Raw genomic sequence first — 56,218 nt, forward strand, 5'->3', positions numbered from 1 at the left:
GCCCGACCCGTTCAGGACCAGACCCCCTGGCTGGCACCGCGCTTTCGCCCGAGCCTGCCAGCGGCACGCCATGACCTGGCTTTCCGCCCGCCGCACTCCACATCTAACCTCTTGATCTACAAGAGCTTTTCACTGAAGACTGCGCCGGAAGTGGTGCGCATTATAGGGGCTCGGGAACAGCCGTCAACCTATTTCGACAACCTTTCGCGGATCCACCAGCTCGACAGACGAGCGCACCGCCCCTATCAGCCCCCGCGACTAACTCAGCGCAAACAAAAAGAGCGACCCTTTCGGATCGCCCTCTAAGCCCCACGTGACGCGGGTTCGAATTGGTAGGCACAATTGGATTCGAACCAACGACCCCCACCATGTCAAGGTGGTGCTCTAACCAACTGAGCTATGTGCCTTCGATGGGGGCGCATTTTATAGAGCCCAAGAAAGGAGTCAAGACTTTTTTTGCTAACTAACTGATATTCGTGCTTTTTAAACAAATCAGGGGTAAGGCCGGGCGCTGGTGATCCTCAGCGAGCGCGAGTAGCATGAGCCCCGTCAAATATTCACAACAGGTATTGCAGAATGGTGCACACCGCCTACCCTTCGTCCTATTACGCCGCCTCTGCGAACTGCACGTCCGAGCGACCTTCACTCAGGGAAGCGTTAGAAACAGACATATGCGTGATCGGCGCCGGTTACACAGGACTGTCAGCCGCCTTGTCCCTGCTTGAAGCGGGGTTCAGGGTCGTTGTGCTGGAGGCGGCGCGTGTTGGTTTCGGCGCGTCGGGGCGCAATGGAGGGCAAATCGTCAACAGCTACAGCCGCGACATTGATGTCATCGAGCGCAGCGTCGGTTCGGCCGAGGCGAGCATGATAGGCGCGATGGCCTTCGAGGGTGCACGCATCATTCGTGAACGTGTCGCCCGCTACCACATTGATTGTGATCTTAAAAATGGCGGCGTGTTTGCCGCATTCAATGCCAGGCAGATGCGCCACCTCGAATCCCAGAAAGCCTTATGGCAACGCCATGGATACGAGGAACTGCAGATGCTGGATCAAGCTCAGATTCAGCAGGTAGTCGCAACCAACCGCTATGTGGGCGGCGTCCTGGATCGGATGGGTGGCCATATACATCCACTCAATCTTGCCTTGGGAGAAGCCGCTGGCGTCGAATCCCTTGGCGGCACAATTTTCGAGCAAAGCCCCGTCGTCAACATCGAGCGGACAAGTTCGCCTGTTGTCCGCACCCCCGAAGGCAGCGTTCGAGCAAAATTCCTCGTTGTAGCGGGCAATGCCTACCTGGGTGACCTCCTGCCGGAACTGGCGGCCAAGTCGATGCCCTGTGGCAGCCAAGTGATCGCTACCGAGCCGCTCGATGGCGATTTGGCCGCAAGCTTGCTTCCTCAGGACTATTGCGTGGAAGACTGCAACTACCTGCTGGATTACTACAGACTTTCAGCGGACAAGCGACTGATCTACGGCGGCGGGGTTGTCTACGGTGCGCGCGATCCGGATGACATTGAAGCGATCATCCGGCCGAAGATGCTCAAGACCTTTCCTCAACTGGCCAAGGCCAGGATTGACTATGCCTGGAGCGGCAACTTCCTTCTGACGTTGTCCCGGTTGCCGCAGATGGGCAGGCTAGACGACAACATCTACTATTCGCAGGGATGCAGCGGACATGGTGTGACCTACACGCATCTGGCCGGAAAGCTCCTCGCCGAGGCATTGCGCGGGCAAGCCGAGCGCTTCGACGCTTTCGCCAGCCTGCCACATTATCCATTCCCTGGGGGCCGCGCTTTCCGAGTTCCCCTGACAGCCATCGGTGCTGCCTATTACAACCTTCGGGACAGGCTGGGATTCTAGGCTCTGTACGAAAAGTGCCTGCGCTCGGTCATGTTGCGTTGAAAAGCGGCTCGGAATGCTCATTTACGACTAGTAAACTCCGCTTCCTCGCCGCTTTTCGCCTTGCCTGTCCTTCGCTCGGCTGACTTTTCGCACAGGCCCTAGTCGACAGGACACGCAGGCAGAGGCCGACAAGCAGCACCTTCGTCAGTCAAAGGTAAAGCAAGCTCAGTACGGAACCGGGAATCCTGCGGACTCAGCCGGGCAGCACATGCCCTGGCCGAAGCTGCCTCGTCCAAGCAATTGCCTTCAGCCAGCAAATGCGAAAGATTGAACCATCCGGGTGCAAAATCAGGTGTCACGCGCAGGCTGTCACGCAGCGATTGCTCGGCGGATGACCCATCTCCTCGCTGATACTGGCTGTTGGCCAGAGCAAACAAGGCTAGCCCACTGTCCCAATGCTCAACTGCGGCAGCATAGGCTTGCTCCGCAGCCATTTGCTGCCCGGTTTCCTCAAGGTCGCTAGCAGCCTCCAACCATGGTGCCAACTCGGCAGAATGCGGAATCTGCCCAGGCTGCACGGTCAGTACGGCCCATCGTTGTCCCTTGAACCAGGCTCGTTGGAATTCACGAAAACCTTCCTTGCGACGAGCCTCGGTTCCCGAACGAAGGATGACGATCTGCTCATCCAGGTCATAGCCCACAACAACCGCGAAGTGCCATTGCGGCCAGCGGTTGAACGCCAGATTCTGCAGGACGAGCACTGGATTACCAGCAGCCACCTCGGCCAACAACGTCTCCATGCGGGGCGCCAGCGAATAGACCAGCAGCCCATGCGCGCGTGCTGCCGCGACCATTTCCACCTGCAGACTGCCCTGACGCTCAGGGAGATAGACCCGATCGACGAGGCCTTCGGGGGTACTGGCCAACCCGCGGTGGTTGAGCATGGTAGCCAGTGCAGCCGGGCCGCACTGGTATTCTTCCTGAGGGAAGAAAGGTACTTCGCTGAGCTCTGCCTGGCGCGGGAGGTGCCCCTCGTCCACCGCTACAAAGGGCGTACGTGCACAACCGGCCAGCCAGATGACCGCCAGAAGCGCCAGGCAGATCCGTCGTATCAACGGTTGATGCAGTTGACGAAGTTGAAGATGTTGGTTGCGCACAGCATGTCGGTCACGATGAAAATCACCAGGAAAAGGATGATGACACCAACAACGTTGCCGCCGGCAGGAGCCTGATCGAGTTGCTGATTGAACTGCGCCAGTTCAGCTGCGGTAAGGCTATTGATGCGATCCTGCACCTGTGCCCGGTCTACACCCATGGCTTCGAGTTTGTGCTTGACCTCTTCGTCATCCAGCATCGCCATCAACTGCTGCCTGTCGACATCCTGGCGGTGCTCGGAAATCACCTCCGGTGTTCCGATCATTGCGGCCTGAGCCATCGGGATCTGAACGAACAGGCAGAGATGCAATACCGCCATTGCTGCCGCTACTCTGCGCATCCAATGAGAAATGAGCATGGTCGAACTCCTTAAGCGTTTTTGTGGGTGATCCTGCACTAGCCGAACGCAGTTAAGACGTCTTGCCGCTTTGCTTGTTCCGCGCGTGATGCGCTCGAACGAACAGCCAATGCCCACCTCGCGCCAATCGCATCATTTTGATATGTTATAACAGTCGATTGCCTGCACCCTTTCCCACTACCACCCTCCATGAGATCAAAAAGAATGTCTTCCAGATTGTCCCTCCCCGGCCTCCTTGCCAGCGGCACCTTGCTCGGTCTGGTCAGTGCAGGCGCTCAGGCTCAGGATACCGGCAGCGCGGTGCTGGAAACCATGACGATCACCACGGAACAAGAAACCGCCACCGGACCGGTAACAGGGTATCGCGCCCAGCGTTCAGCGAGCGCCACCGGAACCGACACGCCCATCAGCGAAACGCCTCAGTCATTGAGCGTGATCCCGGCTCAAGTACTGGAAGACCTCGATAGCCCACGTATCGAGCGCGCTCTTGATTTCGCAGGGGGCGTCGCCCGCCAGAACGACTTCGGCGGCCTGACACTGTACGGGTATAGCGTCCGCGGCCTGGCCACCTCGGAATTCTACAAGGATGGCTATAGCGTCAACCGCGGCTATATGAATTCCCCGGATGCCGCCAACATCGAACGGGTCGAGGTCTTGAAGGGCCCGGTCTCCAGCCTTTACGGCCGAGGCGACCCGGGCGGCACCATCAACATCGTCTCCAAGCGTCCTCAATCGCAACCCTTCACCCGTATTGACCTCAGCGCAGGGCGCTGGGACCGTTACCGCAGCACCCTCGACGTCAATACACCGCTGGATGATGAAGCGACCATGGCACTGCGACTGAATGCGGCCCTCGAAGACCATGACAGCTTCCGCGATCATCGCGCCGGTGAACGCCAACTCCTGGCTCCGTCATTCAGCTGGACGATGAGTCCCGACACCCGTCTGTTGATGCAGGCTGAAGTGGTGCGCAACCGCCAGGTATTCGACCGAGGGGTCCTCGCGCCGGGTAACAGGCTAGGTCTTGTGCAACGCTCTGCCTACTTCGGCGAACCGAGCGATGGATATGTCAGCAACAACAACGAAACCTTGCAGGCCGAACTCGAGCACGACCTGAATGACGGCTGGTCGCTGCGCCTGGCAAAGCATTACAAGCAAGGTCGTCTCAACGGCTATGCCACCGAAAGCGCAGTACTGCAGGCCGACCAGCGAACCTTGGCGCGCGACCTGCGCTACCGCGATTCCAAATGGCAGGATGCGATTACCCAGTTCGAGCTACGAGGGCAGATATACACGGGAGATATCGAGCACAACCTGCTGATCGGCGCTGAATACGAGCGTTACGCCCTGGACCAGCGTCTGTTGCGCTCAGCCGACACCCGCCTGATCGACATCTATATGCCGGTCTACGGGCGGCCCCGCCCTGCTTTTGTTACAGGCCCTGACGGCCGCAGCACCCACATCAACGAACTCGTCTATAACCGCGCCCTGAATCTGCAGAACCAGCTGCGGCTCAATGACAGACTGTCTGCCCTGATTGGCGCCCGATATGACCATTACGACCAGCGCCTGGACAACGAGGTCGCCGGCACGCGGGCCGAACAGACCCATGAAAAAATCACTCCGCGCGTTGGCGCCCTCTACCAGCTGACCCCCGAAGTGGGGCTGTTCGCCAATGCTTCGCGCTCTTTCAAGCCCAACGGCGGGGCGGGAGCCAATGGCAGTCCCTTCGATCCGGAAGAGGGCATCGGCTACGAAGCCGGGGTCAAGTTCGATCTGCTCGACAATCGCCTGGGCATTACCCTCGCCGCCTTTCACTTGAGCAAGAAAAATGTCCTCACGGCCGACCGGAACGAAACGGGATTCAGTATCGCTGCCGGCGAGGTACGCAGCCGGGGCTTCGATGCCCAGTTCAGCGGGCAGCTAACCGATGCGATCCGGGTCATCGGTGCCTATGCCTATGTCGATGCCGAAGTTCGCCGCGACAACACTCTGGAGGTGGGCGGCCGCCTGCTCAATGTTCCGCGCCATAGCGGAAGTCTGATGACCGTCTACGACTTTCAGGATGGCCATCTGCATGGGCTCGAAGTGGGCGGTGCGGTCAATTACGTGGGCAACCGCGCGGGCGAGACGGAAAACCCCGATTTCGAGCTGCCCTCCTACGCCACGGTCGATCTGCTCGCGCGCTACAAGGCAACGGACAACCTGACCCTCGGGCTCAACCTCAACAATGCGTTCGATCGAACCTATTATGAGCGCTCCTACAGCAACCTCTGGGTAATGCCTGGCGAACCCCGGAATCTGGCGTTCAGCCTGTCGCTGAACCTCTGATCCGACTTTTCCGGCGAGCTGGCATGGCAAGGATGCCGCCATATCCCACTATTGCAGTTCCAGATCAATACTCCCCCTCAATGATCCTTTACAAAGTAGATCTTATCCCAAGAGGACCTGCGTTAAACCAGCAAAATCATACCTCCATCTTATTCTTTTTTGAAAGAATGCAAAATTACGTCAGCTGCCATAGCAGCACATATCAACTCAGGCGCTGCCATGAAAGACAGGAGCCGCCTCCATCAGTCAACGCCGTCGTAGTAACCCCAAGACACATCCTCACGCTTTCCTCCAACGACTCTGGACATCAAAGAAATGACATCCAGAGTCAAGCCAGATTCAATTAAATACCATTCCACCATCGACAATCACAGCCTGGCCTGTCATGTAGTCAGAATCAGGGCCGGACAAGAATGAAACGCAGGCGGCAACATCCTCAGGCTGAGAAAGTCTCTTTAACGTAATGTTCTGGGCAAATTGCTCCATGCCCCACTCAAAGCTTTGATTAGCATTGTCCGCCACATCTTGGGCAACCTTGCGCATCATTGGCGTGTTGACAATGCCGGGGCAATAGGCATTTACGGTAACACCCAGGTGGGCCAACTCCCTGGCAGCTGTTTGCGTGATGCCTCGCACCGCAAATTTAGTCCCGCCATACACAGCCAAATCGGGATTCCCCACATGGCCTGCCTGCGAGGAGGCGCTGATAATTTTTCCGCCGTGCCCCAGCGCCTTGAACGCTTTTACCGCGGCTTGTATACCCCACAAAACACCACCGACATTGATATCAAAGGTCTTCTTGTAGATTTCCGGCGTGATAGTTTCGATTGGCGCTATAGGCGCAATACCCGCATTATTAATCACGACATGCAGATCGCCCAGAGCATCCACGGTTTCCTGCACAGCTCTGAACACATCTTCGCGATCGGCCACATCGACCTTGATCGCCAATGCCTTCCCACCATCCCTTTTGATTTTTTCAGCAACTTGACTCGCCGTGTCGATATTCATATCGGCACATGCCACCGCAAAACCATCTGAAGCCAATCGCAGCGCAATGGCTTCTCCAATCCCCTGGCCTGCTCCAGTCACAAAAGCAACCTTGCCCTGATTTTTACTCATTTCACTATCCTTTCCCAAATGGTGACGGTTGAGTCATACAGTCGAACCCACCGCTCCGACCTTGAAGCTCCAAAGTTACGCCACGCGTATCAAGGTCGACTGCGAGCAGACGAAGCACCGAGCGAGACTACATTCAGATTATGGAGTCAATTTTCAATGGCGCAACCAGCGCATCTTCGAAACGTTGTAACAACGTCTGAACTAATACGCAGGTGCCACCGCATCAGAATCTCGCCACTAATTTAAGACCTGCGACCAGCGCGCTGTCTACTTCACGGACCCCACCGGGGTTCCGCACATACTGCAGGTTCGGACGAACGGTCAACCAGTTTGTGACATGTACGCCGTAATTGATTTCGACGTTATACTCGCTGCGCTGCACAGGTACATAAAGCGGGTTGTCGTAATCGTCGATGCCATTAGTTGCGTTGATTTGACGCTGTCGCCTGGTCACGTCGTCATTGATATGAATGCGAGCAATCCCGAAGCCGATATCGTCCTTGGGTCTGCCGTCAAACAGGCCGTTATAGACCATGCCGACATTTTGAAAACTGTCGATAGTACTTGTCGCCTGGTCGTGAAAGGTAAAGTTCGCAAAAACGCTCAGGCCGCGGGAGGGGTCGCCATTGCGAGCCGTGATTTGTTGCCGAGCCATTACCCACCCACCGCTTTTACTGCTACGGGATCGGAAATCCAGGCCGGTCAGGCCTTGTGGGCGACCTTCGACGTCTCTGTAGACATCGTCGGCACTCGCCGTGCTGTGGTAATAGCCCAAGCGGTATTCGCCAGGTAATGCCTGGACACCTAGCGCCGGTCTCCAGATAAGCTCCACGGGAATCAGCGCGCCCCTGGCGCCACTGGTACTTAGCTTGAAGCCATTGCCGGTTTCCAGATTGGAAGGGTTCTGCTCGAATACCCCAATCTGTGCGGCCCATTGCTCGTCAATATTGTATTTGACGCGCAGGGCCCACTGGCTGACGGGGCCGCTGTACCAGACGTCTCCCGCCACGTTACCTATGGGTGCGGCGCAGAATGCCAGGCTCTGAAAGTCGCATGGAAAGCTGTTGAAATCTTCGTTGACGCCCATGCGCCCGACCTTCAGATCCAGCGATTGATCGAAGAACTGCTGGCGGTACCACAGTTGTGTCAAACGCCAGGTTTGCCCACGTCCCCAGACTTCCTGGACGGAGCTGAGGTGTCCTGTCCGTGGATCGGCGATACCGGCGTTTGACAGATTGTTACCGCTACGTTCGGTCACCAGGAGGCGAAACTCTGCGGCGTTCCAGCCCAGGATCTTCTGCAGATCCAGATGAGTGCCCAAGGCCCATTGCGAGGTGTATCGGGCCGTGCGGTTGTCATTGTAACCCCCATGCACGTTAGTAGCCCCTTCACCCACGTAGCCCAGGATGAAATCCACTCCTTTTTCCTGCAGTTCGCTACGCGCTCCCCCCCAATCGCCGAGGCCCCATTGAGACGAATCGGTTGTAGCAAAAACGGGCAGGTTGACGAACACAAAGATGCCTAGTCCGACGGGCAATCGCCAAAGGTTGGTCATGTCGATATTCCTTGTTGTTATGTTGTACGACACAGGGTCATGCAGACCACAAGGCGGTGCCTTGGCGGTGTTGGGTCAAGGGATAAGAAAAGATCAAGCGTGGCTTGACCTCGAACACGCAATCGAGCCGGCTAGATACTCCCCAAGCACATGTATTTGATCTCGAGATAATCCTCGATCCCGTACCTGGAGCCCTCCCGGCCAACGCCAGAAGCCTTGATACCGCCGAAAGGCGCAGCTTCAGAGCTGATGATGCCGGTATTGACGCCAACGATGCCGTATTCCAGCGCTTCGCCTACCCGGAACACCCGGCCCAGATCGGTCGCATAAAAATACGCAGCCAATCCGAACTCGGTATCGTTGGCCTTGCGGATGACTTCATCGTCGTCGTGGAAACGAAACACGGGCGCTAATGGGCCGAACGTCTCTTCTTTCGCAACACAAGCGGTGTCAGGCACATCGACCAGGATCGTGGGCTGAAAGAAGTTGCCTCCGAGCTGATGCGCTGCGCCACCCTTGAGTACCCTGGCGCCTTTTTCGACTGCGTCGTCGATATGGGCGCGGACCTTGGCTACCGCCTTTTCATCGATCAGCGGGCCGATGGTAGTGCCAGCCGTGAAACCATCGCCGGTTTTCAGCGCAGCGACGGCGACGGCGAGCTTGTCGATGAATGCGTCGTAGACCTTGTCGTGAACATATAGGCGGTTGGCACATACGCAGGTCTGCCCGGCGTTACGGAATTTCGAGGCAAGCGCGCCCTCGACGGCAGCGTCCAGGTCCGCATCCTCGAACACGATGAACGGGGCATTGCCGCCAAGTTCGAGGGAAATCTTTTTGATGTCGTGGGCGCACTTTTCCATGATCGTGCGGCCGATTTCCGTGGAGCCTGTGAACGAGATCTTTCGAACCACCGCGTTGCTGGTCAGCTCCTCGGCAATCTCCGCGGCCGAGCCTGTCACTACCGACAAGACACCTTTCGGGATGCCGGCTTGCTCGGCCAGAGCGGCCAAGGCCAACGCTGAAAACGGCGTTTGCGAAGCCGGTTTGATGACCATGGTGCAGCCCGCAGCCAATGCTGGGCCGGCCTTTCGGGTAATCATCGCGCTTGGGAAATTCCACGGCGTGATGGCGGCGCAAACGCCTACGGGTTGTTTGAGGACCAGCAAGCGTTTGTCTGCCGATCCGGGAATCACGTCCCCGTAGATGCGCTTGCCCTCCTCCGCATACCACTCGACATAGGATGCGGCAAACACGATTTCGCCACGAGCTTCGGCCAGGGGCTTTCCCTGTTCCAGGGTCATGATCCGGGCCAGGTCGTCCTGGTTTTCGATGATCAGCTCGTACCATCGGCGTAACTTGATGGCCCGATCCTTTGCCGAGAGCGCACGCCAGGCAGGCTGGGCACGGTCGGCGGCCTCAATGGCGCGGCGGGTTTCCGCTCTACCCATGCGCGGAACATGGCCAATCGCGGCATCGGTCGAAGGGTTGACGACAGTGATGGTTTCAGCACTGTCGGCATCGGTCCATTTACCGTCGATATAAGCATGTTGACGAAACAATTCAGGCTTATTCAGGTTCACTGCATATTCTCCATCGGATACGCGGCGCCTTATGGCTACCGTGCGAACACACCCGTCCTGGCTGGCGAGGACAAAGTGCGGCTTTCTTCGCGGTGATGTTCAGTTAATGCAGGGCTTTTTGTGCGTAATTACCGGACGGGCTCAGGCCCTTGAACTTGAAGCCTCGATAGTCTTCGTTCTGGACCGATGCAAGAATTTCTCTGAACGGACCCAAACCGCCCATGTAGAAGTAGACGGTGTTGGTCTTACCGGGAATGTTGGCGCCGAATATCCAGGATTCCGCTCTGGCAAACAGCGTCTGATCGGCGATCTCGCGGCAGGTCACGCCCCATTGGCGTTCGCATTCAGGATCGGGCTCCATGCAGGCCAGTTCGTTTTCTTCCATGAAACCGATCATGTCGGACACCCACTCCACCTCTGTTTCGATGGTCGGTGGCAGGTTGGTGAACGGACCGTTGGGTCCGAGGATCATGAACATGTTGGGGAAATTGGAAGTGCTCATCGAGAGATAGCTCGACGGGCCGTCACTCCAATGATCCTTGATGCTGAGGCCGTTTCGGCCGCGGATGTCGATACGCTTGTAGTTTCCGTCCACCGCGTCGAAGCCCGTTGCGAACACCAGGACATCCAGTTCGTGTTCTACACCGTCGGCAGTTCGAACCCCCGCCGCGGTTATTTCCTCGATCGGGTTTTCCTTCACGTCTACCAGGGACACATTCGGGCGGTTGAAGGTGGCGTAGTATCCGCTATCGCAGAGTGGACGCTTCGCGTAGAGATCGCGCGGCATCAGTTTGCGAGCGGTTTCGGGATCCTTGACGATTTCCTTGATCTTGTCGCGAATGAATTCCTGTGCGGCAAAGTTCGCTTGCTCGTCAACGGCGATGTCATTGAACGTTTCGAACATGAAGCGAAATCCACCGCCGCCTTCCCAGGCCCGCTGGAAGATCTCCTTGCGCTCTTCTGGCGACACGCTCATGGTCGGGATGTTGCTTTCCTTGAAGCCGAACGCCAGTCGAGACGAGCGTACCTCATTCCAGATCGCGTCATAGTTACGCTTGATCTCGTCAGCATATTCACGACTGACCGGCCCATTGCCCACCGGAACGGTGTACTGCGGGCTTCGCTGGAACACGGTGAGGTGGCCGACGATAGGCGCGATCGCGGTAATGACCTGGCAACCCGTCGAGCCCGTACCGATCACACCTACGCGCTTTCCGTCCAGTACAGCGTCGGCTGGCCAATGGGCCGTGTGGTACATCTTGCCCTTGAACTTTTCCTGGCCTTTGAACTTGGGCACATTGGTTGCCGAAAGCAGGCCAAGTGCCGTTACCAGATACTTGGCGCTGTACTGGTGGCCATCGTCTGTGGAGACGAACCAGCGGGTGATGCTTTCATCAAAGACTGCCGAAGTGATTGCCGTTTCAAGTTGGATATCCTTGCGTAGATCATGGCGATCCACGGCATGGTTCAGGTAGGAAAGGATTTGCGGTTGGTCTACATAGCGCGTGGTGATATCCCACTCCTGGCAGAGCTCACGATCCCATGAAAAGCAGTAAACGAAGGTTTCGCTATCGGACAAGGCACCTGGATAACGATTCCAGAACCAGGTGCCCCCAATGCCCGCGGCCTTGTCAAAGGCACGAACTTTCAATCCAAGTTCGTCACGCAGCTTTTTCAGCATGTAGATACCGCCGAAACCGGCACCGATGATAATCGCGTCGTAATTGATGATGTCGGTGCCAACGGAACGTTTGGCCAGAACTGTACTTGTCATTGTGTTCTCCTGATTGAGCGTTGTGCCTTGTGACCTTTCGGCAAGCGAAAGCCGGCCGGCAACTCCAGGCAAGCGGCTACCGCTTTCCCGAACTGCTTGTTCGGGAAAATTCAAACTTGATTAAGAGCATGGATCGGCGCCGATCCACTCGATCAGTTACAGTGAGAAACCACCATCTACTGCAATTGCTTGACCGGTTACATGCGGAGCACAGGCCAGGTAAACGGCCAGTTGCCCCATGTCTTCGACGGTTTGCGCCTCGCCTTGTGGCAACAGGGCCGCCTGATGCCGCGCCCAGGATTGCTCCTCGGTCTCTCCAGGCTCAGCCCAGCGAGCGGATAGCCCCTGTTCACCGCGCCACATGCCAGTACCCACCACACCTGGGCACAGGGCATTGACCGTGATGCCCTCACGGGCAACTTCCTTGGCGAAGGCGTTGGAAAAGCCGATGACTGCGAACTTCGAAGCGCTGTAATGAGAAAGGGCGGGAAAGCCGACCTTGCCGGCGATCGACGCGAGATTGATGATGCGGCCGAAGTTATGCTCGCGCATCAGCCGCAGCTCTGCCTGGCAGCAGAGAAACACGCCTCGAGCGTTGATGTTCATGATGCGGTCCCATTCGCTGACAGGCAGCTCGTCGACCTTACCCAAACTGACGACACCGGCATTGTTGACCGCCACATCCAGACGACCGAAGCGTTCGCGCACCTGCTCGATCATGGCCGAAACGCTGGCTGGCTCGCTCACATCCACTTGCAACGCCAGTGCGCGTCGACCAACTGCCCGCACGTTGGCGGCTGCTTCTTCAGCGATGCCAATATCGTAATCGGCGAGTACCAGATCCGCGCCGGCCTGGGCCAGGCTCAAGGCGATGCCTTGACCTATACCTCGGCCAGCACCTGTGACCAAGGCAACCTTGCCGACCAGGGAGAAATCGACTGCATCAGATTCGCTCATGAGATGCCTCTAATTATTGTTGTTGAGGTGCGACTGCCCGAATGTGCAGTTCACTGAGAGAGGGTTGAGCAAGCCATATGCCAACCTCTGGATATCGGTCTGAACGCATCGATCCAGAGCCGCTGCCGAGCATTGATTGGCGGGCCAGCGTCCAGCGCGTTAAGACGTTATGCGTCACGGCAAGCGAGACTCCGAGAGACGATTGAGACGTTATGTCTCACCCCCGGACACCGTCGGATTCAGCTTGTCGACGCAGGACAACGGGCATTAAATGTCCGCACAACAATCAGAACTGACCACACGGAGGTACCATGTCCTCTGGTTACTCGAAGGCTCATGTGGATCATGTGAGCCGTGTGCTGCGCACCGCTGAAAGCGCTCCTACCCTGCCGGTTCCGAGCATCATCCTCGACTCCTGGCGGCGTTCAGTGCAGCACCACCAACTTGATCCAGGCTCGTTGCAGGGCCCGAGAGTCCTCGAAGCTCATCAACTCAACGAGCACAGAGAACGTATCGACGAGTTCCTGAGGCTGGCAGGCGATGAGATTGGTCGGTTGCATCAAAGGGTGCGCGATGCGGATTATTGCGTGATGCTTACCGACACCTCTGGCTGCACCGTCGACTACTGCATCGACTCGACAATACGCGGTGAATACCGCCGCGCAGGCATCGACCTGGGCACTTGCTGGACCGAGAGCGAAGAAGGTACCAATGCGGTATGTGCGGTCCTGATCGACAAGCAGCCCGTCACGGTGCACAAGCACGATCACTTTCGGGCGGCGTTCATCGGCAACACCTGCTCTGCCGCTCCGGTATTTTCGCCGACCGGGGAAATCCTCGCGGTTCTCGACGTATCCGCCATTCGATCTCCTGACGACAGGCGCAGCCAGCATCTGGTCCGTCAGATGGTGATCCAAAGCGCGGCCGAAATCGAGAACGCCTACTTCATGTACACCGCCCAGAACCTCTCGGTGTTGCGCGCCCATGCCCTGCCCGGCTATGTCGATAGCCAGCCGCAGTATCTGTTTGCATGGGACGGCGATGGCGTTATCCAGGCACTCAACCCAGCCGCTCGCCGGTTACTATTGCAGCGTCACGGTCGTATCCCTTGCACCATCCATGACGCTTTCGCTTCGGAGCGACTTCCGACAACGGATGACACAGTCCATTACCTGCCCAGCCTGAATCTGCACGTACGCCTCAAAGTCCCGCAGCGCCCGATCCAGATAGCCATGGTCAACCAGGTGATCGAAGCGCTCGATCCTGCCGTTGCGCATGCGCTGGAGCGGGCCGTGCGCATCAAGGACCGTGGGCTTCCGGTGCTGATCCATGGCGAAACCGGAGCGGGCAAGGAGCACTTCGCCTTGCAACTGCATGCCGCCAGCAAGCGCAAGGACAAGCCCTTCGTGGCCGTAAATTGCGCGGCGATTCCCGAGTCGCTGATCGAGAGCGAACTGTTCGGCTATGCCGCCGGCGCGTTCACCGGCGCGTCCACCAAGGGCATGCGTGGGCTGTTGCAACAGGCAGATGGCGGCACACTCTTCCTTGACGAAATTGGCGACATGCCGCTGACGTTGCAGACCCGTTTGTTGCGGGCGCTGAGCGAAGGTGAGGTGTCGCCGTTAGGTGCGTCGCGCCCCCAAACGATAGACATCCAGGTAGTGTGTGCCAGCCACCGCGATCTCGCGACACTGGTCGAGCAAGGCACCTTCCGCGAAGACTTGTACTTCCGCTTGAGCGGAGCGCGCTTTGATATTCCGCCGCTGCGCGAGCGCAAAGATAAACTCGCTCTGATCAACAAGCTCCTCGACGAAGAATGCGAGCGCTCGGGCGAGCGTATCGGCTTGAGTGAAGCGGCTCTGGAAATGCTGTTGAACTACAACTGGCCAGGGAACATGCGGCAACTGCACCACGCCTTGCGGTATGCCTGTGCGGTCTGTACAGACCAGGTGATCGGAGTCGAGGATCTGCCTGCAGAGCTAAGCGCCAGTGCCCCGGCAGATCGCCAGCAAAGGGTATCGGGCAGCCTTGAGCGTCAGACGCTGATCGACAGCCTGGTACGCAATCGCTGGAAGCCGGTTCTCGCTGCCCGGGAGATGGGGATCTCACGTGCAACGCTGTATCGCCGGGTGAATCAGCACGGCATCAAGATGCCGGGCAAGGGTTCCAATCACTGAGGCTTCTACGACGGACAGCAGGCCCGGCGCAGTGATCTGCCGCCGGACCTCCAGCGCCGAGCTTGTCGGCGAGTGCGTACAGGTGTTTGAAGTTGTCGCCATTCTGCAGACCGCGACCTCCGGAGACGACGATCTTCGACCCAGTCAAGTCGGGGCGCTCGGACCTGGCCAGCTCTTCGCCCACGAAAACCGACTTTTCAGCGTCGCCCGGGCCGCTCGCAGCTTCAACGGCAGCGGAACCACCTTCGGCAGCAACCGGGTCGAAACCGGTGGACCGCACGGTGATCACCTTGACGACAGCCGAAGACTGCACCGTTGCGATGGCGTTGCCGGCATAGATCGGACGCTTGAAGGCGTCAGCGCTTTCTACGGAAACGATCTCCGAAATCTGATCGACATCCAGCGCAGCAGCCACGCGCGGCATGATGTTCTTGCCGTTCGAGGTAGCACTGGCCAGGATATGGCTGTAGCTCGTGCCCGGCTGTAGAACAAGGTGCACGATCAGCGGGGCGATATTTTCTGCCAGTTGATTGGTAAAAACTCCGTGGGGAAACTTGCCACGGCCAGTTGGCTGGCTGACCGGTGGCTGGGTTCAGCACTCGCGAAGCTGCTCGATGACACCTTGCGCCTTCAGTTGATCCAATCGCTCATCGTCGAGGCCCAACTGGCGCTTAAGTACCTCATCGGTATGCTCACCCAGCATTGGCGCAGGACGCAGATACACGACCGGGGTGCGGGACAGCTTGATCGGGCTGCCGACAGTGATGAAATCAGGTTGCAAAGGGTGGGGAATGTTGACCAGCATGTTGCGCGCCAGCACCTGCGGCTCGTCCAGGGCCTGAGCGATGTCGTTGATGGCTCCGACGGGAACGCCTTGAGCGTGAATACGCTCGACCCACTCGTCAGCCGCTCTATCGAGAAAGTGCCGCGACAGGATCGCGACGATCTCTTCACGATTGCGGACCCGATCGGCGTTGCGTGCAAAACGGGAATCCTTTGGCAGATCCGGCAGGCCGATGGCATCACAGAGCGCGACAAACTGTGAGTCGTTGCCGCAGGCAATGATGAAGTCCTGATCGCTGGCGCGAAAAACCTGGTACGGCACGATGTTGGCGTGGGCATTGCCATAACGCCCGGGCGGCTTGCCCGAGGCCAGGTAGTTCTGACTCTGGTTGCACAGCGTGGCGACCTGGACATCGAGCAGGGCCATGTCGATGTGCTGACCAAGACCGGTCTTCTCTCGGCTAAGCAGCGCGGCCTGGATAGCGACCGTGGCGTAGAGGCCGGTCGTCAGATCCGCGAACGCAACGCCGAGCTTCTGCGGGCCACCCCCAGGAAGGTCATCGCGCTCACCGGTGATACTCATCAGCCCACCCATACCCTGGATGATGAAGTCATACCCCGGCTCTGCGGCGCGTGGCCCGGTTTGACCGAAGCCGGTCACCGAGCAATACACCAGGCGTGGATTGAGAGCGGACAGACTTGCATAGTCCAACCCGTACTTGGCCAACGAACCGGTCTTGTAGTTCTCGATCAGAACATCGCAACTGGCAGCCAGCGCTCGCACCAGTTCCTGGCCTTCGGGGCTGGCAAGGTTCACCGCCACCGAAAGCTTGCCGCGATTGGTGGACTGATAATAGGAGGGCTCGCCGGTCACCTCACCGTTCTGGCCCTTCATCCAGGGCGGGCCCCAGCCACGGGTATCATCGCCTACCCCAGGCCGTTCGATCTTGATCACCTCAGCGCCCAGATCGGCCAGTGTCTGGCCGCACCAGGGGCCAGCCAGAACGCGGCTCAAGTCAAGCACGCGGTATCCGGTCAGTGCGCCCATTTCATTTCACCTTTGCTTGCATGCATCCAGACACCCTAGCGTTGGGGTTCGGTTACGAGTGGTTCGCTGTGGCGCAACGAGAGCCCCAGGGCCGCCCGACGACGCAACCAGGGACCCGGCCGGTAACGCGGGTCACCCGTCAGCTCGCTGATGCGTTCAAGAATGGTCAGCAAGCGTTTCGGGCCGACGCTGTCGCCCCAGGCCAAAGGGCCTTGCGGGTAACCAAGGCCCCGCCGAACCCCTTCATCCAGGTCGTCCACACTGGCGATACGCTGCTGGACGATGTCACCGGCGAGGTTGACGATCATGGCCAGTACGCGTTGGGCGACGAAGCCCACGCTGTCATTGATGACGCTGACGCCCACGCCATCACGGGCCAGCAGGGCATGGGCAGCATCGCGCATATCCGCCCGGGTGGCGGGGGTGAGCATCAGCGTGCGATACCGAGCGGTATCGAGCAGCGGATCGATGCAGACGGTGCGCGCCGGATCCGTGCCGAACAGACCGGCTGCGCTGGTGGCATCCAGGCCATAGGGTGCCAGCAGGCAGAGTGCGTCGCTGCTCGGCTCGGCGCCATTCTCGATCCGCCCGCCCACCTGCTGAAGGAGTTCGGTGAAGCGCTCACGGTCCTCCTGGCTTTCGGTGCCCAGCCAGACGGGCGGGAAGACTTCCATGGCAGGTACGGCTTGCGCAGCGGGCGGATCGATCATTCTGCCGTCGGCATAGCGGTAAAACCCACGGCCGACCTTGCGCCCGACATGGCCGGCGTCGAGCATCTGGCGGGTCAGTGCCGCAGGCCGGTAGCGGGGTTCATGGAAGAACTGGTTGTAGATCGACTCGATGACAGGATGGGAAACATCCAGCGCCGTCAGGTCGAACAGCTCCAGGGGGCCCATGCGAAAGCCCAGGCCTTCACGCAGGATGCGATCCACCTCGGCAGGTTCGGCCACACCTTCCTTGAGAATCTGCAGGGCCTCGGTGCCGTAGGCACGCCCGGCGTGATTGATGATGAACCCGGGGGTGTCCTTGGCGCGGATGCCCCGGTGGCCCATACGGGAAGCCAGGGCCTGGAGGCTGTCGCCTACCTGCGGATCAGTCGCCAGACCGTCGACGACCTCCACCACTTTCATCAGCGGTACGGGGTTGAAGAAATGAAAGCCGGCCACGCGCTCGGGCATCCGGCAACCGCGAGCGATGCTCGTTACCGAGAGCGAAGACGTATTGCTCGCCAGAATGCAGTCATCGGCAACCACGGCTTCCAGCTCAGCCAGCAGGGCCTGCTTGGCATCGAGCCGTTCGATGATGGCCTCTACCACCAGATCCGCATCCTTCAGCTCGCCAATGGAAGCTGCCACCTCCAGGCGGGACAGTGTGGCCAGGGCATCGCCAGAGGCGATCTTGCCCTTGTCGACCAGCTTGCCCAGGGTCCCCTCGAGGGTGTCGCGTGCGGCCTGGGCAGCGCCTTCACGGTTGTCGAAAAGCGTGACGCGAAGGCCCGCCTGAGCGGCGATCTGGGCAATGCCGGTGCCCATTATCCCGGCGCCGACGACCGCCATATGGTTGATGGTGCGTGTCATGGTTCACTCTCCCGAGAAGATCGCTTTTCGTTTTTCCAGAAAGGCGCGAGCGCCCTCTTTCTGGTCCCTGGAATCGAAAAGCAACTGGAACGCCTTGCGCTCGAGCACCAGGGCGCTTTCCAGCGGCAAATCAGCCCCCGCCAGCATCACTTCCTTGATCTGGGCAACGGCCAGGGGCGGAAGGGAAGCTATCTCGGAGGCGATCTCGAGGGCGCGCGCCAGGGTGACTTCGTCATCGACCACCTCGCTGACCATGCCCAATGCCAGCGCTTGCGGTGCCGGAACCAGGCATCCGGTCAAGGCAATACGCATTGCCTGAAACTTGCCGACCGCTCGGATCAGTCGCTGGGTACCGCCCGCCCCCGGCATCAGGCCGAGCTTGACCTCCGGCTGCCCGAAGCGGGCCGACTCCCCGGCAACGATGATGTCGCAGTGCATGGCGAGCTCGCAGCCGCCGCCCAGCGCAAAACCATTCACCGCCGCGATGACCGGCTTCGGGCAACGAGCAATGGCTTCCCATAGCAGCTCGGTATGGCGCAGGTACATCTCGATCGGCCGCGCCTCGGCGAACTCGCGGATGTCTGCCCCGGCGACGAAGCACTTGTCACCGCCGGTCAGCACGATGGCCCGCACCTGCTGGTCGCGGGCCAGTGCTCGAAAATGCTCGGCGAGCTGCTCGCGCACGGCACTGTTAAGGGCGTTCTTCGCTTCCGGCCGGTTGATGCGTACGACAGCGACCCCATCCTCGCGCACCTCCAGGCTCACTACAGACTCCGATTCGTGGTTCATGCCTACCCTCTTCTATGTTTCGCTATACGAAACTATGTTCCATATCTGCAGATCATCATAGGTAAGACTCCGAAACCATGTAAACGGGTAATCCGAAGTTTTTTGATAAATTTTGCTGAATCAAATAGTTATGTATCTGAATAAGCACTACTTCATTTTCAAAGGAAGCTCGAATATAATTTCACTATGCGAAACTGAATTTTGTTTTATTGCAATCAGCAAAAGCGAGGCTTTACCATGGCACGCAACAAAGCGGATCAGCCGATCCCTGGGAGCGACAACGGAGCGAATGAAATCGACCTACTGAAGATGGGCATGCTCGATCCAGCCAGCGCCTTGAGCCAGGACGAAAACAGCGGCCAGTTCGTGACTGCGCTGGCACGCGGACTGGAACTGATGAGGTGTTTCACACCGCGCGACAACGTGCTCGGCAACCAGGACCTGGCCAGGCTCACCGGCCTGCCCAAGCCGACGGTGACGCGGCTGACCAACACCCTGATGCGCCTTGGCTGCCTCAAGCGTGAAGTGCATTCGGGCAAGTATCAGCTGGACGTAGGTGTGCTGGGGTTCGGCTACGCAATGCTCACCAACCTGTCGATTCGCTCGGTAGCGCACCCTTTGATGGAAGAGCTGGCCAATCACGCTCAGGCCGCGGTAGCGATGGCGGCTCGGGATCGCTTGCAGATGGTTTACCTGGACGTCGTCCAGGGACAAGGCAATACGACAATGCGAAGGCAGATCGGCAGTTACCTGCCCTTGGCGCAAAGCTCGGCCGGCCGAGCCTGCCTGGCGGCGATGCCTGAGAGCGAGCGCGAGTTTCTGCTCGACCACATCCGCCAGCGGAAGGCAGACCAGTGGCCTGCCATCCGCAAAGGTCTCGATCGCGCCTTCCGGGATTTCACCGACTACGGCTTCTGCCTGTCGGTCGGGGAATGGCACCGGGACGTCAACTCCGTTGCCGTGCCGTTGTTACACCCGCAGTTCGGGCTGCTCACGTTCAATTGCGGTGGGCCGAGCTTCCAGCTGCCCAGGGACAAGCTCACTGAGGATATCGGGCCTCGCCTGATCAACATGGTTAACAACATCGGCACTGCCGCTCGGTAACCCTGAGGGTGGCGGTGCTCTACGACACAGGCTCACTGTCGAGCCCAGAGGAGCGCACATGATCCGAGACACCGAAACCCTGCAGATTTTGCTGGACTCCCTTCACCAGTTCGTCGACGAGGTACTGATACCTCGGGAAAACGAGGTGGCTGAAGCGGATGCGATCCCTCAGGACATCTTGGATCAGATGCGCGAAATGGGCCTGTTCGGGCTCACCATTCCCGAAGCCTACGGCGGCCTCGGCGTGACCATGGAGGAAGAGGTCAACATCGCCTTCGAACTGGGTCGCACCTCGCCGGCCTTCCGTTCCTACATTGGCACCAACAACGGTATCGGTTCCATCGGCATTCTGCTTGATGGCACTGAAGAACAGCGGCATCAGTACCTGCCGCAGTTGGCCAGCGGAGAGCTGCTCAGTTCGTTCTGCCTGACCGAGCCGGACGCCGGATCGGACGCCGGATCGTTGAAAACCACTGCCGTGCGCGATGGCGACAGCTACATACTCAACGGCACCAAACGCTTTATCACCAACGCCCCCCACGCGGGCATCTACACCGTGATGGCGCGCACCAATCCGCAGATCAAGGGCGCCTCCGGTATCAGCGCATTTATCGTCGAGCGCGGCACTCCTGGCGTAGTGCTGGGCAAGACCGACCACAAGATGGGCCACAAGGGTGCCCATACCTGCGATGTGATCTTCGACAATGCCCGTGTGCCGGCTAGCCAACTGTTAGGAGGCGTCGAAGGCGTCGGATTCAAGACCGCAATGAAGGTGCTGGATAAGGGCCGGCTGCACATTGCGGCATTGAGTGTCGGGGCAGCCGAACGCATGCTCGACGATGCCTTGCACTATGCGCTGGAACGCAAACAGTTCGGTCAACCCATTGCGGAATTCCAACTGATTCAAGCCATGCTGGCCGATAGCAAAGCCGAGATCTACGCCGCCCGCTGCATGGTGCTGGACGCTGCACGCAAGCGCGACGAAGGGAAGAATGTCAGCACCGAAGCTTCCTGCGCGAAAATGTTTTCCACCGAAATGTGCGGCCGTGTCGCTGACCGTTGCGTGCAGATCCACGGGGGCGCCGGCTACGTCAGCGAATACGCCATCGAGCGCTTCTACCGCGACGTGCGCCTGTTCCGCCTGTACGAGGGCACGACCCAGATCCAGCAGATAATCATCGCCCGCAACATGATCCGCGAAGCGCAGCGCTGATACACAGCGCAGTCGTCAGCCCTCCGGGAGGAGGTCAGCCGTGACGCTCGGCATCGCTGACGTCCCTGCGCAGGGCACGGCATGCAAAAGGGCGCCGCGGCATTGCCGGGGCGCCCCTGTCGCGACCAACGATCAGACCGAGAGATAACCCCAGATCCAGATGGTGCCGCCGAAGATGATCCCCAGGTAGCCCAGGATCAGGACCATGTAACCCATGACGTCGCGCAGCTTCAGCCTGGAGATGGCCAGCACCGGCAGGATCCAGAAAGGCTGAATCATGTTGGTCCATTGGTCGCCTACCTGCACGCCCAGCGCGGTCGCCGCGAAGGACGCGTTCAGCTCTCGGGCCGCTTCGATCACGACCGGCCCCTGCACGGCCCACTGGCCACCGCCCGAAGGTGCGAGAATGTTGATCAGCCCACCGCTGATGAACGACCAGATCGGCAACGTCTCGGCGGTGGAAATCCTCACGAACAGCTCGGCGAACGAGACCACCAGGCCCGAACCGACCAGAATGCCCATGATGCCAGCGTAGAACGGGTACTGGACGATGATCCCGGAGACGATCTTCACTCCCTCGCCCAGCGCCGCGAGGTAGCGGGCCGGTGAGGCGAAGAGCAGGATGCCAAGAAACACGAAGATGAAATTGACCGTGTTCAGGTCCAGCGAACCGCCGTCGGCGAAGTGCAGACCCACGTAGGCCATCCCCAGCAGGCCAATGGCAATGCCTACCACCTTGCTGTGGTTCATCCGGTCGGCCAGCGTCACGTCCCGCCTGCCATTCAGGCTCGGCTCGAACGGAACGGCAACGGTGGCCGGGTCGATCTCGACGATGCTCTTGGGGTCCTTCGGATGCAGCCAGGCGTTGAACAGCGGCAGGGTCGTCATCACCAAGGCCGTGGCGATCAGCAGCGGGCCACCGAAAATGGTTTCCGACAGCGGTACCAGTCCCATTCGGTCCTGCAGGAAGTGCCCTTCGGTAGCGATCAGCAAAGGCACACTTCCGGACAGGCCGATGCCGTATACCGAGAAGCCGGAAAACGCCGCCGCGATCACCAGCGGGTAATGCAGGCCGCGCACCTTGAGCGCCAGCTTCTGCGCGACGAGGCTACCGATCACCAGGCCGAACCCCCAGTTCAACCAACTGCCGATGGTGCCGACCAGCGTGGCGACGACGATGGCGGCGAACGGCGTCTGCACAGTGCCGGCAATGCGGTCGAGCAAACCATCGACCAAGGGCGTACGCGCCAGGATGTAGCCGGCCAGCAGGATCACGGTCATCTGCATGCTGAACGCCAACAGGTTCCAGAATCCGTCGCCCCAGTAGCGGGTCGCGTCGAGCGGGTTAGTGCCCTCTACCACTACCGCGAGGATCAGCGTGAGCACGGTGAGGCCAATGGCGATCACCAGCGGGTCGGGCATGTAACGATTGACGAGGCGTGTAAAGAAATCGGCCAGCGCGTTCATGGCGTCTCCTGATCATTGTTCTTGTTATCCGTCCGGACCGGTACGGTTTCTTCGTCGCCTGGCTTGCAGGCAGGGGACGCTCCACGGCTAGGCTTCGTGGCCCGCTCACTGCCTCGGCTGAAAGCAAACACGGGCGCAGAAGGCAAGGAACAGTAAGCGAGCCCGCAGGATTCGGACAATTCGTTAATCGATATACCGTTCGATTAACGAACATCTCTCCGACTACCGAATTGCTTCCGCCAACGACAGCGTATTTGATGTGTACGGCAACAACGAGCTACACGACTGCCGCTTTACCCGGCCCCGCGCCTGGAAGTCATTCCCCTGACCCAGCACCCTTCCGCTGGCACGAACCGAGGCCTGTCTGACATGCCCTACCTGATCGAAACCTTCGACAAGCCCGGCCACCAGCAACTGCGGCGCGATACGCGTGATGAACACCTGCGCTTTCTCGAGGCGAACAAGACGCTGCTGCTGGCCTGTGGCGCCAAGCTCGCCGACGACGGCGGCGACCTCGGCGGCGGCCTGTATGTGGTCGATCTCGAGACGCGCGCCGAAGCCGAACGCTTTATCGCCGAGGATCCATTCAGCCGTGTCGAACTGTTCGAACGTGTCACCATCACCCGTTGGCGCAAGGCCTACCTTGCCGGCGAGTGCTACCTATGACATTTCGCCCGCCACGGAGCGCAACATGACCAACCCTCGTTGGAAGCATCGCCCGCCGGGTTCGAACTGGGGCGATTTCGGTGTCGACGACCAGTTGGGCAGGCTGAACCTGATCACCGCCGAGAAGGTGCGCCAAGGGATCGCCGAGGTGCGTGATGGCAAGACGTTCTGTCTCAGCCTGCCGCTCGATTACCCCGGCGGCAGCCAGTTGAACGCCAATCGCCACCCACCCGTGTTGCGCCCGACACTGCGCCAGGGCAGCGTCAATTTCAATTTCCTCCTGGGCAACCTGCAGGCCGGACGGCCAGACGTCCTCAGCGACGACCTGGCAATTCTGCACCTGCAGTACTCGACCCAATGGGACAGCCTGGCCCACGTCGGCGCATTGTTCGATGTCAATGGCGACGGCGTTCCAGAACCGGTGTACTACAACGGCTTCGCCGCCGGCGAGCGGATCTGCGGCCCGCAACACCCGGACGATGCGGGCATGCAGGCGCACATGCGTCCTGAGAGTACGTCGCATGCGGGGGCGCTGGGCATCGAGCGCATGGCCGAAACCGGCGTGCAAGGCCGCGCCGCGCTGGTCGATCTGCACGCCCATCTGGGCGATACGCGGACGCTGGTCGGTTACGACACGCTGATGCGAGTACTCGAGGCCGACCGGGTCGAAATCGAGCGCGGCGACATTGTTTGCCTGCACACCGGGTTCGCCGACGCGGTCCTGGCCATGGGCAAACAGCCTGATCCGCAGACCCTGATGCAGAGCTGCGCGGTGCTTGACGGGCGCGATGAAAAGCTGCTGCAGTGGATCACCGACAGTGAACTGGCGGCCCTTGCCGCCGACAACTACGCCGTCGAGGCCTATCCGGCCGCAGGTGGTGACGCCTGTTGTGCAGCCTTGCCGCTGCACCAGCACTGTCTGTTCAAACTCGGCGTCCCTCTCGGCGAACTCTGGCACCTCGGCCCGCTGGCCTCATACCTGCGTCGCCAGGGCCGTTACCGTTTCTTCCTGACCGCCCCGCCGCTGCGGCTGCCGGGCGCCGTCGGTTCGCCGCTGACCCCGGTGGCTACCGTCTGACTTTCTGCCTGCGAGAACATTCATGAGCCTACCTAGAGTCCTGATCACCGGCGGTGCCGCCGGCATCGGCGCCGCGACTGCCGAGCGCTGCCGCCAAGACGGCTACGAGCCGATCGTCATCGACCGCGAGGGCGACGGCATTCGCGCCGACCTGTCCGACCCGGAGGCCACCGCCGAGGCGCTGCGCGAGGCCTTGTCCGGCGGCCCGATCACCCGCCTGGTCAACAATGTCGGCATGGTCTGCCCAGCGCCGGCCGACGAACAGACGCTCGCCGAGCTGGACCGGGTCATGGCGCTCAACCTGCGTTGCGCCATGCAGTGCATGCAGGCGCTGCTGCCGGGCATGAAGGAAGCCGGCTTCGGCCGCATCGTCAACATGGCCTCGCGAGCCGCGCTGGGCAAGGAACTGCGCACCGCCTATGCAGCGAGCAAGGCCGCGCTGATCGGCATGACCCGCGTATGGGCGTTGGAGCTGGGCGCACATGGCATCACCGCCAATGCGGTCGGCCCCGGCCCGATCCGTACTGAGCTATTCGATCGCGCCAACCCACCCGGCGCGGCGCGCACGCAGAAGATCATCGACTCGGTGCCGGTCAAGCGCGTCGGCACGGCCGACGATGTAGCCCACGCCGTGGCGTACCTGCTCGACGAGCGTAGCGGCTTCGTTACTGGCCAGACGCTCTATGTCTGCGGTGGAATGACGGTGGGCGTGGTCGATATATGAGCCGGAGCGCACCATCGCCAAGGTCGCGCGGCAGCATGGTTATCGCCCTCAGCTCCAAACCACAACCTCGATTACCGCACAAGTGTGCGGTAATCGAACAACATTAGCAGGCAGAGGGACCTAATCACCGTATCCATACTCTAGGATACTTAACTAACCGCTAGCAAATCATAGACCCGGTACGGGGGTTTCCCTGCTGGCGGGGCCTTCATCAGAAACACGTACGACAATAACTACAAAACGGGAATGCAATCGATGATCTCAACTTTCAAGCGCGCTCTGAGCCTGCTCGCCCTGAGTGCGACGCTACCGCTCGCGTCCGTCAGCCAGGCTGCGGATTGGCCCACCGACACCGTTCGCCTAGTGGTGCCCTACGCACCCGGCGGTACCACCGACATCCTTTCGCGCAAGGTCGCCGACCTGTTGCAGCAGCAGATCGGCAATGTGGTAGTCGAGAACCGCCCCGGCGCCGGCTCTACCATGGCCACCGGGCAGCTCGCACGTGGCGGACGCGGAGCCAACCACACGATACTGATGGCATCGCCCGGCCACACCATCGGCCCGGTGATCTACAAGAACCTGCCGTACGATCCGGTGAAGGATTTCAGATTCATCCGCAATGTCATTGATATTCCCAATGTGATGGTGGTGCCGGCCAACAGCCCCTACAACTCGGTGGAGGAATTCGTCGAAGCGGCTAAAAACCAGGAAATGACCTTCAGCTCCTCGGGCGTCGGCAGTTCGATCCATATGTCCGGCGAACTGTTCAAGACCATGACCGGCACCAAAATGACCCACGTGCCCTTCCGCGGAAGCGGCGAAGCGCTGCCGGCGCTGCTCAGCGGCGATGTCGACGTCTCGTTCGAGAACATGCCCACCGTGCTGTCCCATATCCAGTCCGGCAAACTCAAGGCCCTGGCGGTGACCTCGGCCGAGCCGTCGCCGTACCTGCCGGGCATCGAGCCGCTTTCGAAGATCGGCGCCAATTTCGGTCTTGGAGACTTCGTGACCACCGCCTGGTTTGGCCTGATCGCCGACGACCAGATGTCGGACCAGGCCATCGAGACACTGCAGACCGCGCTGGACAAGGCGATGGAAGACCAGAGCTTCAAGGACTTCGCCGCGCAGATCGGCGGTGAACCGGCCACCCAGGTAGGCGAGGCGTTCCGTGACTATGTCGAGCAGGACGTTCGGCGCTGGCAGCGTGTCGCTGGCCAGGCCGACCTGCAGTAAGCCGGAGAATAGTCCATGACCGCTGCCGCCACCGCCAGCCGCCCGCGCTGGACCAATCTCAACACCCTGCTCGGCGCGTTCTGGCTGATGGCAGCGTTGGTGTTTCTGTTCTACCTGGTGCCGAACCATATCGATGAGGCGCCCATGGTGCAGAACCCCATGCAGTCGCCGCGCTGGCTACCCAGCGTGGCTGGCTGGCTGGTTGCAGTGCTTTCGTTGGCGTTGATTCTCGAAGGTTGCCTGCGCCCACCACCGCCGTCCTCCGCGGACGACGACAGCCAATCGGCCCCGCCCTTGCGCTGGATGATGATGCTCGCTGGGCTGGGAGCCTACTGGCTGCTGTTCGAGCCACTTGGCGCCATCGCGGCCGGCATTCTCGGCACCCTGCTACTGTTTGCCGCCCACCCGGTACGCAAACCCTGGCTCTACCTGCTGGCGATCGCGCTTCCGTGGCTGGTGAGCCTGCTGTTTATTTACGTGCTGAACGTCCCGTTGCCGTCCGGCACGCTGTGGGATTGACCCACCTCCCCCTTTCGCGAGTGACCGAATGGAACACCTTTCCGAAGTCCTGAGCCTGTTCCTCAGCGTCGACAACTTCATTGCGATCGGCATCGGCGTGCTGATCGGCGTAGTGGTCGGCGCGATTCCGGGGCTGACCGCCACCATGGCCGTCGCCCTGGCGCTGCCCTTCACCTTTAGCCTTGAGCCGGTGACCGCCATCCTGCTGCTCGTAGGCATCTACAAGGGGGGCATGTACGGCGGCTCTGTCACAGCCATCCTGATCCATACCCCCGGCTCGCCTGCGGCAGCCTGTACGTTGCTCGACGGCTATCCCCTGGCACAGCAGGGCAAGGCGAAGAAGGCGCTGCAGATGGCGCTCTACTCGTCGTGCATCGCCGATGTACTGTCGAACCTGGCACTGATTCTGTTCGCCTCGTATCTTGCAAAGATCGCTCTGAACTTCGGCCCACCGGAGTTCTTCTGGCTGATCTGCTTCTCGCTGACCATCATCATTTCGATTGCCGGTGAGTCGGCAATCAAGGGCCTCATCGCTGCGGCGCTCGGGGTGATCGTCGCCTCGATCGGTATGGATGTGGTCTACGGTAGCCAGCGGCTGACCTTCGACAGCTACAACCTGATGGACCGCGTTTCCTTCGTGCCGCTGCTGATCGGCCTGTTCGCCGTGCCGGAAGTCATCGACTTCTACCTGAAGAAGGCTGCGCCGCACGTGCGCGCCGCCTCCAGTGGAGTCGGGCTGACCCTCAAGGAGCTCAAGGCGAGCTTGAAGACCATCGTTCGTGGCTCGCTCATCGGCGTGATCATCGGTGCCGTACCTGGCACCGGCGCCACTGCCGCCTCGTTCATTTCCTATAGCGAAGCCAAGCGCCGCTCGCGCAACCGCGACAACTTCGGCAAGGGTGAGCTGGAGGGTGTAGCGGCGTCCGAGTCAGGCAACAACGGGGTGGCCGGCGCGACGCTGATTCCGCTGCTGTCGCTCGGCATTCCGGGAGACGTGATCACGGCGATCATCCTTGGCGCTTTCATGATCCATGGGCTGACGCCCGGGCCGGTGCTTTTCCAGGAAAACCTGACGCTGGTCTATGCGCTGTTCTGCGGGATCATGCTGAGCTCGGCGGTGTTGCTGTTCGTCGGCCAAGGGGTGATCAAGTACTTCTCGCTGGTCGCCGATGTCCCCAAGGCCATCCTGCTGCCGATCGTGCTGATGTTCTGCGTCTACGGCTCTTTCGCGGTGAACAACAGCGTGTTCGATATCGGCTTGATGCTGCTGTTCGGGGTGGTGGGCTACATCTTCAATCGCACCGGTTTTGCCACCGCTCCCTTCCTGCTCGGCTTCATCCTCGGCCCGATGTTCGAGGACAACCTGCGGCGCACGCTGCTGATTGGCCGCGGCGACCCGATGATCTTCTTCCGTGGGCCTATTACCTGGATCTTCATCGCGCTCACCGCGCTGTCGCTGTTCTTCGCCGTTCGCCGCTACTGGCAGGAGCATATCCGCCGGGCCGTCTGAGCCGGGCGGCATACAGCGCAAGGCGGCGCCTCCATTGGGGGCAACATGATCCGCGAAGCGCAGCGCTAGTAGACGAATCTGCCTCAGCTCGAGCTGGAAGCCAGCCGCGCTGCAATAAAGTCTACAAAGGCTTTGATTTTGGGCAGCGGCTGGCGGCTGGAGGGCCACAGAATGCTGAGCGTACGTCGGTCCCGGATATGGCCATCCAACAACGGGACCAGCCGCCGCTGCTCGATGGCCTCGGCTACGATGAAGTCCGGCAGGCAGGCAATGCCCTGCCCGGCTTCAGCCATCGCCAGCAGCGGGTCCACCGCATTGGTGACGGCGGTCTGCGGGAGATCCAGATTCAAGTATTTGTCGCCGGCGAACAGGGGCCAGGCGTCCAGCTTGCCGCTGGACGGGTAGCGGTAGTGAAGGCAGGCATGCGCTGCCAGGTCTGCAGGGACCGTGGGCTCGCCACGGCGCGCGAGGTAGTCCGGCGTGGCGACCAACCGATGGCTGAAGCCATTGAGCCTGCGCATCATCAAGCGGGAATCCTGCACTTCGCCGATGCGCATCACCGCATCGAAGCCTTCCTCGATGACATTAACCAGGCGGTCGCTGAAATCCAATTCCAGTTCTACCGCGGGATACGCCTGTTGGAAGGCGATCAGATGCGGCATCAAGCGCATGCCCAGTTGCGGCAGGCTGATGCGCAGCTTGCCCTGGGGATTGCCGGCTGCTTGAGTCAGTTCGCGCTCAGCCACTTCCAGCTCGGCAAAGATGCGGTGGCAGCGCTCGAGGAACAAGGCGCCCTCGGCCGTGAGGGTGATCGCCCGGGTCGAGCGATGAAAAAGCCGCACCCCGAGGCGTTCCTCGAGACGGGTCACGGCCTTGCCGATGGCCGATGAAGACAGCTCCAGCCGCCGCCCGGCCTCGGTGAAGCTTCGCGCTTCGGCCGCATGAACAAAGGCGGACAGCGCACCGAGCTGGTCCATCTTGGCGCTCATGGTTTACATCCTTTTGTTCCTCAATGTTTGGAATTCTAGCTTATTTTTCTTTTCTGCCTAGCCGCCTATAGTCCCCGGCATCCTGATCCGCGGCCGCGTTACCGTGGGTCGCTCGTTCTTCTTGCGAGGTTTCCATGCCGTCCACCGCTTCCTATCCAGCATTACCCAAGGAGCTTGCCGAACACCGCGGGTATGCCCGCGTGTTCCAACCCGGGCACCTCACCTTCGGTTTCATCGCGCCACTGGAAAGCTACCCCGACAGCCCCGGTCCCACCCTGGCGGATCATGGCGCCATGGCGCGCAAGGTCGACCAGGCCGGCTTTTCGGCCATCTGGCTGCGGGACGTGCCGTTCTACGATCCCAACTTCGGTGACGTCGGCCAGATAATCGACCCGATGGTGTATGCCGGTTACCTGGCCGCCATCACGGAAAACATCGCCATCGGCACCGCCGGCATCGTTCTACCACTGCGCGACCCCTTGATTGTCGCCAAGCAGGCCGCCAGCGTGGACCAGTTACTGGGTGGCCGTTTCATTCTCGGCCTGGCCACTGGCGATCGCCCGATCGAATACCCGGCATTCGGCAGTGATTTCGATAACCGCGCCGAGCGCTTCCGCGATGCCCTGGCGGTGGTGCGTGCCGCCACCGAGCGCGCCTGGCCCGTTCATGGCTCGGCCTACTACGGTGAACTGACCGGCAACCTGGACCTGGTACCGAAGCCCGCGGCGCCGCGCCTGCCGACGGTGGTGGTCGGCATGGCGGGCCAGACCATGGAGTGGATCGCGCAGAACACCGACGGCGTGCTGTGGTACCTCACCGATCCGGCGAAGATTCCCGACATCGTCAACCGCTGGCACCTGGCAAGCCAGGGGCAACCCTTCAAGCCCTACGGCTACGGCACCTTCTTCGATCTGGACGCCGACCCTGACCTGCCCCTGCAACCCGGCCGCGTGATGCGGGCCGGGCGCAACACCCTGATCGACCTGTGGCGTCGCCAGCAGGACCAGGGCGTCGCGCATGTAGCCTTGAACTTCAAGCCGCAGCGCCGCCCCGCCTCAGAGGTGATCGACGAGATGGGCGAGTACATCCTGCCGCATTTCCCCAGCCTGGCGCCGTCCCTGACGCCCCCATCCGCACAACGGAGTCGTTGACATGCCACATGCAGCTCACGCCATGGATTTCATTTTCCAGACCAAGCTCGGCACCTACCCACTGGCGGTGCAGTGCGAAATGCTCGCCGAACTGGGGTACCAGGGCATGACCGTTTCGTCCTGGAGTCCGGAGCTCAACGAGCTGCCGAAGGTCAAGGCGGATTGGGGCCTCGATGTCGGCGGCATCTATGCCATCTACCGCCAAGGGCTGGAGGACTGGCTTGTCACGCTGTTCGAATCCATCGAAGGCTGCAGCACCATCGAACTGGCCCTGCATTCCGGCGACAAGGTTCAGCAGCAGGACCTCCGGATGCTCGAGCGCTTGCTGCCGATCTGCGAGCGTCGCGACCTGCAGATCGCGCTGTACCCCCATATCCGCTACGGCATGCAGACCACTACCGAAGCGGTGCAGCTGTGCAAGCGCTTCGACCACTCGCGCCTGGGCATCGTGTTCAATGGTTATCACTGGTTCGCCACCCAGGAAGGCGAGCTGGAACAGCGGCTGGACGCACTTTGGCCATGGCTTAAACAGGTGAACATCGCCGGCTGCCGGCTCTCGCCGTTGGGCTGGGGTGGCGCGGCGACCATAGAGCCGCTCGATGAAGGTGAAATGGACAATTTCGTGCTGCTTGGCGCGCTCGAACGTCGCGGATATACCGGGCATGTCGGCTTCCTCGGCTGGGAAAGCATGGGCGGCGATGTGCATGGCAACCTTCATCGCTCCCTCACCGCCTTCCGTTCCATGGAGCAGCGCCTGGCGCGCAATCCTCATTGGGCGCTGATGACGGATTTCCCCCGTTGAAGACCGCAGCAATGGATACGCCGATGAGAAACCCCATCCATGCCCTGGACTCGTTCTTCTACACCTCCATGGGCGTCTACAGCTTCCAGGCCCAATGCGAGATGGTCGCGGAGATAGGCTACGACGCCATCACCGTCGCCGCCTGGGGCGGGCAGCCGCTGACCGATCTATCGCAACTGAAGCACGTCAAGGCCAAGCATGGCCTGGATATCGCAGCGCTGTACCTGGTACTGCATGAAGGGCGCAACGATGATGTGGTTCGGCGACTCGTCGAGTCCGTCGAGGGCGTGAAGCTGATCGAACTGGCGGTGCAGACGTCTGTCAACGGCGTGCCGGCGATTCTGAAGGTGATCGACAGCTTGTTGCCCATCGTCGAGCGCCGCGGCCTGCGATTGGCCCTCTACCCGCATCGCAACCACATCACGCAAACCACCTCCCAGGTCGTGGAGCTGTGCAACTACTACAGCCACCCGCAGCTGGGCGCAGTGTTCAACGGATACCACTGGTACGCCAGTCAGGAAGGTGATCTGCAGGGCCGGCTGGATGCCATGCGCCCTTGGTTGATGCAGGTCACCACCTCAGGTTCGGCGCTCTCGCCGCTGGGCTGGGGCGGCGTGGCCACCATGGAGCCGCCCGATCGTGGCGAGCTGGACAATTTCGCCCTGCTCGGCGCCTTGGCACGCATGGGCTACACCGGGCGAATCGGCGTGCTCGGCTGGGATTACGGCGGCGACGTCTACCTGAAACTGCAGCGTTCCCTGCATGCCATGCACGGTATCCAGCAGCGCCTGGCGACTCACCCGAGCTGGGCGAACCTCCCGCTCAAGCGTTAACCCTGGGACGGCGCTGCGATTGACGCAGCCCTCGCGCTTTATCCAACTGGAGTTCTTATGACCGCACTGTCCGTGCTTGACCTCATGATGATCGGCGAAGGCAAAGGCTTCGCCGATACCCTTGAAGACGCTCGTCGACTGGCCCGCCATGTCGAACAGCATGGCTACAACCGCTACTGGATCGCCGAGCACCATGATCTGCCCGGCATCGGTTCGATGGCCACGCCGCTGATCATTCAACACCTGGCCGCCTCGACCAGCACGCTGCGCGTGGGCGCGGGCGGCGTGATGCTGCCCAATCACTCGCCGCTGATCGTGGCCGAACAGTTTGGCACCTTGCATACGTTATTCCCTGGCCGCATCGACCTTGGCGTCGGACGCGCACCGGGCGGTGGCGGCCCGACCGTACGCGCCATTCGTGGCATCAGCCAGGAGCGGGACTTCCCCCAGGACGTGCAGCGGGTGCTCGATTACCTGGAGGACAATGGCAAGGAACCGGTACGCGCGCTGCCGGGTCGGCACGATGTGCCGGTCTGGGTATTGGGCTCGAGTTTGCAAGGCGCTGATCTGGCTGCGCGGATGGGCCTGCCGTACGCCTTTGCCTCACACTTCGCCCCGCAGATGCTGATGCACGCACTGGCGCATTACCGGGACAATTTCCGCCCTTCCGTTTACCTGGACAAGCCCTACGCCATGGCGGGGGTCAACGTGATTGCCGCCGATACCCACGCCGAGGCGCAGTACCTGGCCAGTTCCCATCAGCAATGGGTAGTGAAACTGCACGCCGGCCGTCCAGGGTTGCTGCCGGCTCCGGAAGAAGGCTACCTGGCAACGGTCACGCCCATGGATCGACAGGGACTGGATCAGGCCATGGCCTGTACCGCTATCGGTGACAAGCAGGAAGTCGGCGCCTGGCTGCGGCAGTTCATCGCCACCACCGGCGCGGACGAACTGATGATCGATGCGCGCATCTACGATCCGGTCGCGCGTTGCCGCTCCTATCAACTGGCGGCGGAGTCGATTGAAGACCTGTTGACTCGCTGACGGCCCTGCGGAGGCGCGGCCTAAAAGGTCGTCCTCCGCAGCGCCCATAGCCGCCTGGCAAGGCGTCAGAGGATATCGTCCACTACCCCACCATCGACCCGCAGTGCGGCGCCGCTGGTGGCAGACGCTTGGATGGAGCAGACGTAGACGACCATGTTGGCGACTTCGTCCACCGTTGCCGCGCGCTGTATCAACGAGGTCGGACGGTGGCTCATCACGAACTCCGCCGCGACCGCCTCCAGCGTCTTGCCGGTTCGAGCGCGCTCTTCCTCGAGCATCTCGGCCAGCCCGTCCGAGAGCGTGGGGCCCGGCAATACGCTGTTGACCGTTACGCCGCTGCCCGCCAAGCGCTTGGCCAAGCCACGCGACAACGACAGTTGCGCGGTCTTGGTCACGCCGTAATGAACCATATCGGCAGGCACGTTCCGGGCTGACTCCGAGGATATGAACACCACCCTGCCCCACCCCCGCTCGACCATGGCCGGGACCAGTGCGCGGCTGAGCCGTACGCCGGACATCACGTTGGTCTGCCAGTGGCCATCCCAGCAGTCGTCATCGGCTTCGAAGAAATCTGCCAAACCATAGATCCCGGCGTTGTTGACCAGAATATCGACCGGAGGCAGCGCTGCCGTGAGAACGCCCACGCCCTCTGCGCTGCCAATATCTGCCGCGATACCGCTGAGTTTGGCCTGCGGCGCCGCCTCGCGCAGGCGCGCCAGCGCCTTTTCAACCGAGCTGTCGCTACGGCCGTTGATGATGATCTCGGCGCCCGCCAGCGCCAGACCCTTGGCGATGGCAAAGCCGATGCCGCCAGTGGAGGCGGTAACCAGCGCGGTCTTGCCTGAAAGATTGATATGCATGCTCGCTCCCCTGTAGCGCCGGCTATTGCCCGGCAGGTCGGTTCGACTCTATCGATGGCCTCGCAGCCGGCGGACCATCCGCCGACTGCCTGAACCACCGTCTCAGGTGCGGGTAAAGCCATCGAACGAGTTCATGTAGACCGCCCCGAAGGCGTCCAGGTGCTTACGGGTGGGCTCGTCCGGGCTGCCATAAACCAGAAGGCTGGTGATCGTCACCAGTTCGAGAAACTTCTCGCCGAACGGCGCGAAGGTCTGCTCGATATGGCTGACCACCGCGTCCGCTCGGTAGCGCTCGATGATGTGCACAACCGTGTGGTCGTCGTTGACGCTGTATTCGTACATCAGCGTGCCCGGCTCCTGGCTGGTCGCGGCCACGATTTCGGCAACCAGTCGCTTGAACGCCGGGAAGTTTTCCGGCGCCAGGCTGAGGGTAAAGATGTTGATGACTTCGTCTTTCATGGTTTGTCCTCTGTCGTGAATAAGCCAACGCCTGTCACGAGCGCGCGGCTGGGCTGGACGTCATGCTAAGGTAGACCCTCACGCTGATAAACAGCCTGTAGATCACAGATAGGTAGCCTTCATGGCTACCAGGAAGCTGCAATGACTTCAGAAGACTCGTTCAGCGGCATCCACATTTTTCTGGCCACCGCTCGTTCCGCGACCTTCACCGAGGCAGCCGAGCGGTTGGGCCTCTCCAAGTCCGCCGTGGGCAAGGCGATCGCCCGTCTGGAAGCCAGGGTTGGCGCCAGCCTGTTCTATCGGTCGACGAGACGACTCTCCCTTTCCCCCGACGGCGAAGCCTACTTCACGGTATGGTCCGCTGCCCTGGAGGAGATCAAGGCCACCGAGAGCAACCTCGGCAACAAGCTCGGCGTGCCGGCGGGGCGCCTGCGCGTGGATATGCCGGTAGCCTTCGGTAAACAGGTGGTATTGCCGATTCTGCTGGACATGAGCAAACGCTTCCCACAGCTGCAACTGACCCTGACCTTCAGCGACCAGCTGGTGGACCTGACCGAAGAAGGCATCGATCTGGCCATTCGCTTTGGCAGCGTCGACAGCGTGCCCGGCTTGGTCGCCAGACGCCTTACCGCACACCGATGGGTAACCTGTGCGTCGCCGGGTTACCTGGAACAAAACGGCACGCCCTTGACGCTGGAAGACATGACCCGGCATCGCGGCATCGTGGGCTATCGCCGCGGCAGTCTGATGCCGTGGAAAATGACCAAGGACGGGCAAGCCGTGAAGTTCTCGCCGCCGCCGACATACCAGTTCGACGACGCGGAAGCCATGATCGAGGCCACCCGAGCGGGGCTCGGGATCTGCCAGATGCCGTTATGCCTGTTTGAAAAAGATATCGAAACGCAGGCGGTCGTGCCGCTGCTCGAACTCTTCGAGCCCGCCCCGGTAGAAGTTCATGCCCTGTGGTCCAAGAGCAATCACCTGCGGCCTAAAATTCGTTATCTGGTTGATGAACTATTGAAGCTGCATGGCCAGGTGTAAAAAACGCGCCCGCCATCGCACAAGCGTTGATTGACAGTCGTTTGAAGTAACTCAGCATAATTGCGAAGGCGCCAAACGACCATCGGCTGACTCACGCTCCAGTTATACCAACCATGACGTCAGAACGGGTAAGGCTGGTCAGACTGCTCGACCGTGACCCATTTGACTTCAGTGAACTCGTCGATCACGGCGCTGCCATCGAAGCGACCGTATCCACTCTTTTTCATCCCGCCGTAGGGGGCCTGGGGCTCGTTTTGTACAGTGGCGCCGTTGATATGAACGCAGCCGGCATCCAGACGATTGGCCAGTTCCAACGCACGTGTCACATTGGCACTGAAGATCGAAGCGGACAGGCCGTAAGCGGTGTCATTGGCAGTCTCCAGCGCCTGCTCGGCCCCCTTGACGCGTATGACCGTGGTGACCGGACCAAAAGTCTCTTCATCATAAATCGCCATGTCACGGCGGACATGATCGACCAGGGTTGGCCCCATCAGAGCACTTTCGGCGAGGCCACCTGCGACGATCTTTGCGCCTTTACCGATTGCATCGTCCAGCAGCTGATTGATCCGCTGCGCTGAGCCCTGAGAGATCATCGGGCCGACGATACACGAGGGGCTGGACATCGGGTTGCCCACCTCAAGTTGGCCGATGCGCTCAGCAAATCTTGTGACGAACGCATCTGCCACCGTCTCGTCGACTACAAATCGCTCGGTCGACATGCAGATCTGACCCTGATAGAGGAAGGAGCCGAAGACGGCAGCGTTTACTGCACCCTCGATATCCGCGTCGTCTAGAACGACAAACGGAGCCTTCCCTCCCAGCTCCAGCAGACAACGCTTGAGATGGCTGGCACAGGTCTCGGCGATCATGCGCCCGACGTGCGTGGAGCCGGTGAAGTTCACTCGACGCACAGTATCGTGGGCGACGAGCACCTCGGTCACGGCCGCAGCGTCCTCGGGCGCGGTGATCAGAAAGTTCAAGACGCCCTCCGGCAGGCCAGCCTCGATGAATGCATCGATGAGCAGTGCATGGGTGCGGGGACTGTTTTCGGAGCCCTTGAAGATCACCGTATTCCCGCAGGCGAGCGGATAGGCAATGGCGCGCGCACCAAGAATGACCGGACCATTCCACGGGACAATGCTTAATACGCTCCCGACTGGCTGTCGCAGTGTCATCGACAACGTCCCAGGCTTGTCGGTGGGGATGGTCTCTCCCTTGATTTGCGTGGTGAGCGCCGCCGCTTCGCGTATCAGGTTTGCCGATGCGGCCACATTGAACTGACTCCAGAGTTGCGAGGCGCCGATTTCCTCGGCCATGACCTGGCAAATGTCCGCCATCTTGGCTTCCAGTGCGTCAGCTGCAGCGAGCAGGAGACGGCGGCGCTCGGTCGGCCCGGTCCTGGACCACCCACGAAACGCGCGCGCGGAAGAATTGGCCAGCCGTTTCGCATCCTCGACAGAACAGGCTGCGGCGGTACTCACTACCTTGGAGGTAACCGGATCGATGCGCTGGACCGTCTTGCCTCCCAGTGCGCCCTGCTTAGCATTGTCAATCAACAGTTGTGCATTCATGTTCATACCTCCGATAGATTACTTGATCGAGCATCGCCGCCGCTTGGCCAGCGGACTCAATGTGAGATTCTTGAGCGGGCTTGCAGCATCCGGGGAACTATCAGGACGTGTGCCGATGAGCGCCGCTGATTTGGCGGTCATGGGCAAACGAACCCTGGGTATCGCCCCCAGAGAATGATCGCCAGGGGGCAAGCTGTCAGCGTGCAGGCCATGCACGAGCAGGGCACCGCTCAGATGCCGGGGCCAAGGCAACACCGGTAATCTCGACACCGGCAATTCCGCTACGCAGGCCAGATTCTTTCACGATTCTGGGTGCCCCATGATTCATATGCTTTGAGTCCGACGGATGATGGGCGATACAGCAATATTGATAAATGCACTAATCAGAATAGACAATATTCTCGTTGTGAATGAATCTGGAGACTCACCCATGAACCTGCGGGATATCGACCTGAATCTGATGGTCGTTTTCAATCAGTTACTTATCGATCGCAGGGTTTCTATCGCGGCTGACAACCTAGGGCTGACGCAGCCCGCCATGAGTAACGCGCTCAAACGCCTGCGCAGCACCTTGAACGATGAGCTGTTCGTGCGAACCCATCAAGGAATGGAACCTACCCCCTACGCGCAACAGCTGGCCGAACCTGTGGCGCTCGCGATCCAGACATTAGGCGACGCTTTTCGTCGGGAAGACCAATTTGACCCAGCGACTGCCGCCAGGACCTTCACAATCGCGATGACCGACATTGGCGAGATCTATTTCCTGCCACCGCTCATGGAAGCCTTGGCAGTACGAGCACCTCTCTGCACCGTCAGTACCGTTCGAGGAAATGCGGTAAATCTCGCCGAATTGCTTCAGAGCGGTGCTGTGGATCTGGCGGTCGGCCTGCTCCCATATTTACAGGCAGGCTTTTTTCAACGGAGGCTTTTCGAGCATCGCTACGTTTGCCTGTGCCGCCGCGGGCATCCTGTTACGCTGCAACCGCTCTCTCTCGCGTCCTTTTGCCAGTGGGATCATGTTCGTGTGATTGCCTCAAACACAGGGCACGGAGAGGCGGATTCTTACATGCAGAGGGCGAACATCGAACGAAGGATAAAGCTGGAGGTTCCCCATTTTGTGGCAGTGGGGCACATACTGCAGCACAGCGATATGCTCGCTACAGTTCCGCAACGGTTTGCCGACAGCTGCGTAGCGCCATTTGACCTGGTTTCCACGCCCCTCCCCTTTGAGCTGCCAGAGATCAACATCAATCTCTTCTGGCACGCCAAATTCAACAAGGATCCAACCAATCGCTGGTTGAGAGCGCTAATGGTCGAGCTGTTCTCTGACGAACCCACAGGGCAGTAGCGAAGCTGGGAGCAGGCTTTTGTGAAACATGCAGACAGTCAATCGCCCCAGTCGACTTCCGCGAATCGCTCCACCAGATAGTTGACCATCGCGCGCACCTTGGACGCGAGATGCTTGCGAGACGGGTAGACAGCGTAGATTCCCAGCTCCACAGCGCGGTAGCCAGGCAGCAGCTCAACCAGGTCCCCTCGATGGATATCCTGATGGAGCATGAAGCTTGGCTGGAGCAGGATGCCGCCACCGGCCAGGGCTATCGAGCGGCAGGTGTCGCCGTTGTTGCAGCGCACCACAGAGCGTGTCTCCACCGTCACATCGCCCTGAGGTCCGGTAAAGCTCCACTCGTTCCGCGTCGCGAGATTGCTGTAAGCGATCACCTTGTGCCTTGCCAGATCCCCTGGTGTGGCCAGCGGCGCATGCTCGGCCAGGTAGCTTGGCGCGGCGCAAAGGCGCATCCGCGTGCTGGCGAGACGACGTCCTATGAGCGAGGAGCTTTCCAGGCGGGCGATCCGCACCGCCATGTCATACCCCTCCTCAACCAGATCAACCACTCGGTCATTGAGGTTGAGGTCCAGCTCCACCTTGGGATACCGCCTCAGGAAGTCCGCCCAGAGTGGCGCCAGGTGCTCCACCCCGAAGCTGACAGGCGCATTGATGCGCAGCACACCGGTAGGCTCCTGGGCTCCCGATGCCACAGCGCCCTCAGCCACTTCCATCAGCCCCAGTATTTCCCGTGCCTGCTGATAGAACAGCCGTCCCTCCTCCGTGAGGGAGATACGACGAGTCGTGCGTTGCAGGAGCCGAGCCCCCAGGCGAGCTTCCAGTGCATTGACGTAGCGGGACACCGCGGCCTTGGACATCTCAAGCGCATCGACCGCAGCCGTGAAACTGCCCTTTTCCACGACCGTGCAGAACACTTGCATCTCCAGCGCCCTGTCCATTTTGTCTCACTTATCGGAACTATTAATTACAATATAAGCAGTTTATCTCAACAAATGGATCCACAAGAATATCTATGCCCCGACCTGGGTCCACGAAGAACCAGCACCTGAGGTTGAACCATGAGCACTACCTATCCCGTTCTATTCGTCTCCCACGGAGCCCCTACCTTTGCCATCGAACCGGGCTTGGCCGGCGCGAAGCTGGCGGCTCTGGGTAAAGCGTTACCCCGCCCCACAGCGATTGTGGTGGTATCCCCTCATTGGATGACGCGCACAACAGTGCGCATCGGCGCCGGCGACAACCCGGAAACCATCCATGACTTCGGTGGATTTCCGGAGGCCCTTTACCGGCTGGACTATCCAGCACCCGGCCAACCTGAACTGGCATCGCGAATTCAAGGGCTGCTGACTACTGCCGGGTGGCCGGCGGAGGTCGACACCCAGCGCGGCCTGGACCACGGGGCGTGGGTGCCCCTGCTCCACCTGTTGCCCGAGGCTGACGTACCGGTTGTGCAGGTATCTCTGCCGACACCGCTTGACCCCGCGGGGGCGTTGCGTCTAGGCCAGGCACTGCAACCGCTGCGCGAATCCGGTGTGCTGATCGTTGGCTCCGGAAGCCTTACTCACAACCTGTATGAGTTTCGAGCCGGCCATGCGCCCACCGCAGAATATGTCACAGACTTTTCCGACTGGATCGCGGAAAAGCTCCGGGAAAGAGAGATCGAATCCTTACTGGATTATCGACGCCTTGCACCCGAGGCCGCTCGAGCACACCCCAGCGAAGACCATCTGCTCCCGCTGTTCGTGGCGCTTGGCGCTGCAGGCGAGGCTTATGCCATGCAACTCATGGAAGGGGGCGTGACGTACGGCGTTCTGGCAATGGACAGCTATCTGTTCGGAATTCCAGCAACCCTTGAACTGACGAAAACGGTAACCGAATGAACTCCGAGGCCCCTGGTAGCAGCACCATCGACCACCACGCCCGGTGCGGCGTGGTGGCCGAGAAGCGAGCGATGGCCGATCAGCCGGAAGTCGACTCCATGGGTTTCACGCCCGGTGTTAGAAGCTGAACCGGGCGGTGCCAGATGAACATGAGAATGGCGGCGGCACCCACCAGCCCCGGTAGCGCGAAGGCCAGAAAGCTCGCCTGGAGCGGCATCTGCGCGGCGTGTAGCGCACCGCCCAGCAACGGGCCGATGATGGCGCCGATGCGGCCGATTCCCATGGCCCAACCCAGGCCAGTGGAGCGGATATGCGCGGGGTAGAATTGCACAGCGCAGGCATTGGCAAGAATCTGCGTACCGATAGTGCAGGCCCCGGCCACACCGATCAGCAGATAGAGCACCGGCAGCGGTGATTTCAGCGCCAGCAGACTCAGCGACAGTGCACCGGTGACAAAGAACCCCAGCAGCACACGGCCCAGGCCTATGCGGTCTCCCAGCCAGCCACCGCCAATCGCCCCGAAGATGGCACCGAAGTTCAATACCAGCAGGAACGCCAGGCTGGAATTGAGGCCGTAGCCGGCGGTGTTCATAAGCTTGGGCAGCCAGGAACTCAGGGCGTAGACCATCAACAGGCAGCAGAAGAAAGCCACCCAGAGCATCACCGTATTCAGTGCGCGGCCATCCTCGAACAGCTGCGAAATGGCTACCTTGTTTGCCTGACCCGTCGCCCGGTTGAGGCGGTCGTTGGAGCTGGGCACGTAATCCGGCGCGGCCTTGGCCAGCAGGACCTTGGCGCGCTCGACCTCCCCCTGGCGCAGTAGGAAGTTCAGCGACTCCGGCAACTGGCGCACCAGAAACGGCAGCAGCACAAGCGGAATCACCGCCACGAAGAACACCGATGACCAGCCCCAGTTGGGCATCATCGCCATGCCCAATCCGGCGGAGAGCATGCCTCCCACCGAATAACCGCTGAACATGATCGCCACCAGGGTGCTGCGGATTTTCTTCGGCGCGTACTCGTTCATCAGCGCCACCACATTGGGCATGACCCCGCCGATACCCAGTCCGGCCAGGAAGCGGCAGATGGCGAACTCCTCGGGCGTGCGCGCGAATCCATTGATCGCGGTGAAGCCGCTGAACATGATCACGCAGGTCATGATGGTCTTGCGCCGCCCGATCCGATCCGACAGCGGTCCGAAGAACAGCGCACCCAGCATCATGCCCACCAGCGCACAGCTGCCGAGCAGACCGGCCTGCAGCGCAGAAAGGTCCCAGGCTTGCATCAACGACGGTAGCACCACACCGTAGATGACCAGGTCATAGCCGTCGAAAATAATGATCAGGGCGCACCAGAACAGCACGCGTCCGTGGAAAGCGTTGAAACGGGCCCCGTCAAGCAAGGCGGAAACGTCGATATCACGCATGGCATGGCTCTTCTTGTCATTGTTATAGAGCCGGAACCGGCATCGTGGCCGATTCCGGTAGAACGACGCGCAATCAGGCGCAGTGGCTCAGGACCGACCAGCCGAGCCGAGCGCGGGCGTCACGCACGTCGGCCTCGAGGTCATGGTTCCACAACCAGTCGAAGCGGCTAGCCAGGGTAGATCCCAGCGCCTGTTGGTCATCACCGACTTGCGGGTCGCGCAACTCGTAGAGCTCACCGGCTTCTCGGGAAGTACGCTGCACGCGGCAGGCGCGTGGACGGCGCAAGGCATCATAGCCAGCGAGCAGTTCATCCAGGTTTTTGCGGCTCACCTGAGCATCGCCCAGCAGGCGGGCAAGGAAGTAAGCGTCTTCGAGCCCCTGCCCCGCTCCAGCGCCTTGGTGCGGCAGCATGGCGTGGGCCGCATCGCCGATCAGCGCCACCCGGCCGTGGACATAACCGGGTAGTTCGGCCAGATCGTGCAGGGCCCAGTAGGTTGGCGAAGGAATGCATTCGAGCAGGATTCGCGCGGCATCGCCCCAACCGGCAAAGGCGTCGAGCATTTCACGCTGGCTGGCCTCACGAACCCAGGGCGAATTCTCCGGCCAGGAGGGCTTGGGCTGACTGCGATCAGATACGAAGGCCACCACGTTGATGATGCGGCCCTGCTTCACTGGGAAGGTGAGGATGTGGCTATCCAGTCCCAGGTACATCTGCGGCACGTCCACCAAATGCTCGTCGACGCCCGCGGCGCGGTAGGCCTCGCGCAGTTGCAGACTATCGATCATCCCACGGAAGGCGCAGGTACCGCTGAAACGCGGCACAGCGGGAGGGGCTCCGATACCCTCGAGGACATGACCTCGAATAGCCGACTTGATGCCATCGGCGGCAATCAGCAAGTCACCGCGATATTCGCTACCGTCGGTAAAGCGCACGCAGGCTTCATCGCCGTGCTGCTCAACCTCCACGGCGCGCTTGTTGAAACGGGCGATGCCCTTTGGCAGCCGGCTGGCGAGCACATCGAGAAAGTCAGCCCGGTGCACCGAAGACTGGCCCACGCCAGGAGCCACGCTCGCGCCAATGTAACCGGCGTCACCGCTGCGGCGCCATTCGAACCACACGTCCTGCCAGGGCTCGGGGGTCCGATCGGCAACCTGAGCGTAAGGCCCGGCAATGCCAAGACCCGCGATGGCCCGGACAGCGTTAGTACCAAAGGAAACTCCAGCGCCCACTTCACCGAAGGCAGGCGCAGATTCGAAAAGCTGGACGTCCAGATGAGAGTGACGGCACAGATCCAGTGCCAGGGCAACGCCAGAAATACCGCCGCCGATGATCCCGATACGCAACGCAGGCTTTGTGGTCATGTTCGTACTCATTTGATGTTGTTGTTGGAGTAAATCCATCATGGGCGCGCGGGAGACATTGATAAATACAGCAACTCGTATAAGCAGTATTTCCTTCATGAATAGACAGATGATCTTCAACGGCTCAGCTTGACCGCCAGGAAGATAGCGCCCGCTTGGATTTGCAGGCGGGCTCTGCCATTGTGCTTTTTACTAGCCAGTTGTTACGCCAAATGTGCCCATGAAGCCGAATTTGCTACCCAAGGCCTACAAACACGGATCCTAAGTGACTGATTTAAGATGTTTTTCACAAAGGCGCTTCTCCGTCGCGCCGATGATGGACTGGACGGATCGCCACTACCGTTACTTCGCCCGTCTGCTGTCCAGGCGCGCGCTGCTCTACACCGAGATGATCACCACCGGTGCGCTGTTGCATGGCGACGCCGCTCGCTTTCTACGGCATGATGAGGCCGAGCATCCTTTGGCTCTGCAGCTCGGCGGCAGCGTGCCGGCAGAACTGGCCGCCTGCGCTCGGCTGGCCGAACAGGCCGGCTACGATGAGGTGAACCTTAATGTCGGCTGCCCCAGCGACCGCGTACAGAACAACATGATCGGCGCCTGCCTGATGGCGCATCCTGTTCTGGTCGCTGATTGCTTCAAGGCGATGCGTGATGCCGTGGGTATCGAGGTTACCGTCAAGCACCGCATCGGCATCAACGGACGCGAGAGCTACGCTGAACTCCGCGATTTCGTCGGCCAAGTCAGAGATGCAGGCTGCCGCAGTTTCACGGTTCATGCGCGAATCGCCATACTGGAAGGACTATCCCCCAAGGAAAACCGTGAAGTACCGCCGCTGCGTTATGATGTGGCGGCACAGCTGAAGACGGATTTTCCCGAGCTGGAAATCATCCTCAATGGCGGCATTCATGACCTCGACGCCTGCATCGAGCATTTGCAGACCTTTGACGGCGTCATGCTCGGCCGCGCCGCCTATCATGACAGCTACCTGCTCGCCGAAGTGGACCAGCGCCTGTTTGGTGAACAGACGCCCGTGGCGACCCGCAGCCAGGCACTGGCTGCGCTACGTCCGTATATTGCCCGCCACCTGGCCGAAGGCGGTTCAATGCATCACATCACCCGCCATGTGCTGGGGTTGGCCCAGGGCTTTCCTGGTGCCAGGCGTTTCCGCCAGATGCTGTCGGTGGACGTGCACAGGACAACCGAGCCGCTGCAGCTGTTCGACAAGGCAGCGGCGTTACTGGACGGCCGCTGAGCCGACGCGCCCGGAACCCGACCTACCCCACCAGCGTCCAACTTCGTTAGCCTGTGTTATCGCCGTGCGAGCGCCAGGCTAGTAAAGTCATGCCAACTCACAGGACAGAGCACTCCCATGACATCCAAGCTGGAACAACTCAAGCAGTTCACCACCGTGGTGGCCGATACCGGCGATCTGGACGCCATCGCTCGGTTGAAGCCGGTGGACGCCACCACCAACCCTTCCCTGTTGCTGAAAGCCGCCGCACTGCCCGGCTACAGCGAGCATCTGAACCAGGCCATGGCACGCTGTCAGGGTGATATCGGCCTGGCCTGCGACCTGTTTGCCGTAGCGGTCGGCCAGGAAGTGCTCAAGCTCATTCCCGGACGAATTTCCACCGAGGTGGATGCGCGGCTGTCATTTGACACCGGCGCCACCCTGGAACGCGCCGAGCGACTGATTGGCCTGTACGAGCAGGCCGGCATAGGCCGTGAGCGCGTGCTGATCAAGATCGCCTCGACCTGGGAAGGCATTCGCGCCGCCGAACAGCTGGAAAAAACCGGCGTTCAGACCAACCTGACGCTACTGTTTTCCTTCGCCCAGGCGGCGGCCTGCGCCGATGCCGGCGTGTACCTTATCTCGCCCTTCGTCGGCCGTATCTATGACTGGTACAAGAAGCACGAAGGCCGCGATTTCGTCGGTGCCGAAGACCCAGGCGTGCAGTCGGTCACCCGTATATACGACTACTACAAGGCCAACGGCTACGACACCGTGGTGATGGGCGCGAGCTTCCGCAATCTGGGAGAGATCGAGGCACTGGCCGGCTGCGACCGGCTTACCATCAGCCCGGAGCTGTTGAGCAAGCTGGACGAAGAGCAGGGCCTCCTGGCGCGGCGGTTGAAGCCAGGCAATCCAGGTGAACCCAAGGTGGCAATCAGCGAAAGCGGTTTCCGCTGGGCACTCAACGAAGATCCGATGGCTACGGAAAAGCTCGCCGAAGGTATCCGTCAGTTCGCACGCGACCAGGAAAAACTCGAAGCCCAGCTCAAGGCGCTGGGTTGATCAGGAGCGCTCCAGGGCGCTCACCAGATCCCGAAAGGCTTCACGGTTGGACTCATTGAGGCTCATCAGTATCTGGTGCGCTTCGATGACCTTGGCCTTCACCACTTCTTCGGACTGGTCCTGCACCGGCAGGTCGGTCAGGTCATCCTCCTGCGGCAGCGGGCTGTCGACGATATTGAAAACCTGATCGAACCCCATGGACTGCAACAACCGGGTGATATCCGGGTTGGTGGTCACCAGCATGGGCAACAGCCCCACCTTCTCCCGGGAAAGGATCGACAGCTTGGCCAGCAGACCCAGGGTGGTGCTGTCGATACTGCGTGTCTCGGTCAGATCGATCACGATCGAGGAGAAATTCACCGCCGTGAACATCTGCTCGATCGTGCCATCCAGTGCCGAGCAAAGTGTCAGCCGGATCTCGCCGATGAACTTGAGGACAAAGGTCCCATCCCACTCGGCGAACTGGATTTTACCAGTAGTCATTCAAGGTTCCTGCTCAACACCAGCAAGGCAATGTCATCAGGCATCTCGGCCACTCCGTCCAGGCCGAACACCTGGCGCAATCCGTCCAGTTTGCCCTCGGCCTGAGCGACGAGGCCAGGTAGCGCGGACTCTTTGTCTTTGAGCGTGTCACCCGGCAAAAGGTCCAAAATGCCATCTGAAAGCAAGGTCAGGCTGAACGCCTCTGGCAGCACGATCTCGTGGTCCTCATAGACCGCATCCTTGAACAGCCCGACCGGCAACCCCCGCCCCTGGAGATAGCGCGCTCCGCCCTGCTCCATCAGTACAGGCATGGGCAAGTGGCCACCGATACTGTAATGCAGGCAATGGCGCTGAAGGTCGATCACGCCGCCGAGCATCGTCACGTGCTTGCCGAGGTTGCAATTGATCAGCCCACGGTTGATGTGGCTGAGCACTTCAGAGGGTTTGAACTCGGGCAGCGTTCCGTGCCGACGCGACTCATAGAGCAAGCGTGTGGTCATGAACTTGAGCAGCACCGTGACAAAGGCCGAAGAGGCTCCATGGCCCGAGACATCCGCCAGATAGAACGCGATGCGGCGTTCATCCACGCGGAAATAGTCGACGAAGTCTCCGGACAGGTAGAGCGAAGGGATAATCTTGTGCTCGAAGCGGTAGCCATCTGCATGCCAGGGCGTTTCCGGCAGCATATTGAGCTGAACCTGGCGACCCGCATCCTGATCTTCCTGCAACAGATTCAGGCTGGCTTGGAGATCGCGGTTGCTGGCTTCGAGTTCACTGCGATAATGCTGGTTCTCGATGCGCAGGCGGTAGCGATCGAGTGAACGGCGCACCGAATGCTCGAGCACCGCGAGGTCTTCCAGAGGTTTGATAAGGTAGTCGGCCGCGCCCAGTCTCAAGGCTTCGACCGCGTCACTCATGACGCCGGCGCCGGACACCACGACGACCGGAAGGTCGGACTGACGCTCGCCCAGGGTCCGGATCAGCTCAAGTCCGTCCATCTGCGGCATTCGCAGATCGCAAATAACCAGATCGGGACGCTCGGTGTCGAACAGGGCGAGCCCCTGGACCCCGGTCCCCGCCTGAAGCACACGAAAACCGCTGTCTTCAAGATAGGCCGCCAGACTGGCACGGACTTCATCATCGTCGTCTATGATCAGCAGCGTGGCATTATCGTTGGGCATGTTCCTACCAGGCGAATACGCCAGGATGGCGATGGCGCTACCCGTTTGGCGGGCGGCTGGTTACAAGGCGCAGACGGTACTCCCATACGAACAGCGTTTCAAGCGCACCCGCTGGAGGCGTCGATGGTACGCCGCGCATGAACAAGTGGCACAGGCAATTCACCACGGAAGCAGAGATGAGCCAGATAGACCGTAGTTACTCAGAGAAACGCGATTACATCCGCATGCGCGTCGAAACTCCTGGGACGCTGATCCATGGAGCGAAGTCCATCCCGATCATCTGCCTCGACCTTTCGGCGACCGGCATGCAGATCGAAGCGAACGCCAGACTGCAGGTGGGCGACCGGGTAGGCGTCCGGATCGAGTCCGGACACGATAGTCTTAGGGGGCTCGATGCGGAGGCAGAGGTGGTTCGGGTCAGTTCGTTGGACGGTGAGCGCCAATCTATCGGTCTTACGATTCTGTCACTACGCTAGATCGAGCCAGTGACGTCAAAAGTCATCCACCACTTCGCCATCACGAACACGAAACTCGCGATTCTGCAGGTAGGCGTTACGGATGAAGATGTAGCGGTCGCCGCGAATCAGACGCTCGGCCGTCAGCAACTCGGCCCGGCTATCGATCGCGTTGCCGGCCCAGAGTACGTTGCGGGTGGAGGTATCCACGTAAGGATAGACCTGCAGGAAAGTATCCGGGATACGCCCCGCAGCGTCGCGTACCGAGCTTGGCCCCAGGAGCGGCAGCACCAGATAGGGACCGCTGCCCAGGCCCCAGACGCCCAGAGTCTGGCCGAAATCCTCGTCGTTTCGCACAAGCCCCATGCGAGTGGCGACGTCAAAGACGCCCAGCACGCCAAAGGTGGTGTTGAACAGGAACCGACTGGTGTCCACGCCTGCATCGTGAAACTTCCCCTGGAGCAGGTTGTTGGTCAGATTGATCACTTCACCCAGGTTGTTGAACACGTTGCCTACGCCTTGCTGCACCGGCTCCGGGGTCACCCGCTGGTAGCCCTGCGCCAGGGGCTTGAGCGTGTAGGTGTCCAGTGTGTCGTTGAACCGGAAAACGGCTCGATTGAACGGCTCGAAGGGATCGGTATCTGCTTGTACGGCTCCGCTGCCGGCCAGCGCAGCGACCAGCAGCATGCCTTTCACCGGCCATCTATGTCCCAAGCTGCCCATCAGGCTCCTCGCTGTGCCAAGTTGGAAAAAAGAAACGAGTATAAGGCCATCAGGGTCCATTGCAGCAGTACCCGGTCGAATCCCTATGGGAGACAGCCGCGTCCGCCAGCGATATGCTTGTTGCAGGCGCACAGCGCCTGAGCGTATCCGCAACAAGGGAGTTCTCACCATGGCTGCACAAGCATTGCAATTACAGCTTCAGGAGCTGCGCGACCAGCTCGACCAGGGCACGCCGCTGTCCGAAGAGGAACGCGCCTCGCTGCACGCCCTTGCCCAGGAGATCGAGATCCGCCTGGCCAGCGAGCGCACCCAACCTCAGACCGAGGACTCGCTGGTGGACGGCGTGCATCTCGCCGTGGAGCGTTTCGAAGTCTCTCACCCGAACATGGCCATTACCCTTCGCAACATCATGCAAAGCCTCGCCAGCATGGGTATCTGAACGCGTTATATCGCCTACTGGCGCGCCAGGCGAAGGTTGGACGACTCCAGCGGGTGCGTGCTGCGGTACGGGTTGATGTCCAACCCACCGCGTCTCACGTAGCGCGCATATACAGTCAGGCGCTCGGGCTGGAGCCTTTCGCGCAGATCCAGAAAGATCCGCTCGACGCACTGCTCATGAAAGTCGGCATGCTGGCGAAAGCTGATCAGGTAGGCCAGCAGGCTATCCGGTACCAGCGCCGCTCCATGATAGTCCACCACCAGGCTGCCCCAATCCGGCTGCCCGGTGACCGGGCAATTGGACTTGAGCAGGTGGCTGTGCAAACAGGCCTCTACCCGCCGCTCGGGATCGCAGCGCAACAACGAAGCATCCGGTGCCTCATAGGCGCTTACCGTCAGGTCCAGTTCATCGATGCACTGTCCTGGCAACGCCCTCATCTCTTCCCCTTCAACTTCGCCAAGCGTCCGGATGCGTACCGCCACTGGCTTGCCGGCGACATCCGATAGGTCCTGCCGCAAGGTCCTTGCGACCTCGTCGAAATCGCTGAACACGGTCTGGTTGAACGAATTGAGGTAGAGCTTGAAGGATTTGGATTCGATGATCGAAGGCGAATCAGCCGGGATCACAAACTCGCCGATCGCCACCACAGGCTTGCCGGTCGGCAGCAACCAGGACAACTCATAGCAATTCCAGACATCGAATCCCTGGTACGGCAGTGTCTCGGCGGTCAAACCAAGCTCAGCCCATTTTGGCGAGCGCGGGATGGGGAACAGCAGTTCCGGGCTGTACCGATCGAGGTAGGCGCTGGCCTTGCCCAGCGGCGAGAGTTCGGCCGGATGTTGCATCTGATCACCTGAAGAAAAAAGGGGCGCGGAAGTGTAGCCCCTCGCACGCCCCGTTGCAGCCTACTGACGCATGCCACGCCCGCTTTTCAGAAGATGGATGCTCACTCCATAGAGCAGTACCGTCGCCACCAGCATCAGCACCAGCGCCACGCCAATGCTGATGTCCGACACCCCGAGAATGCCATACCGGAAGGCGTTCACCATGTGCAGGATCGGATTGACCAACGACAGCGTCTGCCACGCCGGCGAGAGCAGGTTGATCGAGAAGAACACCCCGCCAAGGTAGGTCAGCGGCGTCAGCACGAAGGTCGGAACGATAGAGATGTCGTCGAAATTTCTCGCAAACACCGCATTGATGAATCCGCCCAGGGAAAAGATCGTCGCGGTCATCAATACCACCAGTACCGTCACCCCAACGTGGTGCACGCTCAGATCCGTAAAGAACAACGACAAAAGGGTCACGATCAGGCCGACGCTCAGCCCCCGGCAGACCCCGCCAGTAACGAAGCCAACCAGAATCACATGCGGTGACATCGGCGAAACCAGCAGCTCCTCGATGGATCGTTGGAATTTGGTACTGAAGAAGCTCGCCACCACGTTGCTGTAGGAGTTAGTGATGACTGTCATCATGATCAGGCCCGGCACGATGTAATCGATGTAGGCGAAGCCATCCATCTCGCCGATGCGATTACCGATCAACTGCCCGAAAATGACGAAGTACAGCACCATCGTGATGCCGGGGGGCAACAGCGTCTGAGGCCAGATACGCATGAACCGGCGCACTTCCCGGTGGACGATGGTCTGCAAGGCGACCAGGTTGGCGGACACTTCGGCTTTCATTTCGACCCCTTGTCGAGGTTCGCTTCCACCAGGGATACGAACAGTTCTTCGAGCCGGTTGGTCTTGTTGCGCAGGCTCAACACCTCGATGCCTTGCTCGTCCAACTGACTGAACAGGGCGTTGACCCCCTGGCTCTTCTCCACCTGTACTTCGAGCGTATGGTCATCGACCAGCGCCGACGGGTAACCGTTCAGCGGCGGAGCGCTCTGCCTGGGCACTTTCAGGTCGAGCAGAAAGGTTTCCACATGCAGCTGCGTCAGCAGATCACGCATGCTGGTGTTCTTCACGATCTGGCCATGATCGATGATGCCGATGTTCCGGCAAAGCTGCTCGGCCTCTTCAAGGTAGTGGGTGGTGAGAATGATGGTGATGCCCTGGCGATTGAGCTCGGTCAGGAAGGTCCACATCGAACGACGCAGTTCGATGTCCACCCCCGCAGTCGGCTCGTCGAGGATCAGCAACCGTGGATGGTGAATCAGCGCGCGGGCGATCATCAGGCGCCGCTTCATGCCGCCCGAGAGCATGCGAGTGGCCTCGTTACGCTTGTCCCAGAGACCCAACTGCTGCAGGTACTGCTCCGCCCTTTCCCGGGCGGTGCGTGCCGGAATGCCGTAGTAGCCCGCCTGCGTGACAAGAATGTCGAATGACTTCTCGAACTGGCTGAAGTTGAACTCCTGCGGTACGACGCCCAGGCACCGTTTGAGGCCGGCCGGATCCCGATCCAGGTCATGTCCGAAGACCTCGACCTTGCCACTGCTCTTGTTGACCAGCGTCGACAGAATCCCGATCGTGGTGGATTTGCCGGCCCCGTTGGGGCCGAGCAAGGCAAAGAAATCGCCCTCGGCGACGTCAAGGTCGATGCCTTTGAGTGCTTGAAAGCCGTTGCGATAGGTCTTGGTAAGTTGTCGGATGGACAAAGCCGAAGTCATGTGAACCCTAATGGCATCAAGTGAAGCGTAAGACGCGGCCGTTCCGGGAAGATTCGGCGCCGCGCCCCTGGCCCGGTCAGACCTCGTCAGGAGCAGCCTACGTAAGGGCGGAATTGGCCAAATACAAGGCAGCGCAACGCTCGCCTGGGACTACGCCCCGACGGGCCGTTGACGCCGGGTAGAACTCATCCCCCCGCTGTCGAGTCAACCAGACAGCGAACTTCAGCCCCTTTCGTGGATGCAGGACTATAATCCTGCCCCGTCATTCTACAGGTAAGAACATGGCCAACCCCTATATCGACTACAACCTGGCGCTGCTGGCCCACCTTCGTGGCATCCTTATCGCCATGGGCGAGTCGGAGCAGGTATCCGAAGAAAGCCACGAAATGTTTGTCGAACGCTTCGACGACCTGCTCATGCGCCTACCCGATGTTCCGGAAGAGCGTCACCTCGGACAGGACCTGATCTGTCAGGTATTTCACCGCTACCCTCAAGTCGCCCACATGGTCCCGCGTGATCTGCTGTGGTTCTTTGGTGGTGATTGCCTGCATTACATGCCCGACGAGGAGATTGCCATCTTTCAGGTGCTCGAAGAGCGCCGTTACGAGGCCGAGCGGAATGACGAGCCGTTCGACTGGAATCGCGAGAAGCAGATACTCAGCCTGTCTGGTCAGGAGCCAGGCGCCGCGCACTGAGGGGGCCAAGTCCTGCGAAAGCAGCCGCGACTCCGGGCTTTGCCCGCAAACCGAGTCAGCGAGATGATCAGGAAACTCATGGCCAGCCTGGCGGTTGCCGGTGCTGGGCTGGCAATGCCCGCACTGGCCCAGTATCCGGAGCGCGATATTCAGGCAGTGGTGCCCTGGGCCGCGGGTGGTGCGACCGATCTGGTCATGCGCCAACTGGTTCCACTGGTGGAAGAAGCGCTCGACCGGCGCTTGATCATCAGCAACCGTACCGGCGGTACTGGTGTCATCGGCAGTACTCACGTCCTGCAACAGACCCCGGACGGCCATACCCTGCTGCTCGCTGCAGAGAACGCGCAACTCTATCCGTTGCTCGGCCTGGCCAATTTCGATTACAGCGATTTCCATACGATCAACATCATTGGCCAGGGCGTCGCGGTTATCGCCGCTCCGGTCAATAGCCCCTACGACAACCTTGAACAACTGCTGGCGGCGGCAAAGGAGAATCCGGACGCCCTGCGCATGGGAGTCACTGGAACCGGAGGCCTTCCCAGCCTGGTGCGGGCCCTGATTGAAACTGTCGATGAGCTCAAGGTTCGCGAGATCACCTTTGCCGGCGATCGCCCGGGGATCGAGGCCATGCTCGCGGGTCATCTCGACTTCATGCCGCTCAGCCTGGTAGCTGGCCGCGATCTGATTCGCCGCGGCAGTCTCAAGGGACTGGCGGTCGTTGCGACGAAGGAAGTCTCCGCGCTACCGGGCGTTGCACCCATCACCGACACGCTGCCTGGCATGGAGAAATACCTACCCTGGGGGCCGTTCTGGGGTGTCTGGGTGCGCAAGGAAGTCCCTGAACATGCCAAGCAGCGCCTCTCTGTGGCCTTCTCCGCAGCGGTGGCTGACGAGCAGTTCCAGGCCTTCCTGGCCGGGATGGGCGCCTACCCGCTGAACCTGACGGGCGACGATGCAAGGCACTATCTGGAGCGCTGGCAATCAGTGACAAGCTGGTCGCTCTACGAGGCGGGTTCCACCCGAGCGTCTCCCGAGAAGCTACGCATCGCTCGTCCCTGACGCAGGGGCTTCGAGAATCCGCATCGCTACCGCAGGAATGCTGGCCTCAGCCACTTGAAGCCAGACTCTCGGTCGAAACGGGTCCTGCAGACACAGGGCGCGCGGGCCCGATCGATGCCGCAGTCCGGGCCGGGCCACCTCGTTTTCAGGACTCGCCAAGGGATTCGACGCCCAGTTCGTCGTACACCTCCTGGGCGAGGTGGAAGGTGGCGTTGGCCGCCGGGATACCGCAGTAGATAGCGCTCTGCAACAACACTTCCTTGATCTCGTCGCGGGTAACGCCGTTGTTCCTCGCCGCACGCAGATGCAGCTTCAGTTCCCCTTCCCGATTCATGCCGATCAGCATGGCAATGGTGATCAGGCTGCGGGCATGCCGGGGCAGTCCCGGCCGGGTCCAGATATCGCCCCAGGCATGGCGGGTGATCATTTCCTGGAACTCGGCGTTGAACTCGTTGATGCTCTTCAGGCTGCGATCCACATGGGCATCGCCGAGCACCGCCCGGCGCACCTGCATGCCGGCTTCGTAGCGGTCTTTCTCGTCCATATCCTGCTCTCTTCGAAAGGTGCTGGAGGCTGAGACTGCGTTGCAGGGTGGCTTCAGCCCACCCACCGCGCAACCCCGCCCAGCCTACAGTTTGGTGATCGTCGGGTTGATCCGCTCGCTCGCCGGGCCCTGGACTCTCAGCTCCGCAGGAAATTCAGTACCTGAAGGGTAAAGGCTTCCCCCGCCTCGACATTGGACAGGTGCGCGGCCTCGAAGGCCACGAGTTCGGCGCCGGCGATGCGCTGCTGCATGAACTCGCCGTGTTCCACGGTGGTAACCGCGTCTTGGCGGCCGCAGACGATCAGGGTCGGTGCAGAAATGCCGGCGATCTGCTCGCGGAAGTCCGCATCGCGTACTGCCGCGCAGTTGGCGGCGTAACCGTCCGGCGAGGTGCTGGCGATCATGCTGGTGATACGGCTGGCGGCGTCAGGTTGTGCCTCGGCGAAGCCCGGGGTAAACCAGCGGGCGATGGAGGCATCGCGCATGTCACGCATGGCCTGCTCCCGGCCACCCTGAACCAGGGCGATACGGTCGTTCCACACCTGGTCGGCGCCGATCTTCGCCCCGGTGTTGCACAGTACCAGCCGCTCCAGGCGAGGTCCTGCATGAATGCCCAGCCACTGGCCGATCAGCCCGCCCATGGACAGCCCGCAGAACGAGAATTTTTCGATCCCCAGCGTATCGAGCATCCCCAGCACGTCGCGGCCGAGTTGCTCGATGCTGTATGGGCCAGGGGTAACGCTGGAATCGCCATGGCCACGGGTGTCGTAGCGCAGCACACGAAACTGCTCGGCGAAGGCCGGAATCTGCTCGTCCCACATGCCCAGGCTGGTGCCCAGGGAGTTGGACAGCACCAGGACCGGCGCGTCGTCGGCGCCGTCGAATCGGTAGTTCAGGCTGGCATCGGCCAGTTGTACGCTCGGCATCGCTGTTCTCACTTGTTCAAGGCATGGTGTTCGGCCAGCGCACGCTCGACCCAGCGGCGCGCCTGGCCCAGATAAAAGGACGGATCCAGTAGGCGATCCAGCTCGGCATCGTTCAGCTCGGCGCGCACCTCGGGTGTGTCGCCCAGCACGCCGCGCAGGTGACGCCCCTGGGCTACCGCCTGCTTGCAGCAGTGTTCGACCAGATGATGAGCCTTTTCGCGGCCGACCCGCTGGGCCAGGGCAATGCTCACCGCCTCGGCCAACACCAGCCCACGGGTCAGCTCCAGGTTGCCGCGCATGCGCTCGGCATCCACCTCCAGCGCCGGCACGGCGATCAGCGCCTGGGCCAACGCCCCGGAAACCAGGCAGCAGAGTTCCGGCAGGCTGTCCCATTCGGCATGCCAGAGGCCGAGGCTGCGCTCGTGCTCCTGGGGCATGGCCGACAGCAGCGTGGCGACCAACCCGGGCGCCCGGGTGGCAGCAGCGATCATCACCGCGGCGCCCACCGGGTTGCGCTTGTGGGGCATGGTGGACGAGCCGCCCTTGCCCGGCGCCGAGGGCTCGAACACCTCGCCCACGTCGGTCTGCATCAACAGCGACAGGTCGCGGCCCAGCTTTCCGAGGCTGCCGGCAATCATCCCTAGCAGGCCGGCGAATTCCACCAGGCGGTCGCGCTGGGTGTGCCAGGGCTGGTCCGGCAGCTGCAGCCCAAGCTCCTCGGCCAGAGCTTCGCAGACCGGCCAGGCGTGCTCGCCCAGCGCCGCCAGCGAACCGGACGCACCGCCGAACTGCAGGCACAACAGGCGCGGCTTGATTTCGTTCAGGCGTTGGCGATGACGTGTGAGAGCGCCCAGCCAGCCGGCGATCTTCATGCCGAGGGTCACCGGGGTGGCGTGCTGCAGCCAGGTTCGGCCGGTCATCGGCGTGCCGGCATGGCGCTCGGCCTGAATGGCCAGGGCGTTGGCCAGCTCAGCGAGATCGGCCTCGATCAGGTCGATGGCCTGGCGCAGTTGCAGCACCAGCCCGGTGTCCATGGCGTCCTGGCTGGTGGCACCCAAGTGAACGTATTTCTCGGCCTCGGCATCCGTGGCAGCGATGCGCTCGCCCAACGCCCTGGCCAGCGGAATGGCCGAATTGCCGGCGGTGGCGATGGCGACGGCCAGGGCGTCGAGGTCATAGCCGTCGGCGTCACAGGCAGCCTCGATAGGCCCCACTGCGGATGACGGGATCAGCCCGCAACGGGCCTCGGCCCGAGCCAGGGCAGCCTCGAAATCCAGCATGCCCTGCACCCGCCCGCGGTCGGAAAACACCTCGCGCATCGGCGCGGCGGTGAAGTAGACATCGAAGAGTCGATTGCTCGGCCGGTTCAAGCCCTGGCTCCTTGTCTGTTGTTCGAGGCTTCAGTGTGTCCAAACGGTGGCCAGAGCGGAACGCCCGCCCGGCAAAACTCGAGGATAGCAATCAGTGCTACCCA

At 60.8% G+C, this 56,218-nt stretch carries 51 protein-coding genes, 1 tRNA gene and 1 pseudogene; 24 read left to right on the top strand and 29 right to left on the bottom strand.

Features of this window, described 5'->3' with window-relative positions; genetic code table 11:
- Positions 1-330: 330 nt before the first annotated feature.
- A tRNA-Val gene (locus ACFOMF_RS13790) sits at positions 331-407 on the bottom strand.
- A 169-nt stretch (positions 408-576) separates the two neighbouring features.
- On the opposite strand from ACFOMF_RS13790, the gene ACFOMF_RS13795 reads away from it, so the two are divergent.
- The gene (locus tag ACFOMF_RS13795; RefSeq protein ID WP_386365871.1) at positions 577-1,860 is read left to right on the top strand and encodes an NAD(P)/FAD-dependent oxidoreductase; all 1,284 of its coding nucleotides are present in this window, start codon (positions 577-579) and stop codon (positions 1,858-1,860) included.
- A gap of 140 nt (positions 1,861-2,000) precedes the next feature.
- On the opposite strand, the gene ACFOMF_RS13800 is transcribed toward ACFOMF_RS13795, so the two are convergent.
- Both ACFOMF_RS13800 and ACFOMF_RS13805 read right to left on the bottom strand, forming a co-directional pair.
- On the bottom strand, positions 2,001-2,999 hold the full coding sequence (locus ACFOMF_RS13800; RefSeq protein WP_386365873.1) for a PA2778 family cysteine peptidase: 999 nt from the start codon (positions 2,997-2,999) through the stop codon (positions 2,001-2,003).
- The gene (locus tag ACFOMF_RS13805) at positions 2,954-3,355 is read right to left on the bottom strand and encodes a PA2779 family protein (RefSeq protein WP_386365875.1); all 402 of its coding nucleotides are present in this window, start codon (positions 3,353-3,355) and stop codon (positions 2,954-2,956) included. Before ACFOMF_RS13805 ends, ACFOMF_RS13800 begins: the two co-directional genes overlap by 46 nt.
- Before the next feature lie 204 nt (positions 3,356-3,559).
- Between ACFOMF_RS13805 and ACFOMF_RS13810 the strand changes: the two genes are divergently transcribed.
- Entirely contained in the window at positions 3,560-5,686 is a 2,127-nt protein-coding gene (locus tag ACFOMF_RS13810) for a TonB-dependent siderophore receptor (protein ID WP_386365877.1), read from the top strand.
- 339 nt (positions 5,687-6,025) lie between these two features.
- On the opposite strand, the gene ACFOMF_RS13815 is transcribed toward ACFOMF_RS13810, so the two are convergent.
- From ACFOMF_RS13815 to ACFOMF_RS13835, 5 genes are all read right to left on the bottom strand, one after another.
- Positions 6,026-6,808 carry a (S)-acetoin forming diacetyl reductase gene (locus ACFOMF_RS13815; RefSeq protein ID WP_386365879.1) on the bottom strand — a complete coding sequence of 261 codons (783 nt, stop codon included), beginning with the start codon at positions 6,806-6,808 and terminating at the stop codon, positions 6,026-6,028.
- A 223-nt stretch (positions 6,809-7,031) separates the two neighbouring features.
- Entirely contained in the window at positions 7,032-8,363 is a 1,332-nt protein-coding gene (locus ACFOMF_RS13820) for a carbohydrate porin (RefSeq protein WP_386365880.1), read from the bottom strand.
- Between the two features lie 131 nt (positions 8,364-8,494).
- The gene (gabD, locus tag ACFOMF_RS13825; RefSeq protein WP_386365882.1) at positions 8,495-9,943 is read right to left on the bottom strand and encodes an NADP-dependent succinate-semialdehyde dehydrogenase; all 1,449 of its coding nucleotides are present in this window, start codon (positions 9,941-9,943) and stop codon (positions 8,495-8,497) included.
- 103 nt (positions 9,944-10,046) lie between these two features.
- Positions 10,047-11,717: a flavin-containing monooxygenase gene (locus ACFOMF_RS13830; protein ID WP_386365883.1), complete on the bottom strand. Its 1,671-nt coding sequence runs from the start codon at positions 11,715-11,717 to the stop codon at positions 10,047-10,049.
- A 156-nt stretch (positions 11,718-11,873) separates the two neighbouring features.
- Positions 11,874-12,674: an SDR family NAD(P)-dependent oxidoreductase gene (locus ACFOMF_RS13835; protein WP_386365885.1), complete on the bottom strand. Its 801-nt coding sequence runs from the start codon at positions 12,672-12,674 to the stop codon at positions 11,874-11,876.
- A 311-nt stretch (positions 12,675-12,985) separates the two neighbouring features.
- Here ACFOMF_RS13835 and ACFOMF_RS13840 point away from each other — a divergent pair, with 311 nt between their 5' ends.
- A complete protein-coding gene (locus ACFOMF_RS13840; protein ID WP_386365887.1) occupies positions 12,986-14,851 on the top strand; it encodes a sigma-54-dependent Fis family transcriptional regulator in 1,866 nt (621 codons plus the stop codon).
- A 52-nt stretch (positions 14,852-14,903) separates the two neighbouring features.
- On the opposite strand, the pseudogene ACFOMF_RS13845 reads toward ACFOMF_RS13840, so the two are convergent.
- The 4 genes and pseudogenes from ACFOMF_RS13845 to ACFOMF_RS13860 all read right to left on the bottom strand — a co-directional run.
- Positions 14,904-15,380 (bottom strand): annotated as a pseudogene (locus ACFOMF_RS13845) (electron transfer flavoprotein subunit alpha/FixB family protein); the annotation flags it as partial.
- A gap of 63 nt (positions 15,381-15,443) precedes the next feature.
- Positions 15,444-16,682: a CaiB/BaiF CoA transferase family protein gene (locus tag ACFOMF_RS13850; RefSeq protein WP_386365889.1), complete on the bottom strand. Its 1,239-nt coding sequence runs from the start codon at positions 16,680-16,682 to the stop codon at positions 15,444-15,446.
- Between the two features lie 35 nt (positions 16,683-16,717).
- The gene (locus ACFOMF_RS13855) at positions 16,718-18,259 is read right to left on the bottom strand and encodes a 3-hydroxyacyl-CoA dehydrogenase (protein WP_386365892.1); all 1,542 of its coding nucleotides are present in this window, start codon (positions 18,257-18,259) and stop codon (positions 16,718-16,720) included.
- 3 nt (positions 18,260-18,262) lie between these two features.
- Entirely contained in the window at positions 18,263-19,048 is a 786-nt protein-coding gene (locus ACFOMF_RS13860; protein WP_386365894.1) for an enoyl-CoA hydratase, read from the bottom strand.
- 237 nt (positions 19,049-19,285) lie between these two features.
- Here ACFOMF_RS13860 and ACFOMF_RS13865 point away from each other — a divergent pair, with 237 nt between their 5' ends.
- Together ACFOMF_RS13865 and ACFOMF_RS13870 are read left to right on the top strand one after the other, a co-directional pair.
- A complete protein-coding gene (locus ACFOMF_RS13865; protein ID WP_386365896.1) occupies positions 19,286-20,152 on the top strand; it encodes an IclR family transcriptional regulator in 867 nt (288 codons plus the stop codon).
- A gap of 58 nt (positions 20,153-20,210) precedes the next feature.
- Entirely contained in the window at positions 20,211-21,365 is a 1,155-nt protein-coding gene (locus ACFOMF_RS13870) for an acyl-CoA dehydrogenase family protein (RefSeq protein WP_386365897.1), read from the top strand.
- Positions 21,366-21,497: 132 nt separating this feature from the next.
- Here ACFOMF_RS13870 and ACFOMF_RS13875 read toward each other — a convergent pair whose 3' ends face one another.
- Complete coding sequence (locus ACFOMF_RS13875) at positions 21,498-22,832, bottom strand: short-chain fatty acid transporter (RefSeq protein WP_386365899.1); 1,335 nt, start codon at positions 22,830-22,832, stop codon at positions 21,498-21,500.
- A 369-nt stretch (positions 22,833-23,201) separates the two neighbouring features.
- Here ACFOMF_RS13875 and ACFOMF_RS13880 point away from each other — a divergent pair, with 369 nt between their 5' ends.
- The 6 genes from ACFOMF_RS13880 (at position 23,202) to ACFOMF_RS13905 (ending at position 28,562) form a co-directional block, all read left to right on the top strand.
- Complete coding sequence (locus tag ACFOMF_RS13880) at positions 23,202-23,498, top strand: YciI family protein (protein WP_386365900.1); 297 nt, start codon at positions 23,202-23,204, stop codon at positions 23,496-23,498.
- A 25-nt stretch (positions 23,499-23,523) separates the two neighbouring features.
- Positions 23,524-24,576: a cyclase family protein gene (locus ACFOMF_RS13885; protein ID WP_386365902.1), complete on the top strand. Its 1,053-nt coding sequence runs from the start codon at positions 23,524-23,526 to the stop codon at positions 24,574-24,576.
- A gap of 22 nt (positions 24,577-24,598) precedes the next feature.
- On the top strand, positions 24,599-25,300 hold the full coding sequence (locus ACFOMF_RS13890) for an SDR family oxidoreductase (protein ID WP_386365904.1): 702 nt from the start codon (positions 24,599-24,601) through the stop codon (positions 25,298-25,300).
- A gap of 255 nt (positions 25,301-25,555) precedes the next feature.
- Positions 25,556-26,533, top strand: coding sequence for a Bug family tripartite tricarboxylate transporter substrate binding protein (locus ACFOMF_RS13895; protein ID WP_386365906.1), 978 nt, complete (start codon positions 25,556-25,558; stop codon positions 26,531-26,533).
- Positions 26,534-26,548: 15 nt separating this feature from the next.
- On the top strand, positions 26,549-27,052 hold the full coding sequence (locus ACFOMF_RS13900) for a tripartite tricarboxylate transporter TctB family protein (protein WP_386365908.1): 504 nt from the start codon (positions 26,549-26,551) through the stop codon (positions 27,050-27,052).
- A 28-nt stretch (positions 27,053-27,080) separates the two neighbouring features.
- Positions 27,081-28,562, top strand: coding sequence for a tripartite tricarboxylate transporter permease (locus ACFOMF_RS13905; RefSeq protein WP_386365910.1), 1,482 nt, complete (start codon positions 27,081-27,083; stop codon positions 28,560-28,562).
- Positions 28,563-28,645: 83 nt separating this feature from the next.
- Here ACFOMF_RS13905 and ACFOMF_RS13910 read toward each other — a convergent pair whose 3' ends face one another.
- Entirely contained in the window at positions 28,646-29,539 is an 894-nt protein-coding gene (locus tag ACFOMF_RS13910; RefSeq protein WP_386366842.1) for a LysR family transcriptional regulator, read from the bottom strand.
- Between the two features lie 146 nt (positions 29,540-29,685).
- Between ACFOMF_RS13910 and ACFOMF_RS13915 the strand changes: the two genes are divergently transcribed.
- Genes ACFOMF_RS13915 through ACFOMF_RS13930 form a run of 4 tightly spaced genes read left to right on the top strand, consistent with a single transcriptional unit; the run spans position 29,686 to position 33,381 of the window.
- A complete protein-coding gene (locus ACFOMF_RS13915; RefSeq protein WP_193681528.1) occupies positions 29,686-30,702 on the top strand; it encodes an LLM class oxidoreductase in 1,017 nt (338 codons plus the stop codon).
- 1 nt (position 30,703) lies between these two features.
- Positions 30,704-31,504 carry a sugar phosphate isomerase/epimerase family protein gene (locus ACFOMF_RS13920; RefSeq protein WP_386365912.1) on the top strand — a complete coding sequence of 267 codons (801 nt, stop codon included), beginning with the start codon at positions 30,704-30,706 and terminating at the stop codon, positions 31,502-31,504.
- Between the two features lie 23 nt (positions 31,505-31,527).
- A complete protein-coding gene (locus tag ACFOMF_RS13925; RefSeq protein WP_386365914.1) occupies positions 31,528-32,337 on the top strand; it encodes a sugar phosphate isomerase/epimerase family protein in 810 nt (269 codons plus the stop codon).
- A 57-nt stretch (positions 32,338-32,394) separates the two neighbouring features.
- Entirely contained in the window at positions 32,395-33,381 is a 987-nt protein-coding gene (locus tag ACFOMF_RS13930) for an LLM class flavin-dependent oxidoreductase (protein ID WP_386365916.1), read from the top strand.
- Positions 33,382-33,446: 65 nt separating this feature from the next.
- On the opposite strand, the gene ACFOMF_RS13935 is transcribed toward ACFOMF_RS13930, so the two are convergent.
- Positions 33,447-34,241, bottom strand: coding sequence for an SDR family NAD(P)-dependent oxidoreductase (locus ACFOMF_RS13935; RefSeq protein ID WP_386365918.1), 795 nt, complete (start codon positions 34,239-34,241; stop codon positions 33,447-33,449).
- Between the two features lie 102 nt (positions 34,242-34,343).
- Entirely contained in the window at positions 34,344-34,700 is a 357-nt protein-coding gene (locus tag ACFOMF_RS13940; RefSeq protein WP_386365919.1) for a putative quinol monooxygenase, read from the bottom strand.
- A 141-nt stretch (positions 34,701-34,841) separates the two neighbouring features.
- Here ACFOMF_RS13940 and ACFOMF_RS13945 point away from each other — a divergent pair, with 141 nt between their 5' ends.
- Positions 34,842-35,741 carry a LysR substrate-binding domain-containing protein gene (locus ACFOMF_RS13945; RefSeq protein ID WP_386365921.1) on the top strand — a complete coding sequence of 300 codons (900 nt, stop codon included), beginning with the start codon at positions 34,842-34,844 and terminating at the stop codon, positions 35,739-35,741.
- A gap of 119 nt (positions 35,742-35,860) precedes the next feature.
- On the opposite strand, the gene ACFOMF_RS13950 is transcribed toward ACFOMF_RS13945, so the two are convergent.
- Entirely contained in the window at positions 35,861-37,312 is a 1,452-nt protein-coding gene (locus ACFOMF_RS13950; protein WP_386365923.1) for an aldehyde dehydrogenase, read from the bottom strand.
- 430 nt (positions 37,313-37,742) lie between these two features.
- Between ACFOMF_RS13950 and ACFOMF_RS13955 the strand changes: the two genes are divergently transcribed.
- The gene (locus ACFOMF_RS13955) at positions 37,743-38,660 is read left to right on the top strand and encodes a LysR family transcriptional regulator (protein ID WP_386365925.1); all 918 of its coding nucleotides are present in this window, start codon (positions 37,743-37,745) and stop codon (positions 38,658-38,660) included.
- A gap of 38 nt (positions 38,661-38,698) precedes the next feature.
- Here the strand turns inward: ACFOMF_RS13955 and ACFOMF_RS13960 are convergent, their stop codons facing one another.
- Complete coding sequence (locus ACFOMF_RS13960) at positions 38,699-39,598, bottom strand: LysR family transcriptional regulator (RefSeq protein WP_386365927.1); 900 nt, start codon at positions 39,596-39,598, stop codon at positions 38,699-38,701.
- A 120-nt stretch (positions 39,599-39,718) separates the two neighbouring features.
- Here ACFOMF_RS13960 and ACFOMF_RS13965 point away from each other — a divergent pair, with 120 nt between their 5' ends.
- Complete coding sequence (locus ACFOMF_RS13965; RefSeq protein WP_386365929.1) at positions 39,719-40,540, top strand: DODA-type extradiol aromatic ring-opening family dioxygenase; 822 nt, start codon at positions 39,719-39,721, stop codon at positions 40,538-40,540.
- Positions 40,541-40,619: 79 nt separating this feature from the next.
- On the opposite strand, the gene ACFOMF_RS13970 is transcribed toward ACFOMF_RS13965, so the two are convergent.
- Positions 40,620-41,966 carry an MFS transporter gene (locus ACFOMF_RS13970; RefSeq protein WP_386365931.1) on the bottom strand — a complete coding sequence of 449 codons (1,347 nt, stop codon included), beginning with the start codon at positions 41,964-41,966 and terminating at the stop codon, positions 40,620-40,622.
- Between the two features lie 73 nt (positions 41,967-42,039).
- Positions 42,040-43,329 (bottom strand): salicylate 1-monooxygenase, encoded by a 1,290-nt coding sequence (gene salA, locus ACFOMF_RS13975; RefSeq protein WP_386365933.1) that lies wholly within the window; start codon positions 43,327-43,329, stop codon positions 42,040-42,042.
- A 265-nt stretch (positions 43,330-43,594) separates the two neighbouring features.
- On the opposite strand from salA, the gene dusA reads away from it, so the two are divergent.
- The gene (gene dusA, locus ACFOMF_RS13980) at positions 43,595-44,581 is read left to right on the top strand and encodes a tRNA dihydrouridine(20/20a) synthase DusA (protein ID WP_386365936.1); all 987 of its coding nucleotides are present in this window, start codon (positions 43,595-43,597) and stop codon (positions 44,579-44,581) included.
- Between the two features lie 117 nt (positions 44,582-44,698).
- The gene (gene tal / locus ACFOMF_RS13985) at positions 44,699-45,625 is read left to right on the top strand and encodes a transaldolase (RefSeq protein WP_386365939.1); all 927 of its coding nucleotides are present in this window, start codon (positions 44,699-44,701) and stop codon (positions 45,623-45,625) included.
- Here the strand turns inward: tal and rssC are convergent, their stop codons facing one another.
- Positions 45,626-46,108, bottom strand: a complete 483-nt coding sequence (gene rssC, locus ACFOMF_RS13990; protein WP_386365941.1) for an anti-sigma factor antagonist RssC — start codon at positions 46,106-46,108, stop codon at positions 45,626-45,628. It lies immediately after the preceding gene.
- Entirely contained in the window at positions 46,105-47,289 is a 1,185-nt protein-coding gene (rssB, locus tag ACFOMF_RS13995; protein WP_386365943.1) for a two-component system response regulator RssB, read from the bottom strand. Before rssB ends, rssC begins: the two co-directional genes overlap by 4 nt.
- Positions 47,290-47,465: 176 nt before the next feature.
- Between rssB and ACFOMF_RS14000 the strand changes: the two genes are divergently transcribed.
- The gene (locus tag ACFOMF_RS14000) at positions 47,466-47,765 is read left to right on the top strand and encodes a PilZ domain-containing protein (protein ID WP_386366844.1); all 300 of its coding nucleotides are present in this window, start codon (positions 47,466-47,468) and stop codon (positions 47,763-47,765) included.
- A gap of 15 nt (positions 47,766-47,780) precedes the next feature.
- On the opposite strand, the gene ACFOMF_RS14005 is transcribed toward ACFOMF_RS14000, so the two are convergent.
- Complete coding sequence (locus tag ACFOMF_RS14005) at positions 47,781-48,431, bottom strand: MlaA family lipoprotein (protein ID WP_386365945.1); 651 nt, start codon at positions 48,429-48,431, stop codon at positions 47,781-47,783.
- Between the two features lie 205 nt (positions 48,432-48,636).
- On the opposite strand from ACFOMF_RS14005, the gene ACFOMF_RS14010 reads away from it, so the two are divergent.
- Entirely contained in the window at positions 48,637-48,906 is a 270-nt protein-coding gene (locus tag ACFOMF_RS14010; RefSeq protein WP_386365947.1) for a DUF4404 family protein, read from the top strand.
- Between the two features lie 14 nt (positions 48,907-48,920).
- Here the strand turns inward: ACFOMF_RS14010 and queF are convergent, their stop codons facing one another.
- The 3 genes from queF to ACFOMF_RS14025 are packed head-to-tail and all read right to left on the bottom strand — an operon-like array spanning position 48,921 to position 51,520.
- Entirely contained in the window at positions 48,921-49,751 is an 831-nt protein-coding gene (gene queF, locus ACFOMF_RS14015; protein WP_386365949.1) for an NADPH-dependent 7-cyano-7-deazaguanine reductase QueF, read from the bottom strand.
- 60 nt (positions 49,752-49,811) lie between these two features.
- Positions 49,812-50,591 (bottom strand): ABC transporter permease, encoded by a 780-nt coding sequence (locus tag ACFOMF_RS14020; protein ID WP_386365950.1) that lies wholly within the window; start codon positions 50,589-50,591, stop codon positions 49,812-49,814.
- A complete protein-coding gene (locus ACFOMF_RS14025) occupies positions 50,588-51,520 on the bottom strand; it encodes an ABC transporter ATP-binding protein (RefSeq protein ID WP_386365951.1) in 933 nt (310 codons plus the stop codon). The genes ACFOMF_RS14020 and ACFOMF_RS14025 overlap by 4 nt, the downstream gene beginning before the upstream one ends.
- Before the next feature lie 281 nt (positions 51,521-51,801).
- Between ACFOMF_RS14025 and ACFOMF_RS14030 the strand changes: the two genes are divergently transcribed.
- Both ACFOMF_RS14030 and ACFOMF_RS14035 read left to right on the top strand, forming a co-directional pair.
- Positions 51,802-52,215 (top strand): PA2817 family protein, encoded by a 414-nt coding sequence (locus ACFOMF_RS14030; protein ID WP_386365953.1) that lies wholly within the window; start codon positions 51,802-51,804, stop codon positions 52,213-52,215.
- 63 nt (positions 52,216-52,278) lie between these two features.
- Positions 52,279-53,274 carry a tripartite tricarboxylate transporter substrate binding protein gene (locus tag ACFOMF_RS14035; RefSeq protein WP_386365954.1) on the top strand — a complete coding sequence of 332 codons (996 nt, stop codon included), beginning with the start codon at positions 52,279-52,281 and terminating at the stop codon, positions 53,272-53,274.
- A gap of 145 nt (positions 53,275-53,419) precedes the next feature.
- Here ACFOMF_RS14035 and pcaC read toward each other — a convergent pair whose 3' ends face one another.
- The 3 genes from pcaC to ACFOMF_RS14050 form a co-directional block, all read right to left on the bottom strand.
- A complete protein-coding gene (gene pcaC / locus ACFOMF_RS14040) occupies positions 53,420-53,818 on the bottom strand; it encodes a 4-carboxymuconolactone decarboxylase (RefSeq protein WP_386365955.1) in 399 nt (132 codons plus the stop codon).
- Positions 53,819-53,955: 137 nt separating this feature from the next.
- Entirely contained in the window at positions 53,956-54,744 is a 789-nt protein-coding gene (gene pcaD, locus ACFOMF_RS14045) for a 3-oxoadipate enol-lactonase (RefSeq protein WP_386365958.1), read from the bottom strand.
- Between the two features lie 8 nt (positions 54,745-54,752).
- The gene (locus tag ACFOMF_RS14050) at positions 54,753-56,114 is read right to left on the bottom strand and encodes a 3-carboxy-cis,cis-muconate cycloisomerase (protein WP_386365960.1); all 1,362 of its coding nucleotides are present in this window, start codon (positions 56,112-56,114) and stop codon (positions 54,753-54,755) included.
- Positions 56,115-56,218 lie beyond the last annotated feature (104 nt).

Origin of the sequence: Stutzerimonas tarimensis, from assembly GCF_042648805.1 — a bacterium.
GTDB classification, from domain to species: Bacteria; Pseudomonadota; Gammaproteobacteria; order Pseudomonadales; family Pseudomonadaceae; genus Azomonas; species Azomonas tarimensis.

Coding starts and splice junctions, on each gene's coding strand:
- ACFOMF_RS13795 (WP_386365871.1), top strand. CDS start 577: ATGGTGCACACCGCCTACCCTTCGTCCTATTACGCCGCCTCTGCGAAC.
- ACFOMF_RS13805 (WP_386365875.1), bottom strand. CDS start 3,355: ATGCTCATTTCTCATTGGATGCGCAGAGTAGCGGCAGCAATGGCGGTA.
- ACFOMF_RS13810 (WP_386365877.1), top strand. CDS start 3,560: ATGTCTTCCAGATTGTCCCTCCCCGGCCTCCTTGCCAGCGGCACCTTG.
- ACFOMF_RS13815 (WP_386365879.1), bottom strand. CDS start 6,808: ATGAGTAAAAATCAGGGCAAGGTTGCTTTTGTGACTGGAGCAGGCCAG.
- ACFOMF_RS13820 (WP_386365880.1), bottom strand. CDS start 8,363: ATGACCAACCTTTGGCGATTGCCCGTCGGACTAGGCATCTTTGTGTTC.
- ACFOMF_RS13830 (WP_386365883.1), bottom strand. CDS start 11,717: ATGACAAGTACAGTTCTGGCCAAACGTTCCGTTGGCACCGACATCATC.
- ACFOMF_RS13835 (WP_386365885.1), bottom strand. CDS start 12,674: ATGAGCGAATCTGATGCAGTCGATTTCTCCCTGGTCGGCAAGGTTGCC.
- ACFOMF_RS13840 (WP_386365887.1), top strand. CDS start 12,986: ATGTCCTCTGGTTACTCGAAGGCTCATGTGGATCATGTGAGCCGTGTG.
- ACFOMF_RS13850 (WP_386365889.1), bottom strand. CDS start 16,682: ATGGGCGCACTGACCGGATACCGCGTGCTTGACTTGAGCCGCGTTCTG.
- ACFOMF_RS13855 (WP_386365892.1), bottom strand. CDS start 18,259: ATGACACGCACCATCAACCATATGGCGGTCGTCGGCGCCGGGATAATG.
- ACFOMF_RS13860 (WP_386365894.1), bottom strand. CDS start 19,048: ATGAACCACGAATCGGAGTCTGTAGTGAGCCTGGAGGTGCGCGAGGAT.
- ACFOMF_RS13865 (WP_386365896.1), top strand. CDS start 19,286: ATGGCACGCAACAAAGCGGATCAGCCGATCCCTGGGAGCGACAACGGA.
- ACFOMF_RS13870 (WP_386365897.1), top strand. CDS start 20,211: ATGATCCGAGACACCGAAACCCTGCAGATTTTGCTGGACTCCCTTCAC.
- ACFOMF_RS13875 (WP_386365899.1), bottom strand. CDS start 22,832: ATGAACGCGCTGGCCGATTTCTTTACACGCCTCGTCAATCGTTACATG.
- ACFOMF_RS13880 (WP_386365900.1), top strand. CDS start 23,202: ATGCCCTACCTGATCGAAACCTTCGACAAGCCCGGCCACCAGCAACTG.
- ACFOMF_RS13885 (WP_386365902.1), top strand. CDS start 23,524: ATGACCAACCCTCGTTGGAAGCATCGCCCGCCGGGTTCGAACTGGGGC.
- ACFOMF_RS13890 (WP_386365904.1), top strand. CDS start 24,599: ATGAGCCTACCTAGAGTCCTGATCACCGGCGGTGCCGCCGGCATCGGC.
- ACFOMF_RS13895 (WP_386365906.1), top strand. CDS start 25,556: ATGATCTCAACTTTCAAGCGCGCTCTGAGCCTGCTCGCCCTGAGTGCG.
- ACFOMF_RS13900 (WP_386365908.1), top strand. CDS start 26,549: ATGACCGCTGCCGCCACCGCCAGCCGCCCGCGCTGGACCAATCTCAAC.
- ACFOMF_RS13905 (WP_386365910.1), top strand. CDS start 27,081: ATGGAACACCTTTCCGAAGTCCTGAGCCTGTTCCTCAGCGTCGACAAC.
- ACFOMF_RS13910 (WP_386366842.1), bottom strand. CDS start 29,539: ATGGACCAGCTCGGTGCGCTGTCCGCCTTTGTTCATGCGGCCGAAGCG.
- ACFOMF_RS13915 (WP_193681528.1), top strand. CDS start 29,686: ATGCCGTCCACCGCTTCCTATCCAGCATTACCCAAGGAGCTTGCCGAA.
- ACFOMF_RS13920 (WP_386365912.1), top strand. CDS start 30,704: ATGCCACATGCAGCTCACGCCATGGATTTCATTTTCCAGACCAAGCTC.
- ACFOMF_RS13925 (WP_386365914.1), top strand. CDS start 31,528: ATGAGAAACCCCATCCATGCCCTGGACTCGTTCTTCTACACCTCCATG.
- ACFOMF_RS13930 (WP_386365916.1), top strand. CDS start 32,395: ATGACCGCACTGTCCGTGCTTGACCTCATGATGATCGGCGAAGGCAAA.
- ACFOMF_RS13935 (WP_386365918.1), bottom strand. CDS start 34,241: ATGCATATCAATCTTTCAGGCAAGACCGCGCTGGTTACCGCCTCCACT.
- ACFOMF_RS13940 (WP_386365919.1), bottom strand. CDS start 34,700: ATGAAAGACGAAGTCATCAACATCTTTACCCTCAGCCTGGCGCCGGAA.
- ACFOMF_RS13945 (WP_386365921.1), top strand. CDS start 34,842: ATGACTTCAGAAGACTCGTTCAGCGGCATCCACATTTTTCTGGCCACC.
- ACFOMF_RS13950 (WP_386365923.1), bottom strand. CDS start 37,312: ATGAATGCACAACTGTTGATTGACAATGCTAAGCAGGGCGCACTGGGA.
- ACFOMF_RS13955 (WP_386365925.1), top strand. CDS start 37,743: ATGAACCTGCGGGATATCGACCTGAATCTGATGGTCGTTTTCAATCAG.
- ACFOMF_RS13960 (WP_386365927.1), bottom strand. CDS start 39,598: ATGGACAGGGCGCTGGAGATGCAAGTGTTCTGCACGGTCGTGGAAAAG.
- ACFOMF_RS13965 (WP_386365929.1), top strand. CDS start 39,719: ATGAGCACTACCTATCCCGTTCTATTCGTCTCCCACGGAGCCCCTACC.
- ACFOMF_RS13970 (WP_386365931.1), bottom strand. CDS start 41,966: ATGCGTGATATCGACGTTTCCGCCTTGCTTGACGGGGCCCGTTTCAAC.
- salA (WP_386365933.1), bottom strand. CDS start 43,329: ATGACCACAAAGCCTGCGTTGCGTATCGGGATCATCGGCGGCGGTATT.
- tal (WP_386365939.1), top strand. CDS start 44,699: ATGACATCCAAGCTGGAACAACTCAAGCAGTTCACCACCGTGGTGGCC.
- rssC (WP_386365941.1), bottom strand. CDS start 46,108: ATGACTACTGGTAAAATCCAGTTCGCCGAGTGGGATGGGACCTTTGTC.
- rssB (WP_386365943.1), bottom strand. CDS start 47,289: ATGCCCAACGATAATGCCACGCTGCTGATCATAGACGACGATGATGAA.
- ACFOMF_RS14000 (WP_386366844.1), top strand. CDS start 47,466: ATGAGCCAGATAGACCGTAGTTACTCAGAGAAACGCGATTACATCCGC.
- ACFOMF_RS14005 (WP_386365945.1), bottom strand. CDS start 48,431: ATGCTGCTGGTCGCTGCGCTGGCCGGCAGCGGAGCCGTACAAGCAGAT.
- ACFOMF_RS14010 (WP_386365947.1), top strand. CDS start 48,637: ATGGCTGCACAAGCATTGCAATTACAGCTTCAGGAGCTGCGCGACCAG.
- queF (WP_386365949.1), bottom strand. CDS start 49,751: ATGCAACATCCGGCCGAACTCTCGCCGCTGGGCAAGGCCAGCGCCTAC.
- ACFOMF_RS14020 (WP_386365950.1), bottom strand. CDS start 50,591: ATGAAAGCCGAAGTGTCCGCCAACCTGGTCGCCTTGCAGACCATCGTC.
- ACFOMF_RS14025 (WP_386365951.1), bottom strand. CDS start 51,520: ATGACTTCGGCTTTGTCCATCCGACAACTTACCAAGACCTATCGCAAC.
- ACFOMF_RS14030 (WP_386365953.1), top strand. CDS start 51,802: ATGGCCAACCCCTATATCGACTACAACCTGGCGCTGCTGGCCCACCTT.
- ACFOMF_RS14035 (WP_386365954.1), top strand. CDS start 52,279: ATGATCAGGAAACTCATGGCCAGCCTGGCGGTTGCCGGTGCTGGGCTG.
- pcaC (WP_386365955.1), bottom strand. CDS start 53,818: ATGGACGAGAAAGACCGCTACGAAGCCGGCATGCAGGTGCGCCGGGCG.
- pcaD (WP_386365958.1), bottom strand. CDS start 54,744: ATGCCGAGCGTACAACTGGCCGATGCCAGCCTGAACTACCGATTCGAC.